A 56,530-nucleotide genomic window follows, 5' to 3' on the forward strand; every position below is an offset into this window, starting at 1 on the left:
TGCTGGCCGCGGATCAGGCTTCGACCGCGCTATTCTGCAGCTGCGGACCGGCCAGCGCCAGACGCGCGCCCGCTTCGGTATCGCTGTACTGCTTAAAGTTATCCATAAACAGCTGAGCCAGGCTCTCGGCCTTCTCCTGCCACTTATCCGCTGAGCTCCAGCCATTACGCGGATCCAACACCGCGCTGTCTACCCCTGGAATGCTCTGCGGGATCGCAAGACCGAACACCGGGATGGCCTCATCGCGCAGCGGGCCGGTAGTGCCGTTGAGGATCGCGCTAATGATGCTGCGGGTATCGCGCAGCGACAGGCGTTTGCCCTCGCCGTTCCAGCCGGTGTTGACCAGCCAGGCTTCCGCACCGGATTCCGCCATCTTCGCCGCCAGGACGCTGGCGTACTGGGTCGGGTGAAGCAGCAGGAACGCCGCGCCATAGCAGGCGGAGAAGGTCGGCGTCGGCTGGGTAATGCCGCGCTCGGTGCCCGCCAGCTTCGAGGTGAAACCCGACAGGAAATGGTACTGCATCTGCTCGGTGGTCAGACGGGAGACCGGCGGCAGGACGCCAAACGCGTCGGCGGCAAGGAAAATCACCTTCGACGGATGGCCCGCACGGGACACCGGCTTGACGATATTGTCGATATGCGACAGCGGATAGGAGACGCGGGTGTTTTCGGTTTTGCTGCCGTCGGCATAATCCACGCTGCCGTCAGCGCGCACCACCACATTTTCCAGCAGCGCATTGCGGCGGATGGCGCCATAAATCTCCGGCTCCGCCTGCGGGTCGAGATTGATGGTCTTGGCGTAGCAGCCGCCTTCAAAGTTAAACACGCCGTCATCGTCCCAGCCGTGCTCGTCATCGCCAATCAGCTGACGATGCGGATCGGTCGACAGGGTGGTTTTACCGGTACCGGAGAGGCCGAAGAACAGCGCCACATCCCCTGCTTCGCCACGGTTGGCCGAGCAGTGCATCGACGCGATGCCTTTCTGCGGCAGCAGGTAGTTCATGACCGAGAACAGCCCTTTCTTCATTTCGCCGCCGTACCAGGTGCCGCCGATGAGCTGAATACGCTCGCTGAGATTAAAGGCGACGAAGTTCTCGGAGTTCATCCCCTGCGCCTGCCAGTTGGCATTGGTGCAGCCCGCGCCGTTGAGCACCACGAAGTCTGGCGTAAAGCTGGCCAGCTCGTCGGCGCTCGGCACGATAAACATGTTTTTGACAAAGTGGGCCTGCCACGCCACCTCGGTGACGAAGCGCACGCCAAGACGGGTGTCCGGGCTGGCGCCGCACCAGGCGTCGATGACGTACAGTTTTTTGCCGCTCAGCTGGCCCGCCACCAGGCTTTTCAGGCTGCGCCACACGTCTGGCGATAACGGTTTGTTGTCATTGCGGCCGAGGCCGGAGTCTGCCCACCAGACGGTGTCGCGAGTCTGTTCGTCGCGGACGATGTATTTATCGCGCGGTGAACGGCCGGTGAAGATCCCGGTATCAACAGCCACAGCGCCAGAGTCGGTCATCACGCCGCGGGCCGCGCCGGTCAGTTCAGGAGCGGTTTCATGTGCAATAAGCAAATCGTAATCAGGGTTGTAAAAGAATTCGCCGCTTGCATTAATCCCCAGCTCCTGCAGAGCCATTTTAACTGATTCAATTTGTTGTGACATGGAACTCCTGACAAACTATTTAAGGTAAGAGGCCTGGGTTATTCATTGCTTTCGTCATCGTCGCCGGCGATTTAATAAGATAAGTCCTGGACAATAAAATAAAGCAATAAATAACCGTGAGTCGCGATTTCATATCGTGCTCATGTAGGGTCGCCGATATGCATTCATAAATCTCAACTTTCCAAAAAATGTTAACACCTGTCGATAATTATGTTAATTGCATAGTTTCTATGCGCTATGCTAAAATTGCATAGCCTTTATTGCGTTTTTGAGGACTGGATCGGTGTTGGCAAATCTGGAAGTAAAATGGCTGTATGATGTGATTGCCCTTGAGGAGTCGCGCAGCTTTACCCTGGCGGCTAAAGCCCGCAACATCTCTCAGTCCTCGTTCAGTCGACGCATCCAGTCGCTGGAGGCCTCCCTCGGATTCAGCATCTTCGATCGTAGCGCCAACCCCCTGCAATTGACCAACCGCGGGAAAATTTTTGTCGGCTATGCGCGAAATATGCTCGATGACATGGATTTTCAGATCAGTCGTATTAAGGGTTTAAATAACACGACCCAGAAAATAAGAATCGACGCGGCCCCTTCGCTGTCGGTGTTATTACTGCCGGAAATCATCGCCGGTTACACCGACCGTAAAAATAAGACTTTTCATGTTGAATCGATTAACGTCAACGACGCCGTATTTAACCTGAAAGAGGGAAAAAGCGATTTTATCCTCTCCTTCTATAATGAAGAATTAATGAACTATCCGTTTATTAATCATAAAATTTTTGATTCTTACCTGCACCTGGTCTCCCCCTGCGACGAACATGGCCGCCCGCTGTTTCATTTACATCGCGGCGTGCTGCCGCTGATGAAATACGCCAACGACAGCTATATGGGGCGCCAGGTGAACCAGGTGACCGACCGTACGCCGGAGATCACCTTCTCCCTTACGTTTGTCTCTTCCATGAGCGAGTTGCTCAAGCGCATGATCCTCAATGGCGACGGCGTGGGCTGGCTGCCGCAATACTCTATTCAGCGCGAGCTGGACGAAGGCCGACTGACGATCCTCGATGACCGCCTGTCGCTGCCGATCGGCGCCTGGCTCTACCGCTCCGGCTCGCGGCTTAACCAGGCCGCCGAACGTTTCTGGCAGCACATTAAAACCCGTAACGAACCGCGGGAATAACCCCCTCAGCCGCTGATCCCCAGATATGCCTTACGCACCTCCGGGTCGTTGAGCAGCGCCTGGCCGCTGCCGCTCAGGCGGATCTGGCCGTTCACCATCACATAGGCGCGGTCCGACAGGTTAAGGGCATGGCGGGCATTCTGCTCCACCAGAAACAGCGTCATCCCCTGGGCCGTCAGCTCGCGCAGGATCTGAAAAATCTGCTTCACCACCAGCGGCGCCAGCCCCAGGCTTGGCTCATCCAGCAGCAGCAGGCGCGGTCGGCTCATCAGCGCCCGGGCGATGGCCAGCATCTGCTGCTCGCCGCCGGAGAGGGTCATCGCCCGCTGTCCCCGCCGTTCTTCCAGCCGGGGGAACAGCTGATACATCCGCGCCTTGTCTTCGGCCTGATAGCGGTTGCCAATGGCAATGGTCCCCATCAGCAGGTTCTCCTCGACGGTCATATCGGGAAAGATGCGCCGCCCTTCCGGGGCCTGGGCGATGCCGTTACTGGCGATAAAGTGGGTCGATTTCCGGCTGATCGCCTCCCCGCGATAGAAAATCTCCCCGCCGGCAATGCGCGGCTGGCCGAAGACCGACATCAGCAGCGTTGATTTACCGGCGCCGTTGGCGCCGATCAGCGCCACCGTCTCTCCCTCGTTGACGGTGAGGGAGACCTGCTTCAGAGCCTGGATCGGCCCGTAGAAGACATCCACCTCATTAAAGGCAAGCAATGGCTGGCTCATCGGCGCGTCTCCTCTTCCTCAGCGCCAAGATAGGCGGCAATCACGCTGGCGTTAGCCTGGATCGCCTGCGGCACGCCGCGGGCGATGACGTCCCCGTGATCGAGGACGATGATATGATCCGAAATCTCCATCACCATCCCCATATCATGCTCGATCAGTAGCACCGTGATGCCGTGCTGCTGGCGCAGAAAGCGAATAATCCGGCTCAGCGCCTGGGTTTCCACCGGGTTGAGGCCGGCGGCCGGCTCGTCCAGACAGATCATCTCCGGGCGGGTACACATGGCGCGGGCGATCTCCAGCCGCCGCTGCTGTCCATAGGAGAGGGTCCCCGCCAGACGGTTGGCGCAGTCCACCATCTCCCCCACCTCCAGCCAGTAAAAAGCGCGATCCAGCGCCTGACTCTCCGCCTGCCGATACCCACGAGTATTGAGGATCCCGGCCAGCAGATGGCGGTTAACCTGGGTATGCTGGGCCACCAGCAGGTTCTCAATCACCGACATCTCGCGGAATAAACGTATATTCTGGAAGGTGCGCGCCAGGCCAGCGCGGTTCACCAGATGGGTGCCACCGAACATCTTGTAATAGATCCGCCGCCCCAGCTGCGCCGGGTGGAGAAAATCGTCCGGGTGAAGCTTCTGCCCCAGCACCTGAATGACATCGGTAACCTTTTCCCGCGCCCGCAGCACGATGCTCCCCCCCGTCGCCCGGTAAAAACCGGTCAGGCAGTTAAACACCGTGGTCTTGCCCGCGCCGTTGGGGCCGATCAGGGCGGTGATCGACCCCCGCTCCACCTCCAGATTGACATCATTCAGCGCTTTGATGCCGCCGAAATGCATCATCAGATGCTCAACGCGTAAGATGCTGTCGGTCATGGCGCGACTCCTTTTCGCAACGCAACCCCGCTGCGGCTGGTGCGCACCAGGCCGCGCGGCCGCCAGATCATCATCACCACCATCAGCACGCCGAACAGCAGCACCCGATATTCGTCAAAACCGCGCAGCAGCTCCGGGGTGACCGTCAGGACAAACGCCGCCAGCACCACTCCCAGGGTGGAGCCCATTCCCCCGAGCACCACAATCGCCAGGATCAGCGCCGACTCAAAAAAGGTGAACGACGTCGGGTTAACAAACCCCTGATAGCTGGCGAAGAACACCCCGGCGATGCCGGCGGTCGACGCGCCGAGCATAAACGCCGAGAGCTTCACCAGCACGTGGTTGAGCCCCATCGCCCGACAGGCGATCTCATCCTCGCGCAGCGCCTCCCAGGCGCGGCCGATGGGCATCCGCGTCAGACGATGTTTCACCAGCAGCACCAGCATCACCACCAGGCACAGCACGGCGTAGAGAAAGATGAATTTCAGGTTGGGGTTGTAGCTGACGTGGAAAAACTCATGGATGGGGATGCCGCCATCCCTGGCCCGGCGGGTAAACTCGAGGCCAAACAGCGTGGGCGACGGCACCGGTACGCCGTTGGGCCCCCCGGTGAAGCTCACCCAGTTGTTAAGCACCAGGCGAATGATTTCGCCAAAGCCGAGGGTGACGATGGCCAGGTAGTCGCCATGCATGCGCAGCACCGGAAAACCCAGCAACGCCCCGGCGAGGGCCGCCATCACCGCCCCCAGCGGCAGCATCGCCCAGAAGCCGAGGCCCAGGTACTGGTAGCCCAGCGCCAGGCCGTAGGCGCCGATGGCGTAGAACGCCACATAGCCCAGATCGAGCAGGCCCGCGAGGCCCACCACAATATTCAACCCCAGGCCAAGCAGAACGTAGATCAGGCCGAGGATCGCCACGGTCAGCAGGTATTTGCTGGCGAGAAATGGAAAGGCAATGGCCAGGACCGCCAGCAGCGGCATTATCCAGCGCAGCCGCGAGCGGTATCCCGGCGGCCGGACGTACACCCCGTCATCCGCCCCCTCAAAGCGGGCAATAAAGGCTTTTCCCCGACGGCTCTGCAGCAGCAGGCTGAGCGCCAGCCTGCCGGCCATCACCACCGCCACGAGGATCGCCACCCGCGCAGGCGCGAGGGTAAAACCATACCCTTTGAGCACCACGCCGACGATCGGGCCAAAGACAATTAACGCGCAAAGACCGGCCAGCACGCTGTCGATCAGCGCGCTTTTGATATCCCGCGCAGGCTGGCGCGTAAATTCACCCATAAAGCCTCCTTAGACCTTGGCCACCAGCGGACGTCCCAGCAGCCCCTGCGGGCGAAAAATCAGGATCGCCACCAGCAGCGCAAAGGAAAAGACATCTTTGTAATCCGAATTCACCAGCCCGGCGAACTGGGCTTCGGCCACCCCGAGCAGCAGTCCGCCCAGCATCGCGCCAGGCAGCGAGCCGATCCCGCCCAGCACCGCGGCGGTGAAGGCTTTGATGCCGATAATAAATCCGATATAGAAGTCGAAGGTGCCGTAGTTCATGGTCACCAGCACGCCGGCCAGACCGGCCATCGCCGCGCCGATGACAAACACCAGGGAGATCACCCGGTCGGTATTGATGCCAAGGATCGCCGCCATACGCCGGTCCTGCTGGGTAGCGCGACAGATGCGCCCCAGCCGGGTGTACTGGATAATCCAGGTCAGGGTCAGCATCCCCACCAGCGCCGCGACGAGAATAAACACCTTGGTCCAGGTGATCTGCACCACCCCATCGCCCACCGTCATGCGCAGCGCGCCGCTGAGCAGCGTCGGGATCCCCTGCTGGTTCGGCCCCTGGCTCAGCTGGACATAGTTCTGCAGGATCAGCGACATCCCGATAGCCGAGATCAGCGGCGCCAGTCGCGTCGAGTTGCGCAGCGGCCGGTAGGCGATGCGCTCGATCGCCCAGCCATATACGCCAGTGACCACGATGGTGAACACCAGGGTGGCGAAAATCAGCAGCGGAAAGGAGTGGATCCCGAAGAAAGAGAGCAGCGCCAGGCCGATGGCGCACAGATAGGCGGAGACCATATACACCTCGCCGTGGGCGAAGTTGATCATGCCGATGATCCCATACACCATGGTGTAGCCGATGGCGATTAAGCCGTACACTGCGCCCAGCGTCAGCCCATTGATCAGTTGTTGCAGAAAAAACGCCGTCATAGCCCCTCCAGCCGCCAGGCAGACGGCCGCCGGGTTCCGTTCCCGGTCGACCGCCGTGATGTGACGATTCGCAAGTCAAAAGGACAGAGCGTCCTCAGGTCGTGGCCGATCAGAGCTGATGATATTTGCCCTTGTCGTCCCACTGATAGACCACGTAGTCGGACACCTTGAGGTCGCCTTTGCCATCCCAGGCTTTCTTGCCCATTACCGTATCGACGTCGTGGCTCTTCAGCCAGTCGCTGGCTTTGGCGTTATCGGTACCCACGGCGTTCCAGGCCGCGGCAATGGCCTGAATGGAGGCGTAGGCGTAGAGGGTATAGCCTTCTGGTTCAAAGCCGCTGGCGCGGAACTTCTCGATCACCGCTTTGCCTTCCGGGAGAGTGCGCGGGTCCTGACCAAAGGTCATCAGCACGCCGTTGGTGAACTGCGGCCCGCCGGCGGCCGTCACCAGCTCCTCGGTGACGATACAGTCGCCGGAGAAGAATTTAGCCTGCACCCCCTGCTCGCGCATCTGACGCACCAGCGGGCCCGCTTCCGGATGACAGCCGCCAAAGTAGACCACGTCCGGCTTGAGGGCGCCGATCTTGGTCACCAGGGCGTTAAAGTCTTTTTCACCGCGGGAGAGGCCTTCGTACAACACTTCTTTGGTGCCCCGCTTCGCCAGCGCCGCGCGGGTGGCATCGGCCAGCCCCTGACCATAGGTGTCTTTATCGTGGATGACGGCAATTTTCTTCGCCTTCAGCACGTCCAGCATATAGTTGGCGGCAATCGCCCCCTGCTGATCGTCACGACCACACATGCGGAAAAGATCCTTCATGCCGCGCTCGGTGATCTGCGGGTTGGTCGAGCCGGGGGTAATGGTCAGGATCCCGGCTTCGTCATATACCTCGGAGGCCGGCATCGTTGAGGAAGAGCAAAAGTGCCCCACCACGGCAGAGACTTTCGCTTCGTCCACCAGCCGGTTGGCCACCGCCACCGCCTGCTTCGGTTCGCACGCGTCATCCCCCTGCACCAGCACAATCTTTTCGCCTTTGATACCGCCGGCGGCATTGATATCGGCCACCGCCTGTGAAGCCCCTTTCCAGTACTGGGCGCCGTAGGTGGCGTTGGGTCCGGTAAAGGGCCCGGCGACGCCGATCTTCACGTCTGCCTGGGCGTAAAAGGCCATGCTCATACAACCTGCTATCACAACATGAAGCGTCATTGTTTTCAGTTTCAAAGACATTCGGATATTCCTCAGCGATGTAAAGCCTGGCGTCATGGAATGACGCAGAAAATATCACTTACCGTGTGGTGCCGACGTTGGCGCAGCGCCAGGACGGCCAGGGTGGAAGAAGCAAAAATCCCGCCAGGTAGAGAGGTCGCGCCGGAGCGCGGACGCCCCGGTCAGTGCGCACGCGACGGCAACCCTTGCCGCATCCGGCAAGGGCGCATTCCCTTTCAGGTCAGGAGATCGGTTGCCATCACGTGGCGAGCCGGACAACGCGGTATCCGTACCGGCCCGTGAGCTAAACATAGATGCAGTTAGCGGTCGCTGCGCGCCAGCGTGGTGCAAAAATGCGAATATGATCAACAGTGGTGATTATTTTGTTGCGGTAATGTGAAGATGATAACAGGAGAGCCCGTTAAAGGCTCTCCCGTGGCCTGGCGGCCGCTCAGAGTTGGCTGGTGAACGTTCGGGAGATCACATCCTGCTGCTGCTCGCGGGTCAGCGCGTTAAAGCGGACCGCATAGCCGGAGACGCGGATCGTCAGATTCGGATACTCCTCCGGGTGTTCTATCGCATCGAGCAGCTTTTCCCGGTTCAGTACATTGACGTTGAGATGCTGTCCCCCCTCCACCGTCTCCTCGTGATGGAAGTAGCCGTCCAGCAGCCCCACCAGGTTGTTTTCCTGCGCCGACGGGGCTTTGCCGAGGGCCGCCGGCACGATGGAGAAGGTATACGAGATGCCATCTTTGGCGTAGGTAAACGGCAGTTTCGCCACCGAGGTCAGCGACGCCACCGCCCCTTTCCGGTCGCGGCCATGCATCGGATTGGCCCCCGGGGCGAACGGCGTCCCCGCCCGACGTCCGTCCGGCGTATTGCCGGTTTTCTGTCCGTATACCACGTTGGAGGTGATGGTCAGGATCGACTGGGTCGGCACTGCCTGGCGCCAAGTGGGGAGCGCCTGAATTTTGCGCATAAAGCGCTCCACCAGGTCGCAGGCGATGGCATCGACCCGATCGTCGTTGTTGCCGTACTGCGGATAGTCGCCTTCAATGACAAAGTCCACCGCCAGCCCGTGGTGATCGCGCACCGGCTTCACCCGGGCGTACTTTATCGCCGACAGCGAATCCGCCGCCACCGACAGGCCGGCGATGCCGCAGGCCATCGTGCGGTAGACGTCGCGGTCGTGCAGGGCCATCAGCGCCGCCTCGTAGCTGTACTTATCATGCATACAATGGATGATGTTCAGCGCGCTGATGTACTGCACCGCCAGCCAGTCCATAAAGTGGTCGAGGCTGGCCATCACGGTGTCATAGTCCAGCACCTCATCACGCAGAGGGTCGGTTTTCGGCCCCACCTGGATCTTCAGTTTCTCATCCACCCCGCCGTTAATCGCGTAGAGCAGCGTTTTGGCGAGATTGGCGCGGGCGCCGAAGAACTGCATCTGCTTGCCGATCACCATCGGGCTGACGCAGCAGGCGATGGCGTAGTCGTCGCTGTGAAAATCGCTGCGCATCAGATCGTCGTTCTCATACTGCAGCGACGAGGTGGCGATAGAGACCCGGGCGGCATATTTTTTAAACGCCACCGGCAGCGCTTGCGACCAGAGCACGGTCAGGTTCGGCTCCGGCGCCGGCCCCATGGTGTGCAGGGTATGCAGGTAACGGAAGGTGGTTTTACTGACCAGGGTGCGGCCATCCAGCCCCATACCGCCCAGCACCTCCGTCGCCCAGATGGGATCCCCGGAGAACAGCGTGTCAAATTCCGGGGTGCGCAGGAAACGCACCATGCGGATCTTCATGATGAAGTGGTCAATGAGCTCCTGGGCCTGCTGTTCATTGAGCCGACCCGCCCGCAGATCGCGTTCGATATAGATGTCGAGGAAGGTGGCCGTGCGCCCCAGCGACATGGCGCCGCCGTTCTGCGACTTCACCGCCGCCAGGTAGGCGAAGTACAGCCACTGCACCGCCTCCCGGGCAGTGCGCGCCGGGTGGGCGATATCGCAGCCGTAGCGGGCCGCCATCTCCTGCATCTGCTGCAGCGCGCGCCGCTGTTCGGCCAGCTCTTCGCGCAGGCGCAGGGTGGCCTCCAGCGCCTCGCCGCGCTCAAGGGCTGGCTGCAGGTCGGCAAACTGCAGCTCACGTTCGCGAACCAGATAGCGGATGCCGTACAGCGCGACGCGGCGGTAATCGCCGATGATCCGTCCGCGGCCATAGCCGTCCGGCAGCCCGGTCAGCACCCCCGACTTGCGACAGCGCAGCATATCCGGGGAATAGACGTCAAATACCCCCTGATTGTGGGTCTTGCGCAGCGCCGTAAACTGATACTCAAAGGCGGGATCCATTTCGCGGCCATAGGCCTCGAAGGCGCTTTTGATCATATTGATGCCGCCAAAAGGATGCAGGGCGCGCTTCAGCGGCTGGTCCGTTTGCAGGCCGACGATCTTTTCCAGCGGCTGGTTGATATAGCCCGCCGCGTGGGCGGTGATGGAGGTGGCGACATTGGTGTCGAAATCCACCGGCGCATGGGTGGCGTTCTCGACGCGGATCCCGGCCATCACCTGCTCCCAGAGGGCGGTGGTCGCTGGCGTCGCGTCGGCGAGGAAAGACTCATCGCCCTCGTAAGGGGTGTAGTTATGCTGAATAAAGTCGCGGACGTCGATCTGCGTTTGCCACGCCGTACCGCGAAAGCCCTGCCAGGCCTCGGCGTATCGTACATCCTGGGTATCGATATCTACTTTCATGAACATCGTCTCTCTACAGAATAAAAAGTCAGGCCAGCGCCGCCGTGTGGATCCGCCCTAAGCGGATCGCATCTAGGGCAATCATGCGCTCTTCATTGGTAGGTATAACCGCGCAGCGCACCCGGCTGGCGTCGGCGGAGATCAGGCGTTCGCCGACCGAATTCGGCTGTTGGTTGCGGGCGACGTCCATCTCAAGGCCAAAGACCGCCAGCCGCTCGCTCACCAGCCGACGGATTAGCACCGAGTTCTCGCCAATCCCGCCGGTGAAAATAATGCCGTCGAGACGCTGCAGCGCCGCGGCGTGACCGGCAATATGACGGGCGATGCGATGGACAAAGGTTTTAATTGCCAGGCGGGCGCGGGCATGGCCCTCATGCCACGCCTGCTCCAGCACCCGCAGGTCGGAGGAAAGGCCGGAGATCCCCAGCAGGCCGGAGGCGGTGTTGGCCACCCGCTCCAGGTCGCTGAGGGTCTGCCGGGTCTCCCCGGCAATCCACGCCATGGCGCCGAAGTCGACATCGCCGCTGCGGGTGCCCATCATCAGCCCCTCCAGCGGCGTCATTCCCATCGAGGTGTCCACGCTGCGGCCGTTGCGCACCGCGCAGATCGAGGCGCCATTGCCCAGGTGGGCGATCACCAGGCCGCTCTCCTGCTCCGGCAACCCGAGCAGCGCCAGGGCGCGCCGGGACACATAGCGGTGCGAGGTACCGTGGAAACCGTAGCGGCGTACCCCGAGGTTCTGGTAATACTCCCACGGCAGACCATAGAGAAAAGCTTCCGGGGCCAGGGTCTGGTGAAAGCTGGTATCAAAGACCGCCACCTGCATCACTTGCGGGAACAGCCGCTGCGCCGAGGCGATGCCGCTGAGACTGGCGTAGTTATGCAGCGGGGCCAGGGATGATACCTGGCGAATGTTATTGATAACCTCCTCGCTAATAATGACCGACTCGGTGAAGAGGTCGCCGCCGTGGGCGACGCGGTGGCCAATCAGGGCCACGCTGTCGATAAGGTCGCGTTGGGCTAATGCTCCGGCAATCGCCTGCAGGGCGCCTTCATAGCCGCGCTGCGCCAGCGCCACCGGCTCGCCGCCGTTGAGCGAGAGAAACGCCCGTTCCGCGTTGATGCCCTCGGCCACGCCGTTCAGCAGGCAGTCGCAGCTGGCGGCGTCCAGGACGGAAAATTTGATCGACGACGAGCCGCAGTTGATCACCAGTACTACCGGAAATTCAGTCATGTTGTACTCCGCGTGGCCTGAGCCGGATTAGAACAGTTTGTAAACGATGTTGAGGATGGTCAGCAGACCAATGGCGGTCACAAAGAGGTTATCGAGACGTCCACGGTATTTGGCCAGCGAAGGCGCTTTACGAATGGCGTACATCGGCAGCAGGCACAGCAGCGAGGCGATAATCGGCGCGCCCATGGCCTCAATCAGGTCGAGGATATTGGGGTTGGCGTACGCCACCACCCAGGTCGAGCCCATGATGAACACCATGCTCAGGGTATTGAGCTTGCCGCTGGAGACCCGGGTTTTATCCCCTTTATAGCCGAAGCGCAGGATCAGACCGTTCAGCCCCTCGAGGGTGCCGAGATAGTGGCCGAAGAACGATTTGAAGATGGCCACCAGGGCGATGATCGACGCGCCATACTCCAGCAGGGTGGCAAACGTGGATTTGGTGCCCGACATCGAGGCAAAGTGGTTCGCCAGATAGGAGAGCACCGGGATATTTTGCGCCTTGGCGTCCGCCATGTTCTGCGGCGAGAGGGTAAACAGGCAGCTGAAGGCGAAGAACATCACCACCGCCACCATCAGCATGCTGGCCCGGGAGATGATCTGTGAGCATTTGCGTTCGGTATACTCCCGGCCAAACTGCGCTTCATACTCTTCGCGTTTGGAGACCACAAACGAGGAGACGATCGGCGAGAAGTTAAAGGAGAACACCATGATGGAGATGCCCAGCCATACCGTCACCAGAATGCCGTCGTGACCGGTTAAGGCGATATCGCTGAGGTTGACCTGGTCAATCACCGCGCTATTCCAGTAAGGGATCAGGGACAGGGAGATCACCACCAGGCTGGCGATAAACGGCCACACCAGATAGCTCATCACCTTGACCATCAGGTCTTTACCAAACCAGATGACAAACGCCATCAGCAGCAGCAGGAGCAGCGCCACCACCCCGCGGTTGAGGGCCGGCATCTGCAGCTGGTTCTCCCAGAAGGTCATAAAGGTATTGGTGATCGTGACGCCATAAATCCACAGCAGCGGGCAAATGGCGAAGAAGTACAGAAAGGTGATCACCACCCCGCCGGTTTTGCCAAAATGCTCTTCCACCGTTTCGGTGATATTGCCGGAGGGGTTAGCCCCCGACAGGCATAGCCGGGCCAGCGCCCGATGGCAATAAAAGGCGATGGGATAGGCCAGCACCAGCATCACCAGGATCGGGATCAGCCCGCCGAAGCCAGCGCGAATAGGGAAAAACAGCACCCCGGCGCCGATAGCGGTGCCAAACAGGCCCAGGGTCCAGGTGGTGTCAGATTTACGCCAGGACGAAAGGCTTGTCTGGCTGGATGCAATGCTCTCAGTCGTACTCATATCCTGTCCTCACTTATGTATTGAATTAAGCGTCAACAAAACCCGTAATTTGCGATACCCGCGAGAGATCGATATTGCCCCCGGAAATCAGGCTGACCGTTTTGCGGTTCTGGATATAGCTGTCTAGTTTGCCGCTTAATAACGCGGCGCAGGCCAACGCCCCGGCCCCTTCGGTGATCACTTTATTGCGCTGAATTAAGGCGACCATGCTCTGGCGAATGTCGTCCTCACTGACCAGGACGATGTCATCCACCAGCTGGCGGGCGATTTCATAAGTCAGTTTCCCTGGCCGGGCGACATCGCAACCATCGGCTAAGGTGCCGGCGTGGCGATGGCTGGTGATCTCCCCGGCATACCAGGAGGCGGCCATCCCGTGAACATTTTCTGACTGCACGCCAATAATGCGGATCGTCGGGTTAATGGATTTAATCGCAATCGCGATGCCGGCAATTAATCCCCCGCCGCCAATCGGCACGATGACATTATCCACGTCATACAGATCTTCTAATATTTCGAGACCAATCGTTCCCTGCCCGGCAATAACCTGCGGGTCGTCATAGGGGGGAATAAAAATACGGCCCTCAAGTTCAACAATATCGCTGGCTTTGGCGAGGGTATCGTTAAAGTTATCGCCATGCAGGACTACCTCTGCCGAATAATCGCAGGTGGCGGCGACTTTCGATTTCGGCGCCCCTTTCGGCATCACCACTTTCCCGTCAATGCCGAGCATGGCGCAGGAGAGCGAGACCCCCTGCGCATGGTTGCCCGCCGAACAGGCCACCACCCCTTTGCGTTTTTCCGCCGCGGTTAAACCGCAGAGCTTATTAAACGCGCCGCGAATTTTAAATGAGCCCGTGCGCTGCATATTTTCGAATTTAAGGAATATTTCCCCCTGGCAGCGTTCGCTAAAATAATTCGAGCGGGGCATGCCCGTTTTATATATTTTTCCCGCCAGGCGTTGCTTCGCCTCGAGAATATCGTCAATGGATACCGGAAGATCGTAGGTAATATGCATGATGGCCTCTGTATCTTAATATAAAGTCAATGACCGGGCGTCATCCTGCTGATAACAGCGAGGACGTGTGTTGGGTTATTTAATCAATATCAGTCAGGCAATTTCTATTTGCTGCCAGTGGCGGTTTCCCTGCCCCGAAGAGTACTGTTTCGCCATCTCCACCAGCGACGCCGCCGCGGTTTTAAGCCGGTAATTCTTCGACCATACCGCCGCATAGCGCGCCACCGGCAAGGCCTCTTTAATGGGGATGGTGACAAACTGGCTCGAGCCGAACGGCGTGGTCATGTCGCAGGGGATCACCGTCAGAAAATCGGCATTGAGTACCAGGTTATAGATCGTCACCACCGAATCGGTATTGACGATATTTTCGCGGCGGATGCCGCTGCGCTGCAGGGTGGCCAGCAGTTCGCTGTAATAGCCCATATTGGTCTCCGGCAGCACCCACTGCTCATGCTGGAGCGAGGCCAGACGGACGGTGCCGTTGCCGATCCGCGCCCGGTTCGCCACCAGCACAAACTCAGACTCAAACAGCGGCTCGACGTGCAGGTCCTGCAGTTTCATCTCATCGCTCAGCGTCCCGATGGCGAAGTCGAGACGCCCGTCGCGGATCGCCGGTAAAAAAGCGGAGAGCTGCGCTTCATACATCGATACCCGCGCCTTCGGGAAGGTCATTTTAAACTGATGCACCATCTCCGACATAAAGGTAAACCCGACCAGCGAAGGGAAACCAAAGGAGACATCCACCACCGAGCTGTTGGTCAGGGCATTCATTTCATTGACCATATTTTTCATTTCACGGGTGATCACTTCTGACCAGTTGAGAAATACCTGCCCGGCCTCGGTGAGCGAGACGCCGGTATTTCGCCGGACGATTAATTCGCTGCCAAAATAACTTTCCATGTCACCAATGATTTTACTGACCGCCGGCTGAGTGAGTCCTAACGCTTTTGCTCCGGCCCCGATTGACCCACTGCGGATCACTTCCTGGAAAACCACCAGATGCTGTGTTTTAGGCAGAGAAAAAGTATTCATCGCGTCTCACTTTCATTCCTTTGTTGACGGCGGAAAGTGTAACAAATCGCGATCACCGGGTTATGTGAGAGCTCTCACAAAGGCTCCGCCGCGGAGGATAAGCAGGAGCCACGAGTCAGAATAAGTAAATTAAAATCAACAAATTACAAGCATCATAAACGCTATTTGCGCGCCTTTTACTGTGGTCGAATGCGGGGATAAAAATAATTGATGGCGATAACATCGACAGCGAAATGGCGATAAAAAATACGCCTTTTGTACGTTATTCGACCCGCGCTATCAGGGTGAGAAGAAAGCCGAAAATTAAATTAATGCTGTAAACAATAAAAAGCAGACGTAATAAACGCCGTTATTTAACGACAAGCCGGTCGGGCATCACATTTTATCCCCGGCGGTTGGGCAAAATGCGCGGTCATTATTTACACGATAGAAACATTAAATTCACAATCTTGTTTTTGTTTTGCGGCGGACGGCGCTGCTTTTTCCGCCATATCGCAGGCGGTCATACTTTGATTAAAATCAACCCTGGTAATTTATCTTTTACGGTGGCCGCTTGAGAGTCATTTGTGTTGCCGATCACAAATCCATAAAACAACTTCCCGGCCTCTCTTCCATAGCAACTGATTAACCAGCTTTTCACTATGCAAATGCAAATAACGTATTTGCCCTCCCCGCAGGCGCTCTGTAGTTTGAGCCAGGATCCCGGCGCCACTTTATCCGGGTCAGGACTTTATTATTCAGAGTGTTGAATTCCGCCATGATTAAATTAACGCATCTTTTTAAAACCTATCCAGGCAGCGCCCAGCCGGCCATTCGCGACCTCAGTCTGGATATTGATCATGGCGAATTCTGCACCTTCGTCGGCCCGAGCGGCTGCGGAAAAACGACTATCCTGCGGATGATTAACCAGCTGGATATTCCCGACAGCGGCGACGTCTATATTCAGGGGGTCCGCCTCGCTGACGCTGATATTATCCAGATCCGCCGCCAGATCGGCTTCGTGATGCAAAGCGCTGCGCTCTTTCCCCATCGTACCGTGGCGCAAAATATCGCGACCGTGCCGCGGCTGGCGGGCTGGAGCAAAGCACGGATCCGCGCGCGGATTGACGAACTGGTGGCGCTGATGTCGCTCGATAGTCATCTGCTGCACCGCTATCCGCATCAGCTCTCCGGCGGCCAGCAGGGTCGCGTGGCCATCGCCCGCGCCATCGCCGCCGATCCGCCCATTTTACTGATGGATGAGCCCTTCGCCGCCATCGACCCGGTGGTCCGCGAACGCCTCCAGGATGAGCTCTTGCTCCTGCAACAGCGGCTGCAGAAAACCATTGTATTAGTGACCCACGACATCAATGAAGCGATCCGTCTCGGCGATAAAATCGCCATTTTCCAGGAAGGTGGCGTGCTGGCGCAGTTTGATACACCCGACCGTATTCTGGCCCACCCGGCGAGCGAGTTCGTGCGCCGCTTTATCGGCCCGGAGCCCAATCTGAAGCGGCTGGGCATGATACAGGTCGGCCAGCTGCCGCGTCACGATGTCCCCCTGCTCGACGAAGCGCTGACGCCGATCGCCAGTACCCATCCACCGCTGGCCAGCCCGCTGCGTCTGGTGCTTGACCGCCAGCGACGCCCGCTGCACTGGTTCGATCCGCAGCGGGGCCTCACCCTGCCGGTGGAGCGCCCACTCGCCAGCAGCCACAGCCTGCGTTTTGCCTACAGCGCGCTGCTCGACGTGGCGACCGGCGTGCTGGTGCATGTGGATGACGAAGGCCAATACCAGGGGGCGGTATCCCACACCCTGCTGCAGCAGGTGCTCGACGGCGCGGTGGGGGTGCGATCTCATGATTGACTGGAGCTGGGTTATCGATAACCACGCGATGATCGGCGATCTGCTCTGGCAGCATGCGCGGATGGTCCTGCTGGCCCTGCTGTTCGGCTCCCTGCTCACCGGCGGCCTGTTAGCGGTGACCTTACGCTGGCCCGCGACGGCGCAGCCGCTCATCACCCTGTGCGGTGTGCTCTTTACCATTCCCTCGCTGGCGCTGTTTATTTTATTGCTGCCGTTTACCGGGCTGTCGCTGACCACCTCGCTGATTGGCCTGACGCTGTACTCCCTGCTGATCCTGCTGCGCAACTTGCTGGCTGGCATGGAGAAGCTGCCGCAGGCGGCGCTGGAGTCCGCGCGGGCGCTCGGCTACACCCGCGGGTTCCGCTTCTTCGATATCGAGCTGTGGCTGCTACTGCCCTCTCTGTTTGCCGGGCTGCGCATTGCCTCGGTGACGCTGGTCGGCCTGGTCACCGTCACTGCGCTGATCGGCCAGGGCGGGCTGGGGCAGCTACTGCTGGCGGGTTTTAATCAGGACTTTCTGACGCCGATAGTCGTTAGCCTGGTCCTGAGCCTGCTCCTGTCGCTGGTCTTTGACGGGCTGATTGCCCGTCTCGGCGACTGGCTAGCGCCGTGGACGGAATGATGACCCTGCTTCTTGCTACTTTTCACTGGCTAACCCAGCCGGAGCACTGGCTGGGTGACGAGGGCATCTTGCTGCGCCTGGGCCAACACCTTTATTACGTGCTGGTCAGTATGGCCGTGGCCTGCGCCATTGCCCTGCCGCTCGGCATCGCGCTGGGCTACTGGCGCAAAGGCGCCTTCGTGGTGATTAACCTGTTTAATCTTGGCCGCGCCATTCCGTCGTTAGGGCTGATTTTATTATGCATCATCGTTTTTGGCTTTAACGATATCCCGGTGCTGGCGGCGCTTATTGCGCTCTCGATCCCGCCCATCCTCACTAACACCTGGGTGGGGATTTATCACGCCGATCGCCCGCTGTGCGATGCGGCCATCGCGCTGGGCATGACCCCCTGGCAAAGCCTGTGGCAGGTGCGGATCCCCCTGGCGGCGCCGCTGATCCTCGCCGGTGTGCGCACGGCGCTGGTTCAGCTTATCGCCACGGCGGTGGTCGCGGCCTATGCCGGTCTGGGCGGGCTGGGACGTTTTCTGATCGACGGCCTCGGGCAGCGGGATATCCCGCAGGTGATCGGCGGCTCGCTGGTGGTTTCCCTGCTGGCGATAGGCGGTGAACTGCTTTTCGCCCGCTGCGCCGGCCGCCTGGTTCATCGCCGTATTGCCGCGCCTTATTAGCGTGAAACTGACATGACCCCAGAGCCTGGGGCTGATTAACCTGAAAATAAAAGAGGTATTATGAAGCAATTATTTGGCAAGGCCGTCACCGCCCGTCGATTTCGTCTCTCGCTGCTGGCCGCCGGGCTCTTCAGCCTGAGCGTTAGCACCTTTGCCGCCAGCGTCACGGTGGGCGGGGCCAATTTTACCGAAAGCTCCATTCTCGCCAACATCTACGCCAGCGCGTTAAAGAAAAATCATATCGAGGCCAACACCCGTCTCAACCTTGGCAACCGGGAAATTATTATTCCGGCGCTGCAGAGCGGTGAGATCGATATCGTTCCGGAATATCTTGGCGCCCTGCTCAATTTCTATAACGGCAAGACCGAGGCCACCAGCCAGCAGGCGGTCAGCGCTGAGCTGGCCCAGGCCCTGCCCGCCGATTTCACCCTGTTGAACCCGGCCCCGGCCACCTCGATCACCGCCTGGGCGGTACGTGCCGAGACCGCGGAGAAATACCATCTGCGCACCCTCTCCGACCTGAAGCCCGTCGCCCCGCAGTTGGTGATCGGCGGACCACCGGAGCTGGCGGTACGCGCCCTGGGCCTGCCGGGGCTGAAGCGCGTCTATGGACTTGAGTTCAAAGCGGTGAAATCGCTGGACATGGGCGGGCCGCTGACCCGGCTGGCGCTCAATTCGGGCAAAATCGACGTCGCGACGGTCGTCTCCACCCAGGGCAACCTGGCGAAGGAGAAATGGGTGGTCCTCGAGGATGATAAACATGAACAACCGAGTCAGAATGTGGTGCCGCTGGTGCGCAAAGCCAGCCTGACGCCGGAGATCAGCGCCGTGCTCAATGAGGTTTCCGGCAAGCTGGACAATGCCACGCTGATTGCCCTCAACCAGCAGGTGGATCTCCAGCATAAAGATCCGGCAGCCGTCGCCGAGCAATGGGTTAATGCCAACCTCCCCCAACACTGACCGTCACCCCGCCACGGATGGCGTTCAGCCGCGAGTCCACGCTATGTCTACCCGACACATGATCCTGAACCTGTTCTTTTATAACCCGCAGGGGGATTACCGTTTCTCCTGGCGTCACCCTGACGCACCAGAAGCGGAAATATTTACCCTCAACTATTACGCCAGTCTGGCGCGCAAGGCCGAAGCGGCGACCCTCGACGCTATCTTTGTCGCCGACCATATCGCGGTGTGGGATACGGTGCCCAGCGGCCTGACCCACTATGCCAACGCCCGGCTTGAACCCCTGACGCTGCTCTCCGCCCTCGCCGCGGTGACGGAGCATATCGGTCTGATGGCCACCGCGTCGACCTCCTATAACGAACCCTATAACCTGGCGCGCTACTTTGCCTCGCTGGATTTCCTCAGCAATGGCCGGGCCAGCTGGAATGTGGTGACGTCGTGGCTGGAAGAAGAGGCGGCAAACTTCGGTCTGGAGCAGCTTCCCCGCCACGGCACCCGCTACCAGCGGGCCAGTGAATTCATCGACGTGGTCACTCGCCTGTGGGATTCCTGGGAAGATGGCGCGGCGATCTTCGATAAAGCGCACGGATTATTCGCCGATGCCGGCAAGGTGCATCACCTCGACTATCAGGGCGAGTACTTTCGCGTGCGCGGCCCGCTCAACGTCCCTCGCCCGCCGCAGGGCCATCCGCTGCTGGTGCAGGCCGGCTCTTCAGAGGCGGGAAAAGCGCTGGCCGCCGCCTGGTCTGATATGCACTTTGTGTTTATTCACTCGATCGCCGAGGGGCTGGCCTATCGCGAAGAGATGAACCAGCGGCTGCGCCAGCACGGGCGCGATCCGGCCCATTTCAAAATTATCGCCGGGGTCCTGCCGGTGGTGGTGAACTCCAGCGAGGAAAAGGCGGCCCGCCAGCAGCTTAACGAGCAGCTGATGAGCGACCAGATGGCTATCGACCTGCTCTCCTCTTATCTTCGGATGGATCTCAGCACCCTGCCACGGGACCAACCCCTGCCGCCGCTCCCCGATGAAGAGAGCTTTGATGGCATCCGCACGGCGCTGAAGCTTATCCGCCAGTACGATCCGCGGCTCACCCTGCTGGAGTTGGGGAAATTGTTATTACAGAGTTCCGATAGCTGGCTGCTGCTGGGCAGCGCCGAGGAGATTGCCGCCGCCTTAACGGAGACCTGGCAGGCGGGCGCCGCCGATGGGTTCAACCTGATGTTCCCGCTGCTGCCGGGAGACTTTGACCGCTTTGTTGACCAGGTGGTGCCGATTCTGCAGCGTAACGGCGTCATGCGCGATCGCTACCCGCCCGGCACCCTGCGTGAAAAGCTCGGTCTGCCCGCGGTGGAAAACCGCTTCACCGCGCCGTAGCCCGACGTGACCCGCCCCGGCACAGACCGCTGGCCGGGGCATTTTACCTATAGCTGGCTGACTCCCAGCGCCGCGGCCTCATCCCGCCACGCCAGCAGCGGCGCATAGGCCTCCCGCGGCATATCGCTATAGCCGCAGATCAGCAAGGCATCGCACAGGGGACGATAGCGCGCATCGCTCACTAACTGCTGGAGCGCCTCGCGCAGGCTATTCAGCGTCGCCGCCGGAGTGGCGCCGGCGGTGATCAGCGGCAGCCCTGGCGCGGCCGGGCTCCAGCCGATCGCCACCAGGCCTGCCAGGGCCTGCGGCTGATGGAGCTGCAGCAGCGCGTAGGTCACGCAGTCGATGGCGGCGATATCGGCGTTTTCCTGCTGCAGCTCGCGCAGCGACTGCCGATGGCTGCCGCTGAACACCACCTCCGAAAAAAATCGCCCCTCCCGGGAGAGCGGCGCGACCATTTTACGCAGCACGTTGTAGCCGGACTGCGAGTGCTCGGCATTGCACGCGGCCCGACGGCCAAAAAAGTCCCCCAGCATCCGATGACTATCCGCTTCGCGGGCCACCAACAGGCTGCGGTAGCGGCGCCCTTCACAACCGGGCGCGGCGTAGTGGAAACAGCCCACCGTCTGCACCTCCGGCAGCTGGGTCACCAGCGGGTAGCCGCAGGTCTGGCTCAGCAACAGCGTCGGCTGGCGCCAGTGGTCCAGCAGATCCTCGGGGTCAGCCGCCGGAGGATCTCCCGTCACGGTCACGCCGCGTTCGGCCAGCAGCGACTGCACCGCCTGCCACAGGGCCTGGGTCTGTTGACGGTGGATGGCATACATCGGAAAGGTCATGCGTTCAGCCATGTTCTCCTCCCGCTTGCGCCTGCTCGCCAAAGCCCGGATGGGCGTTCACCGCCACCGCCCGGCGGCCAAAATGGCGTCGCCACTCGCCGTACCCACGCACCAGGAACCCCTGATTACGCTGCAGATAAGCCGTCTGGCGATGCAGATACAGCTGACGTAAAGCGTACCAGGGGACCCCTGGCAGGTCATGATGCACCGCATGGTAGTTGAGATTGAGGAACAGCACCCGCCAGGGGAGCCCGGCCTCGTTGATCACCGAGCGGGCCAGCGGGTCATCCGCGGCGCGGTGTTCGAGAAAAGAGCGCACTTTGGTCAGGGCCAGCGCCGGGTAGCTCACCGCCAGCACAAACCACAGTGGGGAAAAACCCTGCGCCGCCATCCAGGTCAGCAGGCCCGTCAGCAGCAACAGATGCAGACTCCACATGGCGATAGCGCGGCGGTCGCCCTCGCGGAAAGCCCGCAGCGCGCTGTTCAGGGTGTGAATAATATCCATTAGCGGCGCCAGCAGCAGACGCCCCCAGAAGGTGTTGCGCAGGTGGATAAGGCGGCGCTGCCAGGCAGAGAAGCGCTGCCAGCTTTCCGCCGTCACATAGTACGATTCGGGGTCGTCCTCGGGGTGCGTCAGCAGATGGTTGCGATGGTGCGCCAGGTGGCTGTCGCGGTAGATGCCATAGGGATACCAGACCGCCAGCGGCAGCGTCCCCAACAGCTGGTTAAACCATGCCAGCCGGGTGGGATGCCCATGGATAAGCTCGTGCTGTAAGGACATATACCAGGTGGTAAACCAGATCAGCAGCAGCGTGGCCGGCATCAAACCCAGCGTCTGCCAGCCCGCCACGCAGGCAAACCAGCCGCCGTAAACCGTCACTATCAGCAGCCATGTCGGCAGCTCGCTGCGCCACAGCCAGCTGCGCGCCAGCTGGCGGATCAGGATGCGCTGTTGATCATCCACATAGACAGCCGTCTTCTTTTCCGTCACTTCCGATACCTTGCCGTGTTGCCTCATTCCCTCCGAAGATGTGAGATAACACGTTAAATAACAAAGTATTTAATTTACTTAGCTTTGCCAAAAAGCGCGTTTGTATTCACCGCTTTCATCAACACCTGAAACTGCGGATTAAATTCATCAAAGATGGGCAGCGCAGCGGCGCCCAGCGCGGCGGTATCGGTGCCGGTCATCCCCATTTTGACACGCTGCGCCGGCAGGTAACGCCCGCGCACAGACTGATACAGCGGCGGCAGCCGCGCCAGCACTTTCTCCAGCAAGGGGGCGGGCATCATACCGCCCACCACCACCGTCTCGGCATCGAAGACGCACTCCAGCAAATTGATCGCCTGACGCAACGGCGCCAGGATGCTGGTGATCCACTGGTCGAAAAGCGCAGCGTCCACCGACAGCAGATCTTCCGGCAGCGCGCGATAGGGGTCGAGGCCGCAAAACTCATAGGCCGCCTGCAGCGAAACATAGCGCTCAAGGCATCCCTCATTCCCGCAATAGCAAGGGCGACCGTTCGGCGCGACCACAATATGCCCGACCTCACCGGCGTTATGGGCATGGCCGGTATACACATGACCATCGGTAAAAATACCGGCGCCCAGACCGGTGCCAATATAGAGATAGACAAAAGAGTTGAGCTGCCGCGCCACGCCGTGAAAGCGTTCGCCAATGGCGGCCACCGTGGCGTCGTTTTCGAGAGTCACCGGCAGGCCGCTGAGTCGCCCGAGCTCCGCCGCTACATCGACCCCTTCCCAGCCGTTGAGCGTCGTGGGCCCCGTCGACGAGATCCCTTCCACGCCAAAGGGTCCCGGCATCACGACCCCCATCCCCAGCACCCGCGACCAGTCCAGCGTCGGCAGCGCACGGATCTCATTCAGCACCTCAGCGAGGCGGGCAAAGGTCGCACCAGGCTGGGGCTTTTGCACCAGAATGAGTCGGCGAAAATGGACCTCGCCGGCCAGATCCACCAGCACCACAATCAGCGTCTGATGATCAAGATGGATGCCAATTGACCAGGCGCTGGCGGGATTGAGGCTCACCGGCACCGCTGGCTGTCCACGGCCGCTGGCGCGCCGCGGTTGGTGGCTGGTCAGGAGATCCATCTGCTCCAGCTCCGCCACAATATTCGACACGGTCTGCGGGGTCAGCGCGGTCAGCCGCGCCAGCTCGGCGCGGGTCAGCTCGCCATGTAAACGCACCGCCTCAATGATCACCCGGCGGTTATGCACCCGGGCATGTTCAAGGTTTGTACCTGATGTTTTCATCGTTTCCCTTCCTGGCTGGACTGGTGAAATTTTAGCCGGCATCACAGATCTGACAACGACCCGCGCAGGCGGGTCTTCGCGATGGCATACCCTTTGCTACGCTTAGTGCTGGGACCACTCGGGAGATGTTGCCGATATTGTCGCCCTGATTAAATCAATCAAATTGATTTAATAAATCATAACCCCTTTCAGTACAGCACAGCGGAGAGCAAAGATGAAATACCACAGCGCACTACGGGTCAACGCCTGTCTGCTGGCGATGCTCGTTATCAGCGGGAGCGTCAGCGCAGCGACCCAGATTAATGCCCTGTTCATGACCCAGGCGGCCTATAGCGAAAACGATATTCGCGCGATGACCAGTGACTTCGAAAAGCAACACCCTGACGTGAAGGTCAATCTCGAATTCGTCCCCTATGAAGCGCTGCACGACAAGATCGTCGCCGCCCGCGGCGCAGGGGGTAACGGCTACGACGTGGTGCTGTTCGACGCGATCTGGCCGGCGGAGTTTAGCCGCTTCGATCTGCTGCAGGATGTCTCCTCACGGATTGCCGCCGACGAGCGCGAAAAGATTTTCCCCGGGGCGATGAATACCGTGGTGTATCAAGGCAAAACCCTCGGCATGCCGTGGATCCTCGACACCAAATATCTGTACTACAACAAAGCCATGCTGGACAAAGCGGGGATCAAAACGCCGCCTGCCAGCTGGCAGCAGGTAATGGACGACGCCAAAGTGCTTAAGGACAAAGGGATTGTTAAATATCCTCTGGTCTGGAGCTGGTCGCAAGCGGAAGCGCTGGTCTGCGATTACACCACCCTCGTCTCCGGCTTCGGCGGGAGCTTCTACCAGAACGGCAAGCTCGATTTTTCGACGCCCGCCTCGCTGAAAGCGGTCACGCTGATGAAAACCTCGCTCGATCAGGGGCTGAGCAACCCGGCATCACGTGAATATCTTGAGGAGGATGTGCGTAAGGCTTTCTCCAATGGCGACGCCGCCTTTGCGCTCAACTGGACCTATATGTACAACATGGCCAACGATCCGAAACAGAGTAAAGTCGCAGGTGATGTTGGCATTGTCCCCGCCCCAGGCGATACCCCGGATAAACCCGGCGCCGTCAACGGTTCTATGGGGCTGGGCATCGCCAAAGCCAGTCAGCATCCGGAAGAGGCCTGGCAGTATATTCACTATCTGACCTCCCAGCCGGTACAGGACAAGTATGCCAAACTGAGCTTGCCGGTGTGGAAAGCCTCGTACCAGGATCCTGCCGTTGCCAAAGGCCAGGAGAGCCTGATCGCCGCCGCCGACAAGTCGTTGAACGTGATGCTCTCTCGTCCCGAAACGGCAGATTACTCGCGCCTGTCAAACACCCTGCAACAGCAGCTTCAGTCGGTACTGCAGGGTAAAGCCACGCCCGACGTCGCCCTCAAGGCGGTCGACACCAGCGCGGCCCGTCTGCGTTAAGGAGGCATGATGCTGAGTCTGCAACGACGCGAGCATCGTCAGGCATGGGTGCTGTTAGCGCCCATGCTTATCGCGATGTTTATCCTCACCGCATGGCCGCTGGCGCGCACGCTGTGGCTGAGTTTTACCGATACCACGCTGGCGGGAAGCGGCGAGGCGACCCACTACGTCTGGCTGGATAATTATCTTTATGCCCTGACCGACCCGGACTTTCGTGCGGCCTTCGCGCGAACGCTCTATTTCACCGTGGTCTCGGTGGCGATTGAGGGGGCGATCGGCGTACTGGTGGCGCTGTTGTTGAATCAGCGTTTTGTCGGGCGAAATGTCCTGCGGGTGCTGGTGATCCTGCCGTGGGCGTTGCCAACTATCGTCAACGCCATGATGTGGCGGCTTAACTTTAATCCCGACTACGGCAGCGTTAATGCTCTGCTCAGCCAGCTGGGGCTGATTGACAGCTATCGCAGCTGGCTGGGCTCGCCGGATTCCGCGCTGCACGCGGTGATGCTGGCGGATATCTGGAAAAACTACCCGCTGGTCACCCTGCTGGTGCTGGCCGCCCTGCAGTCTGTTCCCGACGATCTGTACGAGGCGGCGCGGCTCGACGGCGCCTCGGCCTGGCGGCGTTTTCGCGCCATTACCTTTCCGGCCATTGTGGGTCCCCTTGGCGTCGCGCTGGTGCTACGCACCATCGATGCCTTCAAAGTGTTCGACATTATCTATGTTATGACCCGCGGCGGCCCGCTCGACAGTACCAAAACGTTGAGCTTTTTTGTCTATCAGGAGTCCTTCAGCTACCTGCGCGCCGGCAGCGGCGCGGCCTACGCCATGCTGATGAGCCTGATGTGCGCCGTGCTGATAGCCCTGTATCTGTTTTTGCTGCTGCGTCAGCGGCGCCGGAGTGTTGATGATGAAGCGTAAAGGGTACATCGTACTGCGTTACCTGGCGGCGCTGGCGGTGGCGATCTCGATCCTCGCCCCGATGCTGTGGCTGTTTTTGATGAGCGTCAGCACCACCGCGGACCTCACCCGCGTCCCGCTGGAGTGGCTCCCGCGGCAGTGGGACTTCAGCCGCTATGGCCATCTGCTGTCGCTGGCCCCTGGCGAACCCGGGGCGCTGTTTCTTCCCGCGCTGGGCAACAGCCTGCTGGTGGCCGCCGGGGCGACGCTGGTGTCGTTGTTGCTGGCGATCCCCGCCGCCTTCAGCTTTTCGCGTTATCCCGGCCGCGACGGCTGGCTGTACGCCGGCCTCGGCATCTATATGGTGCCGCCCGTGGCCTTTGTGCTGCCGCTCTATTTTATTCTTGAACACTTTGGCCTGCTCAACACCCGCAGCGGGCTGGTGCTGGTCTACTGCTCGCTGATCGTGCCGTTTCTGACGTGGATGGTCAAAAACCAGTTCGATACCCTGCCGCAGGATATCGAACAGGCGGCCCGGCTTGACGGTCTGCGCATCTGGCAGGTCCTGCTGCGTATCACTCTGCCGCTGGCGAAACCGATGCTTGGCGCCGCCGCGCTGTTCGGCTGGCTGCTGGCGTGGGACGAGTTTTTCTATGCGCTACTGTTCACCAGCAACCTCGCCGCCCAAACGCTGCCGGTGACCATCGCCGGCTTCACCGCCGGCCGCGCCACCGATGACGGGCTGGTGGCGGCGGTGGGCATACAGGCCTCAGTCCCTCCGCTGTTGATTGCTATCTGGCTGCAAAAAACGCTGGTCAGCGGCCTCACTAACGGGGGAAGTAAAGGATAACTATGGATAACACCAGGACACCTGTGCTCTATATCGTGGGCAATTACAATATTGACTTAGTGATGGGAACCCTGACCCACTGGCCTGCTCAGGGGACTGAGATGATGCTCGAGCACAGCGCGCTGCGGCCCGGCGGCTCTGCCGGCAACTGCGCGCTGGCCGCCGCCGCCATGCAGCTTCCGCACTGCACGGTCGGCTGTCAGGGCGACGACGCGTTTACTCCGTGGCTGGCGGCACAGTTTCCCGGCGGCAGCGCACGCTGGCCGCAGTATCCCTGTGAAACTTCGCTGACGGTGGCGATCACCCATCCCAACAAAGAGCGCTCCTTCCTCAGCAACCACGGACATATTACCCGCCTGACCGCCGGGGATGTGTTGAGCCAGCTGCCGGCCGCCGCTGGCGAGGGCGATATCGTGTTGCTCTGCGGTTCCTTTCTCTGTACCGGGCTGCTGTCCGACTATCCGCAGCTGCTCGCCACGCTCCGCCAGCGCGGTTTTACCCTTGCCGTCGATACCGGCTGGCCGCCTCAGGGCTGGAGCGACCCGCTGCGTCATGAGGTCGACCGCTGGCTGGGCGACTGCGACTGGCTGTTGCTCAACGACGTTGAAACCCTGCAGCTGGCCGGCCACCCGACCCTCGCCGAAGCCGCCGCAGCCCTGGCGGCACGGCTCAGCGGCCGCGGCGGGTGCGTGGTAAAGCGCGGCGCCGACGGCGCGGACTGCTGGACGACCGACGGCCATCACCATGCGCCGACCCGGCCAGTCACCGTGATCGATACCATCGGCGCTGGCGACAGCTTTAACGCAGGATTCCTTGCCGCGCTGCTGAGCGGTAAACCTGCGGCAGCCGCGCTGCGCTGGGGAAATACCGTCGCCGCGCAGGCGATCGGCACCTCCCCGCGCCGCTATCCCGACTGGCATACCCTGCAACATCACCTTGAGGAGGCCACCGATGGCCAGTGTTGAACTGATCGATGTCGCCAAGTGCTACGGCAAACAGACGGTGCTCCAGCCGCTGGACCTCACCATCCCCGACGGCAGCTTTACCGTACTGGTGGGCCCTTCCGGCTGCGGCAAGTCGACCCTGCTGCGCCTGCTGGCCGGTCTCGAAACGCTTTCCGGCGGCACCATTCTGATGAACAAGCGGCCGGTCAACGATCTGGATCCGGCCGACCGCGATGTGGCGATGGTCTTTCAGAGCTACGCGCTCTACCCCCATCTGACGGTGGCGGAAAATCTCGCCTTTCATATGCAGGTCAAAAAGGTGGATAAGCAGTTACAGAAAAGCAAAGTGCAGCAGGTCGCCAGCCTGCTGGGGATTGATAAACTGCTGGCTCGCTATCCGCGAGCGCTCTCCGGCGGCCAGCGCCAGCGGGTGGCGATGGGCCGGGCCATGGTCAGAAACCCCCAGGTTTTCCTGTTCGATGAGCCGCTGTCGAACCTTGACGCCCAGCTGCGGATGGAGCTGCGCGCGGAGATCAAATCCCTTCACCAGCGCATCAATACCACCATGATCTATGTCACCCATGACCAGGTGGAGGCGATGACTCTGGCCGATCAGATTGTGGTGATGCGCGACGGGCAGATCGTCCAGCAGGGGGCGCCGCTGGCCATTTACGACCAGCCCTGCAATACCTTCGTCGCCCGCTTTATCGGCTCCCCGCCGATGAATCTCCTGCCCGGTCAGCGCGCCGTGCGCGACGGTCAGCCCGGCGTCGCCTGCGGCGCGCTGTGGTTTCCGCTGGCCGAACGCTGGCATCAGGCCGTGGCGCAGCAGGGCGATGCCCCGCTGATTGTCGGTCTGCGCCCGCAGGATATTCTGCCGGATGCGCATGGCGCGCCGGCAACGGTAAACATCATGGAGGTGACGGGGGAATCCACCCTGCTGCATCTCGACTGGCAGGGTTTTCCGGTGCATGTGCAGGTTGCCGGCAGGGTGGCGGTCGCGGCGCAGCAGACGCTGGGGCTGACTCTCCGCCGCGAAAACCTGCATCTGTTTGATGCCGCCAGCGGCGAGCGGCTGGCGGAGACGCGCTAAGGGCGAAGGGAGCCGGTCATCATCCGTGTGGCCGGGCTCCGGGCGAGCTCGTGTTCCAGGGCTACTCCTCTTCCCGCTCCGCTGGGGTCCAGGTCGGCAGAGTCTGGAAGGTGTGCAACAGCCCTTCGGACCACGCCTTGCGGATGCGGTTGAAGTAAGGATCGCTGTCGGTGATGCGATGCTGCCCGGCACTGCTCAGGCTGCCGCTGCGGTAGAGCAGCGTATCCAGCGGCAGGCCGACAGACAGATTACTGCGCAGCGTCGAGTCAATGGAGATCAACGCGCAGCACATCGCCTGCTCCAGCGGCGCATCGATGGTCAGCACCCGATCGATGATCGGCTTGCCGTACTTGCTTTCGCCGATCTGGAAATAAGGTGTGTCGCGGGTGGCTTCAATAAAGTTGCCCTCCGGATAAATATGGAACAGACGATGGGTTTCGCCGGCGATCTGGCCGCCAAGCAGCAGGTTGCAGTTGAAGTTGGTGTTACTGCAGTTCTGCTGGTTGCTGCTGTCGCGCTGGATCACCTCCAGCAGCGTTTTACCGATCAGCATCGCGGCGTCGTAGAGGGAGGTGACCTGCATCAGATTCGGCTCCTGCTGGGTACGGATGCGCGCGCTGAGCAGGCTTATCACGCTCTGGGTGGTGGCCAGGTTGCCAGCGGATTGCAGCACCAGTACCCGTTCCCCCTCCTGATGGAAAACGTGCAGCTTTTTAAAAGTGGCAATATGGTCGACGCCCGCGTTGGTGCGGGAGTCGGAAGCAAACACCAGTCCATCCGCCAGGCACATGGCCACACAGTAGGTCATTGCGGTTTTTCCCGTATTATTGCTGCTGCGCCTGCTGGCTGTGTTCGCGCACTTCAGCGTTGGTTAACATAATCTCCCCGCCGCCGCCCAGCCGGGTGCCCCGTACCGGGCAGGCGTCGAGATAATCCAGCCCGGTCGCCAGCCGCAAATGCTGATTCAGGCGACGGGTATTATTGGTGATATCAAACGACAGCCAGCGGCCGTCGAGCCAGACTTCCGCCCAGGCGTGCATCGCCACATGCTGAGCGTTATCGCTGTAAACATAGCCGCTGACGTAGCGCGCCGGGATCTCCAGCGCGCGGCAGCAGGCCAGAAAAACATGGGTATGATCCTGGCACACCCCCTTCGCGCGGGCGAAGGCGTCGGCGGCGGAGTCCTGCACCTGGGTCGCGCCGGGGGAGTATGGCATTCTTAACAGCAGATCCGCCATCAGTTGATTCAGACTTTCTTCCGCCGCATCGGGACGATAGAGGCGCTGGGCAAACTCACGGATCGCCGTATCGGCGCGGGTTAACGGCGTACAGCGCAGAAAAACCAGCGGCGACAGCAGCTCGGCCTCTTCATCACGCGTCTCTTCCCCTTCGTCGGCGATATCGACAATCCCGCTGGCGCGGATAGTGATTTCCTTGTGCGGGTTATCCAGCGTCAGCACATGCAGCACATTGCCCCAGCCGTCGGTAGTGGTCACCGCCGCCCCGTCCGGCAGGGTCAGCGTCCAGGCGGTGATGGTCTGCCGGCCGGTACTGCGCGGCGTCAGGCGCAGATACTGGGTGGAAAACTTCACTTCTTCATCGTAGCCATAGCGGGTGAGATGATCGATGACCAGTTTCATAAGGCCTCCAGATAGGTTTGTCTGATGCTGTCGGACAGCGCGTTAATTCTCGCCAGCAGGCCGTTAAGGGTGGTCTGCAGGTCCGCCTGCGCCAGGTCGTCGCGGGTGCTGAAGCGCAGGTCAACGTTGAGCTGATGGGCCAGGCGCAGCGGTTGATAGGAGCGATCGTTGGCGATCTTCTCCAGCTCGCCGACCAGATCGGCAATGCTGGCGCGCAGCGAACGCGGAATATCGTTACGCAGGATCAGCAGCTCCATCACCGTTTCGCGACTGACTGGCTGGCGATAGAGGCTGTTGTAGGCTTCGCGGGCGCTGACCGCATTGAGCAAGGTATCCAGTCGATAGTATTCCCGCACCGGATCCGGGTCGTTGGTCAGTTGTTGATCCTTAATCAGCAGCAGCTGGGTGGTGGCGAAGGCGCGCTCTATCAGCGTGCCGATGCCGATAAAGCTCAGCGCGTCGTTGCGCAGCAGCGTGCCAATCACCGCCCCGCGAAACAGATGCACCCGCTCTTTCACCCACTCGAAAAAGCCGTCGCTGCCGAGTTCGCCCAGCCCCTGCTGGCGCAGGGTTCGCAGCTCGATGCGGGTGGCGTTGATGCTCTCCCACACCTCGGCCGACAGACTGCCGCGCACCGCGTGCGCATTGTTCCACGCCATCTCCACGCAGCTGTAAATACTGCAGGGGTTGTTGCCATCGAGGGCAAAAAAGTTGAGCAGGTTGCTCATGGTAAAGCGGGCATGGCGCGCCTGAAACAGCTCGTGGGTCATCGACAAATTCAGCGGCAGCGCCAGATCCCGCGACTGCTGGCTGTGCCGGGGGATCATCGATAATTTCCAGGTCACGTCCAGTACTCGGGCGTAGCTTTCCGCCCGCTCGAGATAGCGGGCCATCCAGAACAATTCACTCGCCGTACGACTTAGCATGATGCGTCATCCTCCATCACCCAGGTATCCTTGGTTCCGCCGCCCTGCGACGAATTGACCACCAGCGACCCTTCGGTCAGCGCCACGCGGGTCAGGCCGCCGGGCACCAGCCGCATCTCCTGCCCGGACAGCACGTAGGGCCTTAAATCGATATGTCGCGGCGACAGACCTTCATCAACGAAGGTGGGGCAGGTCGACAGCGCGAGGGTGTCCTGGGCGATATAGTTGGCCGGATTGGCCAGCAGGCGCTGGCGGAAGGCCTCTCGCTCCTCTTTAGTCGAACGCGGGCCAACCAGCATGCCGTAGCCCCCGGCGCCATGGACCTCCTTGACCACCATCAGCTCAAGGTTACTCAGCACATAGCGCAGGTCCTCTGCTTTCCGGCACTGCCAGGTGGGGATATTGCTGAGGATCGGCTGTTCACCGAGGTAAAAGCGGATCATCTCCGGAACGTACGGGTAGATTGATTTGTCGTCGGCGACGCCGGTGCCGATAGCGTTGGCCAGCACCACGCCGCCGGCGCGATAGACTGACAGCAGCCCCGGTACGCCGAGCATGGAATCGGCGCGGAAGGCCAGCGGGTCGAGCCAGGCGTCGTCGATGCGGCGATAAATCACATCCACTCGCCGCGGCCCCTCGGTGGTCCGCATATACACCGCGCCGTTCTTAATGAACAGGTCGGCGCTCTCCACCAGCTCGACCCCCATCTGCTGCGCCAGGAAGCTGTGCTCAAAGTAGGCGCTGTTGAAGCGCCCCGGGGTCATCACCACGACGCAAGGGTCATCCACCAGCGAGCTTTCGCGCAGGGTCTGCAGGAGGTAGCTCGGGTAACGCTCCACTGGCGCAATGTGATGCTGCTCGAACATCTCCGGATAGAGGCGCATCATCATCTTACGGTTTTCGAGCATGTAGGAGACGCCGGACGGCGTACGCAGGTTATCCTCCAGCACGTAGTATTGACCGTCGTTATTGCGCACCATATCGACGCCGGTGATATGGGCATAGGTGTTGTTTGGCAGGTTGATGCCCTGCATGCACGGCTGATACTGCTCGTTGGCCAGCACCTGCTCGGCCGGGATCAGCCCCGCGCGCAGAATATTCTGCTCATGATAGATGTCATAGAGGAAGGCGTTGAGCGCTTTCACCCGCTGGCGAATGCCGCGGTCAATGCGCTGCCACTCCCCGGCGGGTATGATCCGCGGAACGCTATCAAACGGGATCAGCCGCTCGGTTCCCTCATCCTCGCCGTACACGTTAAAGGTGATGCCGATACGGTGAAAAAGCAGTTCCGCTTGCGCTTTTTTCTGCCGGATAGAGAATTGATCGGTGTTGCGAAACCATTGCCACCAGGCATTATAGTGCGGCCGCTGTTCACCCTGCGCGGTCAGCATCTCGTCATAATAATGCCCGTCAGGTAGCGTAATTTTAATCATGGCTATCCCCTCCGGTTGTACTCACTTTGTGGTAATCCCGGTAAGAGATAAGCATTAATTATGCCAGGTCATCTACCGCCGCGGCGTTGTGCAAATCTGTTCTGACCCGCCGTCTGATTGTGCAAAAAATCGCCAGAACAGCCGCCCGCGCCCGGCTGCGGTTGCACCGTCGTGAGGCAGCGCTACGATTTTTGCGCCATCGTGGACGCCAGCGCCTTCAGCCAGGCGGCATAGGCCGTGGGCCAGGCGGTCGTCGGCGTTCCCGGGCGCCCCATACCAAAGCCATGGCCACCGCGGGTATAGCGGAAAAGCTGCACAGGAACCTGATGCTGGCGGCAGGCGTTAGCCATCAACAGCGTATTGTGCGGATCGGAAATCGGATCGTCCTGCGCCTGTACCAGAAAACAGGGCGGTGTGGCCGTTGTCACCCAGGTTTGTACCGACCAGGCGCGGTCGGCCGCCTCGCTCGCCTGCGGCCCCACCAGCAGACGATGGGTCGCCGTATGGCTCCAGGGCGGCAGGAGCGTGATCACCGGATAGATCAGCGCGGCGCCGTCGGCGGTGGCGGGCTGGTGGTCCAGCGCATCCTCCGGCGGGTAGCTGGTAAACGCCGGCCGACAGGCGGCCATCCCCAGCAGATGTCCCCCCGCCGAAAAACCGAGCACGCTGACCTGCGATTCCCGGGCGCGGATCAGCCGCAGGGCCCGCTGCGCATCCTGCAGCGGCGCCAACGCACCGGCCTGCCAGCCCTCCCCCGGCAAGCGGTAGCTCAGGACATAGGCGGTATAGCCGTGCGCCGTCAGCCAGTGCGCCGCAGGCCAGGCCTCACTGCCCATCTCGATCCGCTGGTATCCGCCGCCGGCCGCCACCAGCACTCCGTGGCCAGTGGCCCGGGCGGGTTGCCAGACCGTCAGCACAGGACGAGGGATATGGCTCAGCGCGCCGCGGGCGGATAACCGAGCCTCGCCCCCCGGCCCGCCTCCCCCCGGCGGTTGATCCGGCCACAGCGGCAGCGTCAGCGCCGGAGCAGTGGCCGCCGCGCCCCGCACCGCAGACAGCGCAGCGGCGCTAAACAGCAGAAATTGACGTCGATTCATGACTGGCTCCCGGGCGCGTTGGCTTGCCTGTAAACCTAACCGCTTTGCTGGTGGTTATATCAGAAAACCTGGCAGGTAAATCCTCTGTTTTCGCGCAAAATGTTACCCCTGACACGCGCAGCGGCAGATATTCGTCTAAGGTTTCTGGATGGCCAAACGTCGTGGCCCGCAGTCGATAATGATAAGGAGAACTCCCCATGACGAGTACTGATGCACATCGTCCCGCTGCTTTGCCCTGTACCCTGCGCCTGGCGATCGGCGGCGCCCTGCTCGCCCTGATGAGCCTGAATGTCCAGGCGGAAGACGGCAAAACCGCGCCGCCCCCCTCGCCGGATATTCTGCTGGGCCCGTTGTTCAATGATGTCCAGAGCGCGAAGCTCTTTGCCGATCAAAAAACCTTCGCCGACGCGATCCCTAACAGCGATCCGCTGATGATCCTTGCCGATTACCGGATGCAGAAAAACCAGGCCAGCTTTGACCTGCGCCACTTCGTCGAGCTGAACTTCACGCTGCCGAAAGAAAATGACACCTATGTGCCGCCTAAAGGGCAAACCCTGCGTCAACATATCGATGGCCTGTGGCCGGTCCTGACCCGCAGCACCGTCGAGGTGGAAAAATGGGACTCGCTGCTGCCGCTGCCTAAGCCCTACGTGGTCCCCGGAGGACGCTTTCGCGAAGTCTATTACTGGGACAGCTATTTCACCATGCTGGGTCTTGCCGAAAGCGGTCACTGGGATAAAGTCGAAGATATGGTCGCCAACTTCGCCGCGGAAATTGACACCTGGGGCCATATCCCCAACGGCAACCGCACCTATTACCTCAGCCGTTCGCAGCCCCCCTTCTTCTCCTTTATGGTGAGCCTGCTGGCGACGCACGATGGCGACCAGGTACTGAAAACCTACCAGCCGCAGCTGGAGAAGGAGTATCGCTACTGGATGGCCGGAGCGGACGCGCTGGCCCCCGGCAGCGCCGACAAACGGGCGGTGCGGATGGCGGACGGCGCGCTGCTCAACCGCTACTGGGACGATAACGACACCCCGCGCCCCGAGTCCTGGCTTGACGACGTCAAAACCGCCAAAAGCAACCCGAATCGTCCGGCAACCGAGATCTATCGCGACCTGCGCTCCGCCGCCGCCTCCGGCTGGGATTTCAGCTCCCGCTGGATGGATAATCCGCAGCAGCTCGCCACCATTCGCACCACCTCGATTGTCCCGGTCGATCTCAATGCCCTGATGTTCCATCTGGAGAAAACCCTCGCCCGCGCCAGCAAGGCATCCGGGGACAGCGCCGGCGCTACGCAGTACGATGCGCTGGCTAATGCCCGCCAGCAGGCCATCGAGAAATATCTGTGGAATGATAAAGAGGGATGGTACGCCGATTACGATCTGAAAACCCGCAAGGTGCGCAATCAGCTGACCGCGGCGGCGCTGTTCCCGCTGTACGTCAATGCGGCGTCACGCGAGCGGGCGACGAAAGTGGCCGCCGCCGCTGAGTCGCGGCTGCTCAAACCCGGCGGGCTGACCACCACCACCGTCAACAGCGGCCAGCAGTGGGACGCCCCGAACGGCTGGGCGCCGCTGCAGTGGGTGGCGGTCGAGGGCCTGCAAAACTACGGCCAACAAAAGATCGCCATGGAGGTCAGCTGGCGCTTCCTGAGCAACGTTCAGCATACCTATGACAGCAAGCAAAAGCTGGTGGAGAAGTATGACGTAAGCTCGACCGGGACCGGCGGCGGCGGTGGCGAATATCCGCTACAGGATGGCTTTGGCTGGACCAACGGTGTCACCCTGAAGATGCTGGATCTGATCTGCCCGCAGGAGAAACCCTGCGATGCCCTGCCCGCCACGCGCCCGGCGGCGGCCCCTTCCGCGCAGAGCAAGCCAGCCGCCAACGACCCCGCACCGGCGGCAGCGCAAAAAACCGGCGCCTGACGCTTTTCCGGCCCGTCCCTCCCCCTACCAAAATCAGCAGGGGGAGTTATCTCCCTGCTGACAACGTCCCCGTGCAGCCCCGCTCTGCGGCCCGCGTGAAGCACGTCACTCCCCCCATCGCCCTGAACCGGTCACCTTTCGCTTGATCACATAAATACAAACAATAATAATTCGCATTACTTTTTAACGAACAATGACAGATTCGTTTTTCCCGCGGCGGCGTACAGGAGTACCAGACCGCGTTGGTTCAGGATGATCTTATGAACGTGGCTATTTCCCGAAAACGCCCGAGGCTGCTGTACGCCCTCGTGGTCGCCCTTCCCCTCACCGCGCAAGCTGAAGAGACCGTGGTGGTCACTGCCAGCCCACCGGCGTCCGCCAGCGCGCCGACTGAAGGCTACAGCGCCAGCACTTCTCTCGGGGCGACGAAAACCGACCAGCCGTTAATCACCACCGCCCAGTCGGTATCGGTGGTCACCCGCCAGCAGATGGCGGACCAGGGGGCGAATACCATCAGCCAGGCGCTGGAATATACCCCGGGGGTCTACTCCAGCTTCGGCGGCGGCGCGACCCGGTTCGACGCTATCTCCCTGCGCGGCTACCACGGCGGCGACGTCGATAACCTGTTCCTCGACGGTATGCGCCTGATGAGCGACGGCGGCAGCCATAACGTTGTGCAAATCGACCCGTGGTTTATCGAACGGGTCGATGTGATCCGCGGCCCCTCCTCCGCGCTCTACGGGCAGAGCGTGCCGGGCGGCGTGGTCAACCTGACCTCCAAACGCCCGCAGTTTAGCCAGCAGGGCCACGTCCGCCTGACCGGCGGTACGCAAAATACCAAAGGCGCGGCCTTCGATTACACCGACGCCATCAACGAGCAGTGGGCATGGCGGCTGATCGGGATGACCCGCAGCAGCGACACGCAGTATGACCATACCCGCGAAGAGCGCTACGCGATTTCGCCTTCCCTGCTGTGGCAGCCGGACAGCGACACCTCGCTGCTGCTGCGCGCCTATCTGCAAAAAGATCCTTCCGGCGGCTACCACGGCTCTTTGCCGCTGGATGGCACCCGCTACGCGCATAATGGTCGTAAGCTCTCCCCCAGCACCAACGAGGGCGATCCTGGAGATGGCTATCAGCGCCGCCAGCAGATCTACAGCTATGAGTTTGACCACCAGTTCACCGACGTCTGGTCGGTCTATTCAGCCGGGAGCTACACCCACACCAACGTCTCCCTCGATCAGGTCTACCAGGTCGGCTGGATAGATGACAGCGACATGCTGACCCGCGGCTACAGCGGTTCGCGCGGTTCGCTGGACGGCTGGTCGACCGATAACCGCCTGCGCGCCGATTTCAATACTGGCGACCTGGCGCATACCCTGATCCTCGGCGCCGAATATCATCGCTTCCGCAACGATCTGTGGACCGGCGCCGGCGGTGCGGCGCCGCTAAACCCGTTTACCGGCTATACCGCGCAGACCGGGCATACCGTCACCTACAGCGATGACAATCATCGCCGCTACTACCAGACCGGGCTGTATCTGCAGGATGAGATGGTCTGGAACCGCTGGCATGTGGATGTTTCCGCACGCTACGACCGCATCGTTTCCCAGCAGGTCAGCGATACCTTCGGCACCTCAAACCGCCGTTCAGACGACCATATCAGCGGCCGCGCCTCGCTGTTGTACGCCCTGGATAATGGCCTTTCGCCTTATCTGAGCTACAGCCAGGCGATCACCCCGGCGATGCTGCCGGGCGCGGACGGCAAACCGCTGAAACCGACCACCGCCGAGCAGGTCGAAGCCGGTCTGAAGTTCCAGCCGCCGGGCAGCCGCGACCTCTATAGCATTGCAATTTACGACCTGACGCAAAAGGATGTCGCCACCCGCGACCCGAACATCGCCACCGCCACCTATATTCCGGCGGGTAAGGTCCATTCCCAGGGCGTTGAGCTGGAAGCACACCACCAGATCACCCCGCAGCTGAGTACTATCGCCTCGTATACCTGGAATCGTCTGCGCTTCCAGGACACCAGGGACGGTACCGATAACAACACGCCGCAGCTGACCCCGGATCAGATGGCCTCCTTCTGGGCGCGCTATCAGTTCCCGGCGGGGATCTCGGTGGGCGCTGGCGTCCGCTACATCGGCAAACAGTGGGCGGATGATGCCAACACCGCGCGGCTGCCGTCGGTCACGCTGATGGATGCCATGATGCGGGCCGACCTCGGTGTCTGGTCGCCAACGCTGAAAGGCGCTTATGTGCAGGTTAACGCCAACAATATCGGCGACCGCGAGTATATTTCCGGCTGCTACGGCACCGGCAACTGCTACTGGGGAGCAGAGCGCAGCGTCATGGCCACCGTGGGCTACGACTTTTAACTGACCGCAGCAATATAAGCCTCCGGCCATGACGGCGGAGGCTTTCATGAAGACTTTTGTCTCGCTTTTATTGCTGAAATTAACTTAAAAATGCCACCCCATTATTTCACTTGCCCCCCGTGGATGAGAAAGCTTACTATGCTGGCGCAAACCGGTTATAGCGCTCACAAGGAATAAAAGTGAACCCCGTCATTAGCTATATCGCCAATTTACACCCGTTATCATTTATGGGTTATTATGTATTATCCACCACAGTGATATATATTCTGCTGAATATGATTATTGTGAAGACCCGCCCCGCTAAAAATACCACCGCCGTTCCGGCGCCCTATTCTATCTCCCCCTCTTTTTTAGCCTGGCTACGTCATCGCGCCACCCGCGTCATTCAGCTGGCCATGTTCCGGCTGTTAAGAAAAAACTATGTCACCCTCATCCATTCTGCTGAAGATATTCAGCTCTGCGCCAATCAGCAGTATGCCGAATGCAAAATGACCTGCGTGGAAAAAATACTGTTTGACCATTTCGCTACGCCAAAATCCTGTCACCAGGATCTCCCGCTTTCTCTGCACGTCGCTGAACAAAACCACTGGGCTACCGATCCCCACTGCAGTGGGCTACGGCTAAGCCCAACGCACCAAACGTGGAACATGATAGTGATTGCCGCCCCCTCCCTGCTGTTAATCGCTGTGCTCGTCTGGAAAACACTATTTGATCATCAGGCGATAATTCACTCCAGCGTATTGAGCTGGCTGGTGATGTTTATGGTTTCCGGACTGTGGTGGCTGTGGCTATTATGCATCACCTTAAATGCCACCCGGCTCGACCGGGAGGGGATCGCTATTAATATTCTTCACCACTATATTGATACCCTGAAAGAGACGCTTATTGCTGACGCAGATACCCTGACCGATGAAAACGCCGATTATTGCGTGGCGATTGGTACAACCACCCTGCTTCCCGAAAGATTTGCTGAATATGTAAAAATCATCAACCTTATTCAGTATCCCTTTTGTCTGCAGCGCCTGGATTAACGAGGGGACAGTATGTGGAATTTTATGATGCATCTGCATCCACTGCTGTTTCTTGGCGGATTTATGTTTATCGTCCCGGGTATCTATATTGCTATCGGTACGACGATCGTCGTGACACGGCCAGCGGCTCAGCCCCAGCCGCACGCGACGGAGGTCAGTCCATGGCTGCTGGCCTGGCTGACCGGAGAAGGGACCCGGGTGATCCAGCTGGCGATGTTCAGCTTACTCAGTAAAAAGTATCTGTGGATCCCGGAGGCCGGGCAGGTTTTGGCCAACGGACGCTATGCAAACCAGGAAATGAACGTCATTGAAAGAATACTGTTTGACCATTTTGAGGTGCGAAAGCCGTGTCATGAAGATCTGCCCTGCAGCCTGAGTATTGCCGGACGTAACCTCTGGCAGGAACAGATAGCGAGCGCGGGCTTAGCCTTAAGTCCGCTGCGCCGCGGGTGTAATATGCTGGCCATCAGCATCCCTTCGCTCGCCCTCGGCATTATCGTTTTCAGTAAGACCTTTATCTGGCTCGACTTCACCGCGTACAGCATCTTTAGTTGCCTGCTCATGCCCACGGGTTGCGTTTTGTGGGGCGGGTTATGGATAGAAGCCATTAGCAAAACCATTCGTCTCGATATCTGCGGCATCTCACATCATGACGCCCATGCCTGCATCGATGCGTTACGAGAAGCGTTAGCGCTGAAAGGCGATCAGGAAGATGACGCGACAGCCATGCTCTGCGTGGCGGTGAACGGCCCAGGATCCCTTCCCGAGCGCTACCGGGACTATAAAACGCTCATTGCGCCGATGAGCGCTATCTCCTCGCTGCGTACCGAGGATTAGGCGAGTGAGAAGCACTCACCCCGCCAGGTCAGCGGGGTGAGCGTAGGCCTACATGGCGTCCAGCGCTTTCTGCAGTTTCCAGATATAGCGCGGCGCCTGCGGTGCCGGGTGTTTTTTCACCACATGCTCGAAGAACTCATCGGCGTCGAGATCGTTAATCTCATCGATGGCGTCCTGGCGATCCGACGAGAAGGTGCGCAGCAGGGCGCCGGCACCGTTGGCATAGGAGACCACCACCGCGTAGCGCATCACCTGCGGGTCTTTGATCCCCGCCAGCGGACCGTTCTCCAGAATGCTCAGATAGGCGGCCCCCATCGAGATATTACGTTCCGGGTTTTTCAGCTCACTGACCGACGGCTCGCCGCGCCAGCCCATCCGCCGGTAGACATCGCGTCCGGAGGTCGACGGCTTGAGCTGCATCAGCCCGACGGCGCCGGATTTACTCACCACCGCAGGATTACCGCCCGACTCGATGGCGATGATCGCCGTGATCAGCTGCGGGTCCACGCCCCAGGCGGCGCCGGCTTTTTCACTGATCGGCATCCACTGCATCGCCCGCTTCACCGGGACCTCGGGGTTCCACGGCGGGTTAGTGTAATCATGTTTCGAACTACAACCGGCCAGAAAAACGACTAAAATAAGCAACCATCTCAATTTCACACATCTATCCTTATCTACCCAAACGCCATCATGCTGCAGAACGACGGCAGCGGTACGTCCCCCGCCGGCCGACAACCTGAAGGATGACGGGTGCGGACTGAAGTTAGCCACCTGGAGATGACAATCGCCATTCCAGGCGGCATCATAACCCTTTCATTCATAGCAAGGAATTATCATGTCTCAGTTTTATCTGGTCGCGCCATCGGGTTATTGCATCAACCAGCAGGCGGCAGCCCGCGGCGTCGAGCGTCTGCAGCAGGCCGGACATGAGGTGGCCCACCAGCAGGTCATTCCCCGCCGGCAGCAGCGTTTCGCCGGGACTGAACAGGAGCGCCTGGCCGATATTAACCAGCTGGCCCAGCTGCCCGGGCGCAACCGTATCGTCCTCGCGGTGCGCGGCGGCTACGGCGCCAGTCGCCTGCTGCCGCATATCGACTGGCAGGGACTGATTGCCCGCCAGCAGCGCGACCCGCTGCTGATTTGCGGCCACAGCGATTTCACTGCTATCCAGTCGGGCCTGCTGGCTACGGGCAACGTCATCACCTTCAGCGGGCCAATGCTCGCGGGCAACTTCGGCGCGGAGACCCTCGATCCGTTTACCGAGCACCATTTCTGGCAGGCGCTACGCCAGGCGGAATTTACCCTCGAATGGCCGGGCGAAGGGCCGAACTGCCAGGTGGAAGGCACCCTGTGGGGAGGAAATCTGGCGATGCTGACCTCGCTTATCGGCACGCCGTGGCTACCGGCGATCCGCGACGGCATCCTGGTGGTGGAGGATATCAACGAGCACCCGTTCCGCGTCGAGCGCATGCTGCTTCAGCTGTTGCACAGCGGCGTGCTGGCGGCGCAGAAAGCAGTGATCTTCGGCAGCTTCACCGGCAGCGCGCCAAACGACTATGACGCGGGGTACGATTTGCCGCAGGTCTTTGATTACCTGCGCCAGCAGCTTTCCCTGCCGTTGATTAGCGGACTGGAGTTTGGCCACGAGCAGCGCACGGTGACCCTGCCGCTGGGCGCCCGCGCGCGACTGGTGAATCAGGCAGCTACCACCACTCTGACGATCAGCGGCCACCCGGTGCTGACAGAATAAATTTCCCGGACGCATAGGCGGATCCCCTGCGAATTGTTAAAATAGTGTCACTTTTAGCCATTTTTTCACGCCAGTCAGGGAGTACGTGAACATTGGACGCCGCTGCGGTCATTAGTCTGTTTATTCTGGGTTCTGTTTTAGTAACCTGCAGTATCTTATTGAGCTCCTTTTCTTCGCGCCTTGGCATCCCGATTCTGGTCATCTTTCTGGCCATCGGGATGCTGGCAGGCATTGACGGCATCGGTGGCATCCCCTTCGACAACTACCCCTTCGCCTATATGGTGAGTAACCTGGCGCTGGCGGTGATCCTGCTGGACGGCGGGATGCGCACCCAGGCCAGCTCCTTTCGCGTCGCACTATGGCCCGCGCTATCGCTGGCGACGGTCGGGGTACTGATCACCTCGGCGCTGACCGGGATGATGGCTGCCTGGCTGTTCAAGCTGGATATGATCGAAGGCCTGCTGATCGGCGCCATTGTCGGCTCCACCGACGCTGCGGCGGTTTTCTCGCTGCTCGGCGGCAAGGGGCTCAACGAGCGCGTCGGCTCAACGCTGGAGATTGAGTCAGGCAGTAACGACCCGATGGCCGTCTTCCTGACCATCACCCTGATCGAAATGATCCAGCAGCACCAGACCGGCCTCAGCTGGATGTTCGCCGTGCATATCATCCAGCAGTTTGGTCTCGGGATCGCCATCGGCCTCGGCGGCGGCTACCTGCTGCTGCAGATGATTAACCGCATCGTGCTGCCCGCCGGGCTCTATCCACTGCTGGCGCTGAGCGGCGGGATCATGATTTTTGCCGTCACCACCACCCTCGACGGCAGCGGTATCCTTGCCGTCTATCTCTGCGGCTTTCTGCTGGGCAACCGGCCGATCCGCAACCGACACGGTATCCTGCAGAACTTCGACGGCCTGGCGTGGCTGGCGCAGATCGCCATGTTCCTGGTGCTGGGCCTGCTGGTGACGCCCTCCGACCTGCTGCCGATCGCCATCCCGGCGCTGCTGCTGTCGATGTGGATGATTTTCATTGCCCGCCCGCTGTCGGTGTTTGCCGGCCTGCTGCCGTTTCGCGGCTTTAACCTGCGCGAACGGGTGTTTATCAGCTGGGTTGGCCTGCGCGGCGCGGTGCCCATCATTCTCGCGGTGTTCCCGATGATGGCCGGGCTGGACAACGCCCGCTTGTTCTTCAATGTCGCCTTCTTCGTGGTGCTGGTGTCGCTGCTGCTGCAGGGCACTTCGCTGTCGTGGGCGGCGAAGAAAGCCAAAGTGGTGGTGCCGCCCATCAGCTGGCCCATCTCCCGCGTCGGGCTGGATATTCACCCGGAAAACCCGTGGGAGCAGTTTGTCTATCAGCTGGGCGCCGATAAGTGGTGCATCGGCGCGGCGCTGCGCGATCTGCATATGCCGCCGGAGACGCGGATTGCGGCACTGTTTCGCAACAATGCCCTGCTGCACCCCACCGGCAGCACCCGCCTGCGGGAAGGCGATATCCTGTGCGTCATTGGTCGGGAGCACGACCTGCCGGCGCTGGGCAAAATGTTCAGCCAGTCGCCGCCGGTGGCGCTCGATCAGCGCTTTTTCGGCGACTTTATTCTTGATGCCGAGGCCCGCTTCGCCGATGTGGCGCAAATCTACGGCCTCGACGGCGGAGAGGAGTTCCGCGAGCATCAGCAGTCGCTCGGGGAAGTGGTGCAGCAGCTGTTGGGCGCCGCGCCGGTGGTGGGCGACCAGGTGGAGTTCGCCGGGATGGTGTGGACGGTGGCGGAAAAAGAGAACGATCACGTGCTGAAGGTTGGGGTGCGGGTCGCGGAAGACGAGGCGGAGTGATCCGCCCCGGAATAGGTTACAGGGTCACAACCGGCACCCGCGGCGCCAGGGCGCACATCAGCTCATAGCCGACGGTGCCGCTGCTGGCCGCCACGTCGTCGATTTTAATCTCTTTGCCCCACAGCTCGACCGGCGCGCCGATCCCGGCCTGCGGACAAGGCGTTAAATCGACCGCCAGCATATCCATCGATACGCGTCCAACGGTAGTGGTGCGTACGCCATCCACCAGCACCGGCGTGCCGCTCGGCGCCACCCGCGGATAGCCATCGGCATAGCCGCAGGCGACGATGCCGATCCGCTGCTCCTGGGTGGTGCGGTACAGGCCGCCATAGCCAATCGCCTCGCCGGGGCGCAGGTTCTGCACGCCGATGATTTCGCTGCGCAGCGTCATGACCGGCTTCAGCCCGGTGTTCGCGATGTCCTGCCACTGCCCGGAAGGCGACGCGCCATACAACACGATGCCCGGACGCACCCAGTCAAAATGCGCTTCCGGATGCCAGAGGGTCGCCGCCGAGTTGGCCAGCGAGCGCGGGCAATTCAGCCCCTCCGCCGCCTGTTCGATACGGCGCATCGGCTCGACAATCCCCTGCGGGTTCTCCGCCTCCGCGAAGTGCGACATCAGCGTCATTTCGCCGACGTTGCTTATCGCCCGCAGCTGCTGCCAGACGGTATGCACCCGCTCCGGCATAAAGCCCAGCCGGTTCATGCCGCTGTTCACCTTGAGATAGATATCCAGCGGCGCGCGCAGCTTCGCCTGCTGCAGCGCCTTAATCTGCCAGTTGCTGTGGACGCTGGTGGTTAAGCGATATTGATCGAGCACCGCCAGCTCATCGGCATGGAAGAAGCCCTCCAGCAGCAGGATCGGACCTTTCCAGCCCTGCTCGCGCAGCAGGATCGCCTCTTCCAGGTTGAGCAAGGCGAAACCATCCGCCCCGCTTAACGCACTCCATACGCGCGCCACGCCGTGGCCGTAGGCGTTGGCTTTGACCACCGCCCACAGGCGCGACCCAGGGGCCGCGCGACGCACTATCTGTAAATTCTGCCGCAAGGCCAGCAGGTCGATGCTGGCCACTACCGGACGGGTCATGCAAGCTCCTTAGTTGTGTGCGCCATGCAGATGCTGCGGACGCGCCGGGGTGAACCCGGGGCTGTAGCGGGCGACCGCCAGATCGTCGTAAGGGATCGCCGGCGTGCGCCCGGAGATCAGATCGCTGATAAGCTGCCCGGAGCCGCAGGCCATGGTCCAGCCAAGCGTGCCGTGGCCGGTGTTGAGCCACAGATTTTTATACGCCGTGCGGCCGACCACCGGCGTGCCGTCCGGTGTCATCGGCCGCAGGCCGGTCCAGAACGTCGCCTGCTCCACGTGGCCGCCGCGCGGGAACAGATCGCGCACCACCATCTCCAGGGTTTCGCGACGCGGCTGCAGCAGCGCTTTGTTAAAACCGACGATCTCGGCCATGCCGCCGACGCGAATGCGCTGATCGAAGCGGGTAATAGCGATTTTGTATGTTTCATCAAGGATAGTGGAAACCGGCGCGCCGTCCTCCTGGGCAATCGGAATGGTCAATGAGTAGCCTTTCAGGGGATAGACCGGTATATCCACCAGCCCTTTAAGCATCGCCGTTGAGTAGGAGCCGAAGGCCATCACATAGGCATCGCCCTTGATAATCTCATCGCCGCATTTCACCCCGGCAATGCGATCGCCCTCCTGTAGCAGGGCGTCCACTGCGGTGTTGAAGCGGAAAGTGACCCCGGCCTGTTCCGCCATTGCCGCCAGCCGGGTGGTAAACAGCTGGCAGTCGCCGGTTTCATCATTGGGCAGGCGCAGGCCGCCGGTCAGTTTATGGCTGACTTCCGCCAGCGCCGGCTCCACCTCCGCCAGCCGCTTCGCTTCCAGCAGCTGGTACGGCACGCCGGCGTCTTCCAGCACCGCGATGTCGCGGGTGGCATTTTCATACTGTTTGGCGGTCCGGAACAGCTGCAGCGTCCCGCCCTGACGCCCTTCATACTGAATGCCGGTGGTGTCGCGCAGCGCTTTCAGGCAGTCGCGGCTGTACTCCGCCAGGCGCACCATACGGCCTTTGTTCTCCATATAGTGGCGGGTGTCGCAGTTACGCAGCATCTGCCACATCCACTTCAGCTGGAACGACGTGCCGTCAAGACCGATCGCCAGCGGCGCATGGCGCTGAAACATCCATTTGATCGCCTTCAGCGGCACCCCCGGCGCCGCCCAGGGCGCCGCATAGCCGGGAGAAATCTGCCCGGCGTTGGCCGCGCTGGTCTCCTCTGCCGGACCAGGCTGACGGTCGATAACCGTCACCTCATGACCCGCCTGACTCAAATACCACGCGCTGGCTACCCCAACCACCCCACTTCCCAGTATGACGACACGCATAGCGACTCCGTAACAGTTAAAGAACAATCATCTAATTACAAATTGATAACTCAGTTGAAAATATTATTCAACATACGCTTTATTTATGGTGACTTAACTCACAGCAAACCGCACCAGCCCTGCGCTGCGAGATTTACGATCTCATGCTGCGCTTTATTTTTACCCAGCATTAAATTCTGTAAATAAGCGCAAAAAACGGCTTTGAGATGGGGAAATCGCGAAGAAAAGAAATTGTCTGACGATACAGTTTGCCATCCGGTGTTCTATGCTTGTTTAGAGGTTTTCCGTTCAGAGAAAACCAACAACAACGAGGGCGCGCTAATGGCTACGATTGACTCCATGAACAGGGACACCACCCGTTTAAGCGATGGACCCGACTGGACGTTCGAGTTACTGGAGACCTACCTGGCCGAAGTGGACCGGGTCGCCAAGCTCTATCATCTTGACACCTACCCGCACCAGATCGAAGTCATTACTTCCGAGCAGATGATGGACGCCTACTCCAGCGTCGGCATGCCCATCAACTATCCGCACTGGTCGTTCGGCAAGAAATTCATTGAGACCGAGCAGGCCTATAAGCACGGCCAGCAGGGCCTGGCGTATGAGATAGTCATCAACTCCAACCCCTGTATCGCCTACCTGATGGAAGAAAACACCATCACCATGCAGGCGCTGGTCATGGCGCACGCCTGCTATGGGCACAACTCATTCTTTAAAAATAACTATCTGTTTCGCAGCTGGACCGACGCCAGCTCGATCATCGATTACCTGATCTTCGCCCGCAAATACATTACCGAGTGTGAAGAGCGCTATGGTGTCGACGAAGTGGAGAAACTCCTCGACTCCTGCCACGCGCTGATGAACTACGGCGTCGACCGCTATAAACGTCCGCAAAAAATCTCCTTGCAGGAGGAGAAAGCGCGGCAGAAAAGCCGGGAAGAGTATCTGCAAAGCCAGGTGAATATGCTGTGGCGCACCCTGCCGAAGCGCGAGGAAGAAAAAGCGATTGAGTCCGCCCGTCGCTACCCTTCCGAACCGCAGGAGAACCTGCTGTACTTTATGGAGAAGAACGCCCCGCTGCTCGAATCGTGGCAGCGCGAGATCCTGCGCATCGTGCGTAAAGTCAGCCAGTATTTCTACCCGCAGAAACAGACCCAGGTGATGAACGAGGGGTGGGCCACCTTCTGGCACTACACCATCCTCAACCATCTCTATGATGAAGGGAAAGTGACGGAGCGCTTTATGCTGGAGTTTCTCCATAGTCACACTAACGTGGTGTTCCAGCCGCCGTACAACAGTCCGTGGTATAGCGGGATTAACCCCTACGCGCTGGGCTTCGCCATGTTCCAGGACATCAAGCGCATCTGTCAGTCGCCCACCGAAGAGGACAAGTACTGGTTCCCGGATATCGCCGGTTCTGACTGGCTGGAAACGTTGCATTTCGCCATGCGTGACTTCAAGGACGAGAGCTTTATCAGCCAGTTCCTGTCGCCGAAGATCATGCGCGATTTCCGCTTCTTTACCGTGCTCGACGACGATCACAACAATTATCTTGAGATCTCGGCGATTCACAACGAAGAGGGCTATCGCGAGATCCGCAACAAGCTCTCGGCGCAGTATAACCTCAGCAATCTTGAGCCGAACATCCAGGTGTGGAACGTTGACCTGCGCGGCGACCGCTCGCTGACCTTGCGCTATGTGCCGCACAATCGCGTCCCACTGGACAAAGGCCGGCGCGAAGTGCTGAAACATGTGCATCGTCTGTGGGGATTCGATGTGCTGCTGGAGCAGCAGAACGCCGACGGCAGCATTGAGCTGCTGGACCGCTGCCCGGCGCGCCCGAACGCGCTATAACATTGCGGGACGATGAAAACGACGAAGGGGGCCACTGGCCCCCTTATTGTGTTTATCGATCGCCAATATCCGGCTTAACGCATATTCATGGCTAAATCGCCGGGCAGCGATTTCTGCATCCGATGCCAGATCTCCCCGCTGTCATGGCCGTAGCGACGGACCAGCTCATACACCTGATCGTGCAGACCGCCTTCGCACACCTTCGCCAGCTGATGATAAAAGCCCAGCGCCAGGCTGCGCGCTTCCGGGCTGGAGAAATAGTGGCGGCCGATGCGGGTATACAGCCCCTTCATGCCGTTGAGGATCAGGCCGTAAATCGGGTTGCCGGAGGCAAATGCCAGGCCGCGGAAGATGTTGTAATCGAGGTCGGCAAAGGCGTCGGCGTGATCTTCCACTTCCCGGGCGCTGTCCAGTACCGCCAGCGCTTTATCCGGATGCTGACGGAACGCGGTGCGAATAAAAATCGTGGAAATATTGGTGCGCACGGAGAGCAGGTTATCAATCAGCTGCGGCACGCTGTCGTGATCGAGGCGCGCCAGCGTTTCGAGAATATTCAGCCCGGAGGTCTCCCAGAAGTTATTCACTTTGGTGGGCTTGCCATGCTGAATGGTCAACCAGCCGTCACGCGCCAGACGCTGCAACACTTCGCGCAGAGTGGTGCGGGTGACACCGATCAGCTCAGAAAGCTCGCGTTCAGCGGGGAGAATCGATCCAGGTGGGAAGCGGTTATTCCAGATGCTCTCAATGATATACTCTTCCGCGAAACCCGCAGGGCTCTGCGCCTTAATGACCATAATAATATTTCCATTACACATTGTTGCAATTGCACTCATCATACCAGAGCCGCTATAGCGCAGATAGCATCGCAAGTGAATTAAAAAGGGATCGCTGTTTCATTTTCCGTTTTTACTTTGCGCTTTTCCTTATCTCCCGTCACCGCCGCCGCGGTGCGAAGAAAGTTGCTTCTCATTTTGCTCAACTGATACTCTTGCCAATAGTTACGCACAAAATCATGTACTAATTGACGGGGAAGGATTCTGTCGTGGAAATTTCATATGGCCGCGCGCTGTGGCGCAATTTTCTTGGCCAGTCGCCTGACTGGTACAAGCTGGCGTTAATCATTTTTTTAATCGTAAACCCGCTGGTGTTTGCCGTAGCGCCGTTTGTCGCCGGCTGGCTGCTGGTGGTTGAGTTTATCTTTACCCTCGCCATGGCGCTGAAGTGCTATCCGCTGCTGCCGGGCGGCCTGCTGGCCATTGAGGCGCTGCTGATCGGCATGACCAGCCCGGCGCATGTGCGGGAAGAGATCGCCGGCAACCTTGAAGTGCTGCTCCTGCTGATCTTCATGGTGGCGGGCATCTACTTTATGAAACAACTGCTGCTGTTCGTCTTCACGCGCTTGCTGCTGGGGATCCGCAGCAAGATGCTGTTGTCGCTAGCCTTCTGCCTGGCGGCCGCCTTCCTCTCCGCCTTTCTCGATGCGCTTACCGTGGTGGCGGTGGTGATTAGCGTCGCCGTTGGGTTCTACGGCATCTACCACCGCGTCGCTTCGGCTCGCCCCGATGATAACGATCTGCTGGACGACAGCCATATCGATCAGCACTACCGCGAGGTGCTGGAGCAGTTCCGCGGTTTTCTGCGCAGCCTGATGATGCACGCCGGCGTCGGGACCGCCCTCGGCGGAGTCATGACCATGGTTGGCGAACCGCAAAACCTGATTATCGCCAAAGCGGCGGGCTGGCACTTTGGCGAGTTCTTTATCCGCATGGCGCCCGTCACCTTGCCGGTGATGGTGTGCGGTCTGTTGACCTGCCTGGTAGTGGAAAAGTATCGCCTGTTTGGCTACGGCGAACCGCTGCCGCCCGCGGTGCGGAAGGTGCTGCAGGACTTTGACGATCGCAGCCGCGCCCAGCGCAGTCGTCAGGAGCGGGTACGACTGGTGGCTCAGGCGGTAATTGGCGTCTGGCTGATCGTTGCCCTCGCCTTTCATCTGGCTGAGGTTGGGCTCATTGGCCTGTCGGTGATCATCCTCGCCACCACGTTTTCCGGGGTGACCGATGAGCACGCCATTGGCAAGGCATTTACCGAGGCGCTACCCTTCACCGCGCTGCTGACGGTGTTCTTTGCTATTGTGGCGGTGATCATCGACCAACAGCTGTTCACCCCGGTCATTGAGTTTGTGCTGCAGGCCTCGCCGCACGCGCAGCTCTCGCTGTTTTATCTGTTTAACGGTCTGCTGTCGTCCATTTCGGATAACGTTTTTGTCGGCACGGTCTACATTAACGAAGCGAAAACCGCCCTCGAACATGGCGTTATCAGCCTGCCGCAGTTTGAGATGCTGGCGGTGGCGATCAATACCGGCACCAACCTGCCGTCGGTCGCCACCCCCAACGGCCAGGCGGCATTCCTGTTCCTGCTGACCTCCGCGCTGGCGCCGCTTATCCGACTCTCCTATGGCCGCATGGTATGGATGGCGCTGCCCTACACTCTCGTACTGACGCTGGTCGGCCTGCTGTGCGTCGAGTTCACCTTGATGCCGGTCACCAACTGGCTACTGGCGCACGGCTGGGTGACCACGCCCACGCTGCCCTGACCCGATCCTGGCCCGGATTCATCCGGGCCATTCAATAACCCGTTACGTAATATTTTCTGCCGGGCCGCTGGCGTCGGTTCGGTTTTCGTTTACACTGCCATGATTTAGCATCTTCCAGGGAAATGATTATGTTGCAATATTTAAACCAGTGCTCAAGGGGACGCGGTGCCTGGCTCCTGATGGCATTAACCGCTTTTATTCTCGAACTCGTTGCGCTGTGGTTCCAGCATGTGATGCTGCTGCAGCCGTGTGTGATGTGTATTTACGAACGCTGCGCGCTGTTCGGCATCATGGGCGCGGGGCTGGTCGGCGCCATCGCCCCCAAAACGCCGCTGCGCTATGTCGCCATGGTGATCTGGTTGTACAGCGCAATACGTGGACTGCAGCTGGCGTGGGAGCATACGATGATCCAGCTGCACCCTTCGCCGTTCCAGACCTGTGATTTCGCCGCCCGCTTCCCAACCTGGCTGCCGCTGGATAAATGGCTGCCGCAGGTTTTCGTCGCGTCCGGCGACTGTTCAGTGCGTCAGTGGCAATTCCTGTCGCTGGAGATGCCGCAATGGCTGGTCGGTATTTTTGCTGCCTATCTGCTGGTCGCCATCCTGGTGATCATTGCTCAGCCTTTCAAAGCGAAAAAACGCGATCTGTTTGGCCGCTAAGCCGCTGCGAGTACCGCACACAATGAAACGCCCTGCGGGGCGTTTTTTTATGTCTGCTGCGCATCGTTGCATCGTTTCCTGCCTGTGGTTGACCACAGCCCCTAAAAGGTGCATATTAAATACATCTTTTAAAGCCCCACAGGAGCTCACATGTCATCTTTACTGATCCCCGCAGACTGGAAAGTTAAACGCTCCACCCCGTTCTTTACTAAAGAGAACGTCCCCGCCGCCCTGCTGAGCCATCACAACACCGCGGCCGGCGTCTTCGGTCAGCTGTGCGTCATGGAGGGAACGGTCACCTATTACGGTTTTGCCAATGCGCAGGCGACGGAGCCGGAAAAGAAAGTGGTCATTCATGCCGGACAGTTTGCCACCAGTCCGCCGCAGTACTGGCACCGCGTCGAACTCAGTGACAACGCCCGCTTCAATATTCACTTCTGGGTGGCCGAAGAAACCGACGGTGAAAACGGGCTGTTTCACGCGAAGAAAGCGTGATCCGGCGCTTAACGCGCCCTGTCAGGCAGATTGAGGATATGATCCTGCCAGTCGACGACGGTGGACTCGGGCACCGCAATATGGCGAACAGAGATGCGTTCGCCATGCATCGCCGCTTTTGAGCCGGTCAGCAGCGGATGCCAGGCCGGCAGCGATTTGCCCTCCGCCAGCAGGCGATAGGCGCAGGTCGGCGGCAGCCATTCGAAGGTTGGCAGGTTTTCGCGGGTAAGCTTGATGCAGTCTGGCTCGTACTCGAAGCGACGTTCGTAGTTACGGCACTGGCAGGTTTTGATATTAAGCTGACGGCAGGCGACGTTGGTGAAGTAGATCTCATCGGTGTCTTCATCCATCAGCTTGTGCAGGCAGCACTGGCCGCAGCCGTCACACAGCGATTCCCACTCCGCGTCGGTCATTTCATCCAGTGTTTTTTGTTGCCAGAAAGGTTGTTCGCTCATCGGAGTGTCCGTCGTTGCCAGTTAAGGGTGCACCTTATAACCAGTCTGGCACGCCGATGCAAGTTTTGCCGCCCCAAGAGGCGGCAAGCAGCGCTTACAGCACGCGGGTGGTGAGCGACAGGCCGTTGAAGCCAACTTCCAGTTCGTCACCGCTATGCAGCGGCCCCACCCCTTCCGGGGTGCCGGTGAGGATCACATCCCCGGCTTTGAGGGTAAAGAAGCGCGACATATAGGCGATCAGCGGCACAATCTTATGGATCATGTCGGCTGTGGTTCCCTGCTGGCGCACTTCACCGTTAATCTTCAGGCTTAACGGCGTATTCTGCGGGTCGCCGTGGAACTCAGCGGCCGGGATAAAGCCGGAGATTGGACTGGCGTTATCGAAGCCTTTCGCCTTCTCCCACGGTTGCCCGGCCTTTTTCATCTTAGCCTGCAGGTCGCGCAGGGTGAGATCCAGCGCGACGCCATAGCCGGCGATCCCTTTCTGCACATGCTCTTCCGTCGCCTGACGCAGCGTGCTGCCGATCAGCACCGCCAGCTCGACTTCGTGGTGCACTGAGCCCAGCCCTTCAGGAAGCACCAACGGCTGACGGAGATCGCACAGCGCGGTCTCAGGTTTAATAAACAGCACCGGCTCTTCCGGCGTCGCACTGCCCATTTCCTTGATGTGTTTTGCATAATTACTGCCGACGCAAACCACTTTGCTCACTGGATAATCCAGAAGCGCACCCTGCCAGTTATGATGTTGGTACATTATTTTCCCTCGTGGGTTAATCGGATTGTTTCCCCTGTTCCGCCAGGTGTTTCTTTAGTAGATTTTCAGATGGCGGGGGAAGTTGCAGGTAATAGCCCTGCTCGCTCAACGCCTGTTTCACTTTTTCCAGGTCGGCGTTAACCAGCTTTTTGCGCCCATCCAGCGGCAGCAGCATCGCCATTTGCGGCGTGCCGAAGCCGCGCATTAGCTCGTCAGGAACGCGTGAGAAATCGTCTTTTTTTTCGACGTATAAATAGGTTTGTTCACGTTTAGTACTTCGATAGATCACACAAAACATAGTTTTACTCGGAATTAGACCCGTGGTCACTTGCCTCAATATATGAGTGACTATAACATGCCTTTTAGTCTTCGGAATATCACCGCACTTCTGCGGTTGATAAACAGCAAATTGAGTAAGGCCAGGATGTCAAATACGCCAATCGAACTTAAAGGCAGTAGCTTCACGTTATCTGTCGTTCATTTGCACGATGCAAATCCCGAGGTTATTCGTCAGGCGTTAGAAGACAAAATCGCCCAGGCTCCCGCCTTTTTACGCCATGCGCCGGTGGTGGTGAATATCGCCAGCGTGGAGGAGGAGGTCGAATGGCGCGCCATTAACGAGGCCATCGCCGCAACCGGTTTACGCATTATGGGCGTCAGCGGATGCAAAATCCCGCGCCTGAAAACCGAAATCGATCGCGCCGGGATCCCGTTATTAACCGAAGGGAAAGAGAAAGCCCCTCGTCCGGCACCGTCCGAACCCACCCCTCCGCCGCCGCCAGTTGCTAACCAGATCACAAAAACGCGTTTGATTGATCAGCCGGTACGTTCCGGTCAGCGCATTTATGCGCCACACTGTGATCTTATTGTTACAAATCATGTGAGTGCCGGTGCGGAACTTATCGCTGACGGCAATATCCATGTATATGGCATGATGCGAGGACGCGCGCTGGCAGGCGCCGGTGGCGACAGAGACGCCCAGATATTTTGTACCCACCTTGCGGCGGAGCTGGTCTCCATCGCCGGGGAATATTGGCTGAGCGATAACATCCCGGCCGAATTTTATGGCAAAGCGGCACGCCTGCGTTTAGGTGAAAGCGCTTTGACAGTTCAACCGTTGAATTAATCCCTTTTTAACAAGGAATTTCTATGGCACGCATTATTGTTGTGACTTCGGGTAAAGGGGGCGTTGGCAAGACCACCTCCAGCGCGGCCATCGCTACAGGTTTGGCCCAGAAGGGAAAGAAAACCGTCGTTATCGACTTCGACATCGGCCTGCGTAACCTCGATCTGATTATGGGCTGCGAACGTCGCGTCGTTTATGATTTTGTCAACGTCATCCAGGGCGATGCCACGTTGAACCAGGCGCTGATCAAAGATAAGCGCACGGAAAATCTCTACATTCTCCCGGCCTCTCAGACCCGGGATAAAGACGCCCTGACCCGCGAAGGCGTCGACAAAGTTCTCGAAGAACTGAAGAAAATGGACTTCGATTTCATCGTCTGTGATTCACCGGCAGGTATCGAAACCGGTGCGCTGATGGCGCTCTATTTTGCTGATGAAGCCATCATCACCACCAACCCGGAAGTCTCCTCCGTTCGCGACTCCGACCGTATCCTTGGCATTCTCGCTTCGAAATCCCGTCGTGCGGAAAATGGCGAAGAGCCGATCAAAGAGCATTTACTGCTGACCCGCTACAATCCAGGCCGCGTCAATAAAGGCGATATGCTGAGCATGGAAGACGTGCTGGAAATTCTGCGCATTAATCTGGTGGGCGTGATCCCGGAAGACCAGTCAGTCCTGCGCGCATCCAACCAGGGTGAGCCCGTGATTCTGGATGCCGCGTCGGACGCAGGCAAAGCCTATGCCGATACCGTTGAACGTCTGCTCGGAGAAGAACGCCCTTTCCGCTTCATTGAAGAAGAGAAGAAAGGATTCCTCAAACGCCTGTTCGGAGGATAAATTATGGCTTTACTCGACTTTTTTCTCTCGCGAAAAAAGAACACGGCTAATATTGCGAAAGAACGCCTGCAAATCATCGTCGCCGAGCGTCGCCGCGGCGACGCGGAGCCGCACTACCTGCCGCAGTTGCGCAAAGATATTCTGGAAGTGATCTGTAAATACGTGCAGATCGACCCGGAGATGGTCAGCGTGCAGCTGGAGCAGCGGGATGGTGATATTTCGATTCTTGAGCTGAACGTGACCCTACCCGAAACGGAAGAGTCGAAACCCTGACCCTGTTGTTCCGCCCCGAAAAAAACCGGCTACGCCCTGCGCTGCCGGTTTTTTAATGGCCTGAACCAGACCGCCCGCTAGCGCGGATAGTCGTTTAACAGCGACTTCAGCCGCCCGGCCATCAGTTCGCCACGCCAGCCGGAAATCAGCTCAGGCTCACCGGCTTGCGTTTTCAACTGCCAGTGCCAGTTCAGCAACTGGTTGATCTGCCGACGCGAGGCCAGCAGTTCCGCGCTCACGCCCTTATGGGCGCTCACTTCCTGCACCAGCGCTTTAATATCTTTAAAGGCTTTACGGTAACCCGGCATGTCAATGAGGTTCTGCAGCGGCGCCGGCAGGGCCGACTCCGGCAGCGCCTGGGCTTTTTCGACCAGGCTAATCAACGTTTTGCCGTGGAAGCGAATTTCACTGCCGGACAACCCGAGGCTGTCGAGCTCGCCGAGGCTGGTGGGCATATAGCGCGCCACGCTCCACAGATGCTCTTCCCGCACCACAAAGTTCACCGCCAGGTCGCGCTCACGCGCTTTGCGCAGACGCCACTCTGCCAGCAGCTGCAGGCAGCCCAGCTGGCGGGTACGCAGCTGCCAGGCGTTGCCGATGTCGCGCCAGGCCTCGGCCGGGTCAACCACCTCCTGACGACGCTGCTGCATCAGACGACATTCGTCCAGCGCCGCCGATAGCCAGCCTGCGCGGTCGGTCTCCGCCATTAATTGGCTGGCGATCGGCAACAGGTACCAGACGTCAGCTGCGGCGTATTCACACTGACGCTCGGTCAGCGGGCGCGCCAGCCAGTCGGTGCGGGATTCGCTTTTATCCAGCGCCACCCCGGAATACTCTTCCACCATAGAGGCAAAGCCCCAGGACATCGGGCGGCCGCAGAACGCCGCCAGGATCTGGGTGTCAATCAGCGGCTGCGGCATCAGGCTGAACGCGTTGAGGAAGACTTCTAAATCTTCGCTGCCGGCATGCAGGTATTTAGTCACATCCTGGTTGAGCAGCAGCTCGCGCATCGGCGCCCAGTCGCTAATCGTCAAGGGATCGATCAGAGAGACCTGGGTGCCGTCGAACAGCTGCAGCAGGCCCAGCTGCGGATAGTAGGTACGGGTACGGACAAATTCCGTATCCAGAGCGACGGCGGAGGCCGCGCTTGCCGCTTCGCAGACAGCGCGCAGGCCATCGTCGGTGG

The 56,530-nt window shown here is 59.9% G+C and carries 53 protein-coding genes and 1 pseudogene (1 of these 54 running past the window's edge); 26 read left to right on the forward strand and 28 right to left on the reverse strand.

Annotated features, from left to right (window positions below; all coding sequences use genetic code 11):
- Nucleotides 1–13: 13 nt before the first annotated feature.
- Nucleotides 14–1,657 (reverse strand): phosphoenolpyruvate carboxykinase (ATP), encoded by a 1,644-nt coding sequence (gene pckA, locus HMPREF3142_RS17480; RefSeq protein WP_012541305.1) that lies wholly within the window; start codon nt 1,655–1,657, stop codon nt 14–16.
- A gap of 283 nt (nt 1,658–1,940) precedes the next feature.
- Between pckA and HMPREF3142_RS17485 the strand changes: the two genes are divergently transcribed.
- Nucleotides 1,941–2,834 carry a LysR substrate-binding domain-containing protein gene (locus HMPREF3142_RS17485; RefSeq protein WP_070612256.1) on the forward strand — a complete coding sequence of 298 codons (894 nt, stop codon included), beginning with the start codon at nt 1,941–1,943 and terminating at the stop codon, nt 2,832–2,834.
- 5 nt (nt 2,835–2,839) lie between these two features.
- On the opposite strand, the gene HMPREF3142_RS17490 is transcribed toward HMPREF3142_RS17485, so the two are convergent.
- The 5 genes from HMPREF3142_RS17490 to HMPREF3142_RS17510 form a co-directional block, all read right to left on the reverse strand.
- Nucleotides 2,840–3,559, reverse strand: a complete 720-nt coding sequence (locus tag HMPREF3142_RS17490; RefSeq protein ID WP_008804341.1) for an ABC transporter ATP-binding protein — start codon at nt 3,557–3,559, stop codon at nt 2,840–2,842.
- A complete protein-coding gene (locus HMPREF3142_RS17495; protein WP_070612257.1) occupies nt 3,556–4,431 on the reverse strand; it encodes an ABC transporter ATP-binding protein in 876 nt (291 codons plus the stop codon). Before HMPREF3142_RS17495 ends, HMPREF3142_RS17490 begins: the two co-directional genes overlap by 4 nt.
- A complete protein-coding gene (livM, locus tag HMPREF3142_RS17500; protein ID WP_012967797.1) occupies nt 4,428–5,714 on the reverse strand; it encodes a high-affinity branched-chain amino acid ABC transporter permease LivM in 1,287 nt (428 codons plus the stop codon). Before livM ends, HMPREF3142_RS17495 begins: the two co-directional genes overlap by 4 nt.
- Before the next feature lie 9 nt (nt 5,715–5,723).
- Complete coding sequence (locus HMPREF3142_RS17505; RefSeq protein WP_008804338.1) at nt 5,724–6,638, reverse strand: ABC transporter permease subunit; 915 nt, start codon at nt 6,636–6,638, stop codon at nt 5,724–5,726.
- 109 nt (nt 6,639–6,747) lie between these two features.
- Nucleotides 6,748–7,806, reverse strand: coding sequence for a branched-chain amino acid ABC transporter substrate-binding protein (locus HMPREF3142_RS17510; protein ID WP_162494489.1), 1,059 nt, complete (start codon nt 7,804–7,806; stop codon nt 6,748–6,750).
- A 289-nt stretch (nt 7,807–8,095) separates the two neighbouring features.
- Here HMPREF3142_RS17510 and HMPREF3142_RS29490 point away from each other — a divergent pair, with 289 nt between their 5' ends.
- Entirely contained in the window at nt 8,096–8,242 is a 147-nt protein-coding gene (locus HMPREF3142_RS29490) for a hypothetical protein (protein ID WP_004225356.1), read from the forward strand.
- Between the two features lie 51 nt (nt 8,243–8,293).
- Here the strand turns inward: HMPREF3142_RS29490 and pflB are convergent, their stop codons facing one another.
- From pflB to tdcA, 5 genes are all read right to left on the reverse strand, one after another.
- Nucleotides 8,294–10,588 carry a formate C-acetyltransferase gene (pflB, locus tag HMPREF3142_RS17515; RefSeq protein WP_042948033.1) on the reverse strand — a complete coding sequence of 765 codons (2,295 nt, stop codon included), beginning with the start codon at nt 10,586–10,588 and terminating at the stop codon, nt 8,294–8,296.
- Between the two features lie 28 nt (nt 10,589–10,616).
- Nucleotides 10,617–11,822 (reverse strand): propionate kinase, encoded by a 1,206-nt coding sequence (gene tdcD, locus HMPREF3142_RS17520; protein ID WP_012967795.1) that lies wholly within the window; start codon nt 11,820–11,822, stop codon nt 10,617–10,619.
- A 27-nt stretch (nt 11,823–11,849) separates the two neighbouring features.
- Nucleotides 11,850–13,181 carry a threonine/serine transporter TdcC gene (gene tdcC / locus HMPREF3142_RS17525; RefSeq protein WP_004200322.1) on the reverse strand — a complete coding sequence of 444 codons (1,332 nt, stop codon included), beginning with the start codon at nt 13,179–13,181 and terminating at the stop codon, nt 11,850–11,852.
- Between the two features lie 25 nt (nt 13,182–13,206).
- Nucleotides 13,207–14,196 (reverse strand): bifunctional threonine ammonia-lyase/L-serine ammonia-lyase TdcB, encoded by a 990-nt coding sequence (tdcB, locus tag HMPREF3142_RS17530; protein WP_002910762.1) that lies wholly within the window; start codon nt 14,194–14,196, stop codon nt 13,207–13,209.
- Nucleotides 14,197–14,289: 93 nt separating this feature from the next.
- Nucleotides 14,290–15,228, reverse strand: a complete 939-nt coding sequence (gene tdcA / locus HMPREF3142_RS17535) for a transcriptional regulator TdcA (protein ID WP_064171070.1) — start codon at nt 15,226–15,228, stop codon at nt 14,290–14,292.
- A gap of 179 nt (nt 15,229–15,407) precedes the next feature.
- Between tdcA and HMPREF3142_RS29495 the strand changes: the two genes are divergently transcribed.
- The 6 genes from HMPREF3142_RS29495 (at nt 15,408) to HMPREF3142_RS17560 (ending at nt 20,699) form a co-directional block, all read left to right on the forward strand.
- Nucleotides 15,408–15,548: a hypothetical protein gene (locus HMPREF3142_RS29495; RefSeq protein WP_162494490.1), complete on the forward strand. Its 141-nt coding sequence runs from the start codon at nt 15,408–15,410 to the stop codon at nt 15,546–15,548.
- Nucleotides 15,549–15,985: 437 nt separating this feature from the next.
- Nucleotides 15,986–17,074 carry an ATP-binding cassette domain-containing protein gene (locus HMPREF3142_RS17540; protein WP_012967793.1) on the forward strand — a complete coding sequence of 363 codons (1,089 nt, stop codon included), beginning with the start codon at nt 15,986–15,988 and terminating at the stop codon, nt 17,072–17,074.
- Nucleotides 17,067–17,696 carry an ABC transporter permease gene (locus HMPREF3142_RS17545; RefSeq protein WP_070612258.1) on the forward strand — a complete coding sequence of 210 codons (630 nt, stop codon included), beginning with the start codon at nt 17,067–17,069 and terminating at the stop codon, nt 17,694–17,696. Before HMPREF3142_RS17540 ends, HMPREF3142_RS17545 begins: the two co-directional genes overlap by 8 nt.
- Entirely contained in the window at nt 17,696–18,364 is a 669-nt protein-coding gene (locus HMPREF3142_RS17550) for an ABC transporter permease (protein ID WP_004203269.1), read from the forward strand. Before HMPREF3142_RS17545 ends, HMPREF3142_RS17550 begins: the two co-directional genes overlap by 1 nt.
- 60 nt (nt 18,365–18,424) lie before the next feature.
- On the forward strand, nt 18,425–19,324 hold the full coding sequence (locus HMPREF3142_RS17555; RefSeq protein WP_023297855.1) for an ABC transporter substrate-binding protein: 900 nt from the start codon (nt 18,425–18,427) through the stop codon (nt 19,322–19,324).
- A gap of 58 nt (nt 19,325–19,382) precedes the next feature.
- Complete coding sequence (locus tag HMPREF3142_RS17560; protein WP_223168408.1) at nt 19,383–20,699, forward strand: NtaA/DmoA family FMN-dependent monooxygenase; 1,317 nt, start codon at nt 19,383–19,385, stop codon at nt 20,697–20,699.
- A gap of 47 nt (nt 20,700–20,746) precedes the next feature.
- On the opposite strand, the gene HMPREF3142_RS17565 is transcribed toward HMPREF3142_RS17560, so the two are convergent.
- From HMPREF3142_RS17565 to HMPREF3142_RS17575, 3 genes are all read right to left on the reverse strand, one after another.
- Complete coding sequence (locus tag HMPREF3142_RS17565) at nt 20,747–21,547, reverse strand: phosphate/phosphite/phosphonate ABC transporter substrate-binding protein (protein WP_070612259.1); 801 nt, start codon at nt 21,545–21,547, stop codon at nt 20,747–20,749.
- Nucleotides 21,540–22,526, reverse strand: coding sequence for a fatty acid desaturase (locus HMPREF3142_RS17570; protein ID WP_032730714.1), 987 nt, complete (start codon nt 22,524–22,526; stop codon nt 21,540–21,542). The genes HMPREF3142_RS17565 and HMPREF3142_RS17570 overlap by 8 nt, the downstream gene beginning before the upstream one ends.
- Nucleotides 22,527–22,600: 74 nt before the next feature.
- Nucleotides 22,601–23,809, reverse strand: coding sequence for an ROK family transcriptional regulator (locus HMPREF3142_RS17575; RefSeq protein ID WP_008804326.1), 1,209 nt, complete (start codon nt 23,807–23,809; stop codon nt 22,601–22,603).
- A 214-nt stretch (nt 23,810–24,023) separates the two neighbouring features.
- On the opposite strand from HMPREF3142_RS17575, the gene HMPREF3142_RS17580 reads away from it, so the two are divergent.
- Genes HMPREF3142_RS17580 through HMPREF3142_RS17600 form a run of 5 tightly spaced genes read left to right on the forward strand, consistent with a single transcriptional unit; the run spans nt 24,024 to nt 29,052 of the window.
- The gene (locus HMPREF3142_RS17580; RefSeq protein ID WP_008804325.1) at nt 24,024–25,268 is read left to right on the forward strand and encodes an extracellular solute-binding protein; all 1,245 of its coding nucleotides are present in this window, start codon (nt 24,024–24,026) and stop codon (nt 25,266–25,268) included.
- Nucleotides 25,269–25,277: 9 nt separating this feature from the next.
- On the forward strand, nt 25,278–26,186 hold the full coding sequence (locus HMPREF3142_RS17585) for a carbohydrate ABC transporter permease (RefSeq protein ID WP_064171068.1): 909 nt from the start codon (nt 25,278–25,280) through the stop codon (nt 26,184–26,186).
- Complete coding sequence (locus HMPREF3142_RS17590; protein WP_064171103.1) at nt 26,176–27,015, forward strand: carbohydrate ABC transporter permease; 840 nt, start codon at nt 26,176–26,178, stop codon at nt 27,013–27,015. The genes HMPREF3142_RS17585 and HMPREF3142_RS17590 overlap by 11 nt, the downstream gene beginning before the upstream one ends.
- A gap of 2 nt (nt 27,016–27,017) precedes the next feature.
- On the forward strand, nt 27,018–27,980 hold the full coding sequence (locus tag HMPREF3142_RS17595; RefSeq protein WP_016161366.1) for a carbohydrate kinase family protein: 963 nt from the start codon (nt 27,018–27,020) through the stop codon (nt 27,978–27,980).
- Nucleotides 27,967–29,052, forward strand: a complete 1,086-nt coding sequence (locus tag HMPREF3142_RS17600) for an ABC transporter ATP-binding protein (RefSeq protein WP_012541287.1) — start codon at nt 27,967–27,969, stop codon at nt 29,050–29,052. The genes HMPREF3142_RS17595 and HMPREF3142_RS17600 overlap by 14 nt, the downstream gene beginning before the upstream one ends.
- Nucleotides 29,053–29,113: 61 nt before the next feature.
- Here the strand turns inward: HMPREF3142_RS17600 and HMPREF3142_RS17605 are convergent, their stop codons facing one another.
- The 5 genes from HMPREF3142_RS17605 to HMPREF3142_RS17625 all read right to left on the reverse strand — a co-directional run bounded on the left by HMPREF3142_RS17605 (nt 29,114) and on the right by HMPREF3142_RS17625 (nt 34,148).
- Nucleotides 29,114–29,860: a proteasome-type protease gene (locus HMPREF3142_RS17605; protein WP_064171067.1), complete on the reverse strand. Its 747-nt coding sequence runs from the start codon at nt 29,858–29,860 to the stop codon at nt 29,114–29,116.
- Nucleotides 29,861–29,876: 16 nt separating this feature from the next.
- Nucleotides 29,877–30,692: a transglutaminase family protein gene (locus HMPREF3142_RS17610; RefSeq protein WP_008804319.1), complete on the reverse strand. Its 816-nt coding sequence runs from the start codon at nt 30,690–30,692 to the stop codon at nt 29,877–29,879.
- A complete protein-coding gene (locus tag HMPREF3142_RS17615) occupies nt 30,689–31,618 on the reverse strand; it encodes an alpha-E domain-containing protein (RefSeq protein ID WP_002910835.1) in 930 nt (309 codons plus the stop codon). Before HMPREF3142_RS17615 ends, HMPREF3142_RS17610 begins: the two co-directional genes overlap by 4 nt.
- Nucleotides 31,612–33,051, reverse strand: a complete 1,440-nt coding sequence (locus tag HMPREF3142_RS17620; protein ID WP_004180417.1) for a circularly permuted type 2 ATP-grasp protein — start codon at nt 33,049–33,051, stop codon at nt 31,612–31,614. Before HMPREF3142_RS17620 ends, HMPREF3142_RS17615 begins: the two co-directional genes overlap by 7 nt.
- Before the next feature lie 182 nt (nt 33,052–33,233).
- Nucleotides 33,234–34,148 carry an alpha/beta hydrolase gene (locus tag HMPREF3142_RS17625; protein ID WP_044649605.1) on the reverse strand — a complete coding sequence of 305 codons (915 nt, stop codon included), beginning with the start codon at nt 34,146–34,148 and terminating at the stop codon, nt 33,234–33,236.
- A 197-nt stretch (nt 34,149–34,345) separates the two neighbouring features.
- Here HMPREF3142_RS17625 and HMPREF3142_RS17630 point away from each other — a divergent pair, with 197 nt between their 5' ends.
- The 4 genes from HMPREF3142_RS17630 (at nt 34,346) to HMPREF3142_RS17645 (ending at nt 40,328) form a co-directional block, all read left to right on the forward strand.
- Nucleotides 34,346–36,079, forward strand: coding sequence for an alpha,alpha-trehalase (locus HMPREF3142_RS17630; protein ID WP_023340388.1), 1,734 nt, complete (start codon nt 34,346–34,348; stop codon nt 36,077–36,079).
- A 260-nt stretch (nt 36,080–36,339) separates the two neighbouring features.
- Nucleotides 36,340–38,460, forward strand: a complete 2,121-nt coding sequence (locus HMPREF3142_RS17635; RefSeq protein WP_049152833.1) for a TonB-dependent siderophore receptor — start codon at nt 36,340–36,342, stop codon at nt 38,458–38,460.
- Between the two features lie 179 nt (nt 38,461–38,639).
- Nucleotides 38,640–39,491, forward strand: a complete 852-nt coding sequence (locus HMPREF3142_RS17640) for a DUF2207 domain-containing protein (RefSeq protein WP_012541282.1) — start codon at nt 38,640–38,642, stop codon at nt 39,489–39,491.
- A 12-nt stretch (nt 39,492–39,503) separates the two neighbouring features.
- Nucleotides 39,504–40,328, forward strand: coding sequence for a TIGR04222 domain-containing membrane protein (locus HMPREF3142_RS17645; protein WP_023297865.1), 825 nt, complete (start codon nt 39,504–39,506; stop codon nt 40,326–40,328).
- Between the two features lie 48 nt (nt 40,329–40,376).
- Here HMPREF3142_RS17645 and emtA read toward each other — a convergent pair whose 3' ends face one another.
- Nucleotides 40,377–40,988, reverse strand: a complete 612-nt coding sequence (gene emtA / locus HMPREF3142_RS17650) for a membrane-bound lytic murein transglycosylase EmtA (protein ID WP_008804313.1) — start codon at nt 40,986–40,988, stop codon at nt 40,377–40,379.
- 175 nt (nt 40,989–41,163) lie between these two features.
- On the opposite strand from emtA, the gene ldcA reads away from it, so the two are divergent.
- Together ldcA and HMPREF3142_RS17660 are read left to right on the forward strand one after the other, a co-directional pair.
- The gene (ldcA, locus tag HMPREF3142_RS17655) at nt 41,164–42,078 is read left to right on the forward strand and encodes a muramoyltetrapeptide carboxypeptidase (RefSeq protein ID WP_008804312.1); all 915 of its coding nucleotides are present in this window, start codon (nt 41,164–41,166) and stop codon (nt 42,076–42,078) included.
- A gap of 92 nt (nt 42,079–42,170) precedes the next feature.
- Nucleotides 42,171–43,904, forward strand: a complete 1,734-nt coding sequence (locus HMPREF3142_RS17660; RefSeq protein ID WP_008804311.1) for a potassium/proton antiporter — start codon at nt 42,171–42,173, stop codon at nt 43,902–43,904.
- Nucleotides 43,905–43,920: 16 nt separating this feature from the next.
- Here the strand turns inward: HMPREF3142_RS17660 and dadX are convergent, their stop codons facing one another.
- The 3 genes and pseudogenes from dadX to HMPREF3142_RS29500 all read right to left on the reverse strand — a co-directional run.
- Nucleotides 43,921–44,991 (reverse strand): catabolic alanine racemase DadX, encoded by a 1,071-nt coding sequence (gene dadX / locus HMPREF3142_RS17665; protein WP_048330463.1) that lies wholly within the window; start codon nt 44,989–44,991, stop codon nt 43,921–43,923.
- A 9-nt stretch (nt 44,992–45,000) separates the two neighbouring features.
- Nucleotides 45,001–46,299 (reverse strand): D-amino acid dehydrogenase, encoded by a 1,299-nt coding sequence (locus HMPREF3142_RS17670; RefSeq protein ID WP_008804309.1) that lies wholly within the window; start codon nt 46,297–46,299, stop codon nt 45,001–45,003.
- Between the two features lie 98 nt (nt 46,300–46,397).
- Nucleotides 46,398–46,532, reverse strand: a pseudogene (locus HMPREF3142_RS29500) (hypothetical protein); the annotation flags it as partial.
- A gap of 88 nt (nt 46,533–46,620) precedes the next feature.
- Between HMPREF3142_RS29500 and HMPREF3142_RS17675 the strand changes: the two are divergent.
- Nucleotides 46,621–48,153, forward strand: a complete 1,533-nt coding sequence (locus tag HMPREF3142_RS17675; protein WP_070612260.1) for a SpoVR family protein — start codon at nt 46,621–46,623, stop codon at nt 48,151–48,153.
- A 74-nt stretch (nt 48,154–48,227) separates the two neighbouring features.
- Here the strand turns inward: HMPREF3142_RS17675 and fadR are convergent, their stop codons facing one another.
- On the reverse strand, nt 48,228–48,947 hold the full coding sequence (gene fadR, locus HMPREF3142_RS17680) for a fatty acid metabolism transcriptional regulator FadR (protein WP_012541278.1): 720 nt from the start codon (nt 48,945–48,947) through the stop codon (nt 48,228–48,230).
- A gap of 248 nt (nt 48,948–49,195) precedes the next feature.
- On the opposite strand from fadR, the gene nhaB reads away from it, so the two are divergent.
- From nhaB to HMPREF3142_RS17695, 3 genes are all read left to right on the forward strand, one after another.
- On the forward strand, nt 49,196–50,746 hold the full coding sequence (gene nhaB, locus HMPREF3142_RS17685; RefSeq protein ID WP_070612261.1) for a sodium/proton antiporter NhaB: 1,551 nt from the start codon (nt 49,196–49,198) through the stop codon (nt 50,744–50,746).
- A gap of 128 nt (nt 50,747–50,874) precedes the next feature.
- Nucleotides 50,875–51,405 (forward strand): disulfide bond formation protein DsbB, encoded by a 531-nt coding sequence (gene dsbB, locus HMPREF3142_RS17690; protein WP_008804305.1) that lies wholly within the window; start codon nt 50,875–50,877, stop codon nt 51,403–51,405.
- Nucleotides 51,406–51,555: 150 nt separating this feature from the next.
- Nucleotides 51,556–51,900 (forward strand): TehB family protein, encoded by a 345-nt coding sequence (locus tag HMPREF3142_RS17695; RefSeq protein WP_070612262.1) that lies wholly within the window; start codon nt 51,556–51,558, stop codon nt 51,898–51,900.
- Between the two features lie 8 nt (nt 51,901–51,908).
- On the opposite strand, the gene HMPREF3142_RS17700 is transcribed toward HMPREF3142_RS17695, so the two are convergent.
- The 3 genes from HMPREF3142_RS17700 to HMPREF3142_RS17710 all read right to left on the reverse strand — a co-directional run bounded on the left by HMPREF3142_RS17700 (nt 51,909) and on the right by HMPREF3142_RS17710 (nt 53,407).
- Entirely contained in the window at nt 51,909–52,355 is a 447-nt protein-coding gene (locus tag HMPREF3142_RS17700) for a YcgN family cysteine cluster protein (RefSeq protein ID WP_008804304.1), read from the reverse strand.
- A 94-nt stretch (nt 52,356–52,449) separates the two neighbouring features.
- A complete protein-coding gene (locus HMPREF3142_RS17705) occupies nt 52,450–53,109 on the reverse strand; it encodes a fumarylacetoacetate hydrolase family protein (protein ID WP_012967776.1) in 660 nt (219 codons plus the stop codon).
- A 16-nt stretch (nt 53,110–53,125) separates the two neighbouring features.
- Nucleotides 53,126–53,407, reverse strand: coding sequence for a YcgL domain-containing protein (locus HMPREF3142_RS17710; protein WP_004203320.1), 282 nt, complete (start codon nt 53,405–53,407; stop codon nt 53,126–53,128).
- 126 nt (nt 53,408–53,533) lie between these two features.
- Between HMPREF3142_RS17710 and minC the strand changes: the two genes are divergently transcribed.
- From minC to minE, 3 genes are read left to right on the forward strand one after another with little or no spacing between them, the layout of a single operon-like run.
- Nucleotides 53,534–54,235, forward strand: a complete 702-nt coding sequence (gene minC, locus HMPREF3142_RS17715; RefSeq protein WP_008804301.1) for a septum site-determining protein MinC — start codon at nt 53,534–53,536, stop codon at nt 54,233–54,235.
- Nucleotides 54,236–54,258: 23 nt separating this feature from the next.
- Nucleotides 54,259–55,071: a septum site-determining protein MinD gene (minD, locus tag HMPREF3142_RS17720; RefSeq protein ID WP_008804300.1), complete on the forward strand. Its 813-nt coding sequence runs from the start codon at nt 54,259–54,261 to the stop codon at nt 55,069–55,071.
- A gap of 3 nt (nt 55,072–55,074) precedes the next feature.
- The gene (minE, locus tag HMPREF3142_RS17725) at nt 55,075–55,344 is read left to right on the forward strand and encodes a cell division topological specificity factor MinE (protein WP_004103270.1); all 270 of its coding nucleotides are present in this window, start codon (nt 55,075–55,077) and stop codon (nt 55,342–55,344) included.
- Between the two features lie 77 nt (nt 55,345–55,421).
- On the opposite strand, the gene rnd is transcribed toward minE, so the two are convergent.
- Nucleotides 55,422–56,530: the 3' portion of a ribonuclease D gene (rnd, locus tag HMPREF3142_RS17730; protein ID WP_176747620.1), read on the reverse strand. 7 nt of this gene lie beyond the right edge of the window; the window shows 1,109 of its 1,116 coding nt (coding positions 8–1,116); its start codon lies beyond the right edge, outside the window; its stop codon occupies nt 55,422–55,424.

Origin of the sequence: Klebsiella sp. HMSC16C06 (assembly GCF_001808325.1) — a bacterium.
Taxonomy (GTDB): domain Bacteria; phylum Pseudomonadota; class Gammaproteobacteria; order Enterobacterales; family Enterobacteriaceae; genus Klebsiella; species Klebsiella variicola.

Bases quoted from the DNA above. Each gene is read 5' to 3' on its own strand.
- pckA (WP_012541305.1), bottom strand. From the start codon at position 1,657: ATGTCACAACAAATTGAATCAGTTAAAATGGCTCTGCAGGAGCTGGGG.
- HMPREF3142_RS17490 (WP_008804341.1), bottom strand. From the start codon at position 3,559: ATGAGCCAGCCATTGCTTGCCTTTAATGAGGTGGATGTCTTCTACGGG.
- HMPREF3142_RS17495 (WP_070612257.1), bottom strand. From the start codon at position 4,431: ATGACCGACAGCATCTTACGCGTTGAGCATCTGATGATGCATTTCGGC.
- livM (WP_012967797.1), bottom strand. From the start codon at position 5,714: ATGGGTGAATTTACGCGCCAGCCTGCGCGGGATATCAAAAGCGCGCTG.
- HMPREF3142_RS17505 (WP_008804338.1), bottom strand. From the start codon at position 6,638: ATGACGGCGTTTTTTCTGCAACAACTGATCAATGGGCTGACGCTGGGC.
- HMPREF3142_RS17510 (WP_162494489.1), bottom strand. From the start codon at position 7,806: ATGGCCTTTTACGCCCAGGCAGACGTGAAGATCGGCGTCGCCGGGCCC.
- pflB (WP_042948033.1), bottom strand. From the start codon at position 10,588: ATGAAAGTAGATATCGATACCCAGGATGTACGATACGCCGAGGCCTGG.
- tdcD (WP_012967795.1), bottom strand. From the start codon at position 11,822: ATGACTGAATTTCCGGTAGTACTGGTGATCAACTGCGGCTCGTCGTCG.
- tdcC (WP_004200322.1), bottom strand. From the start codon at position 13,181: ATGAGTACGACTGAGAGCATTGCATCCAGCCAGACAAGCCTTTCGTCC.
- tdcB (WP_002910762.1), bottom strand. From the start codon at position 14,196: ATGCATATTACCTACGATCTTCCGGTATCCATTGACGATATTCTCGAG.
- tdcA (WP_064171070.1), bottom strand. From the start codon at position 15,228: ATGAATACTTTTTCTCTGCCTAAAACACAGCATCTGGTGGTTTTCCAG.
- HMPREF3142_RS17540 (WP_012967793.1), top strand. From the start codon at position 15,986: ATGATTAAATTAACGCATCTTTTTAAAACCTATCCAGGCAGCGCCCAG.
- HMPREF3142_RS17545 (WP_070612258.1), top strand. From the start codon at position 17,067: ATGATTGACTGGAGCTGGGTTATCGATAACCACGCGATGATCGGCGAT.
- HMPREF3142_RS17550 (WP_004203269.1), top strand. From the start codon at position 17,696: ATGACCCTGCTTCTTGCTACTTTTCACTGGCTAACCCAGCCGGAGCAC.
- HMPREF3142_RS17555 (WP_023297855.1), top strand. From the start codon at position 18,425: ATGAAGCAATTATTTGGCAAGGCCGTCACCGCCCGTCGATTTCGTCTC.
- HMPREF3142_RS17560 (WP_223168408.1), top strand. From the start codon at position 19,383: ATGATCCTGAACCTGTTCTTTTATAACCCGCAGGGGGATTACCGTTTC.
- HMPREF3142_RS17565 (WP_070612259.1), bottom strand. From the start codon at position 21,547: ATGGCTGAACGCATGACCTTTCCGATGTATGCCATCCACCGTCAACAG.
- HMPREF3142_RS17575 (WP_008804326.1), bottom strand. From the start codon at position 23,809: ATGAAAACATCAGGTACAAACCTTGAACATGCCCGGGTGCATAACCGC.
- HMPREF3142_RS17580 (WP_008804325.1), top strand. From the start codon at position 24,024: ATGAAATACCACAGCGCACTACGGGTCAACGCCTGTCTGCTGGCGATG.
- HMPREF3142_RS17585 (WP_064171068.1), top strand. From the start codon at position 25,278: ATGCTGAGTCTGCAACGACGCGAGCATCGTCAGGCATGGGTGCTGTTA.
- HMPREF3142_RS17590 (WP_064171103.1), top strand. From the start codon at position 26,176: ATGAAGCGTAAAGGGTACATCGTACTGCGTTACCTGGCGGCGCTGGCG.
- HMPREF3142_RS17595 (WP_016161366.1), top strand. From the start codon at position 27,018: ATGGATAACACCAGGACACCTGTGCTCTATATCGTGGGCAATTACAAT.
- HMPREF3142_RS17600 (WP_012541287.1), top strand. From the start codon at position 27,967: ATGGCCAGTGTTGAACTGATCGATGTCGCCAAGTGCTACGGCAAACAG.
- HMPREF3142_RS17605 (WP_064171067.1), bottom strand. From the start codon at position 29,860: ATGACCTACTGTGTGGCCATGTGCCTGGCGGATGGACTGGTGTTTGCT.
- HMPREF3142_RS17610 (WP_008804319.1), bottom strand. From the start codon at position 30,692: ATGAAACTGGTCATCGATCATCTCACCCGCTATGGCTACGATGAAGAA.
- HMPREF3142_RS17615 (WP_002910835.1), bottom strand. From the start codon at position 31,618: ATGCTAAGTCGTACGGCGAGTGAATTGTTCTGGATGGCCCGCTATCTC.
- HMPREF3142_RS17620 (WP_004180417.1), bottom strand. From the start codon at position 33,051: ATGATTAAAATTACGCTACCTGACGGGCATTATTATGACGAGATGCTG.
- HMPREF3142_RS17625 (WP_044649605.1), bottom strand. From the start codon at position 34,148: ATGAATCGACGTCAATTTCTGCTGTTTAGCGCCGCTGCGCTGTCTGCG.
- HMPREF3142_RS17630 (WP_023340388.1), top strand. From the start codon at position 34,346: ATGACGAGTACTGATGCACATCGTCCCGCTGCTTTGCCCTGTACCCTG.
- HMPREF3142_RS17635 (WP_049152833.1), top strand. From the start codon at position 36,340: ATGAACGTGGCTATTTCCCGAAAACGCCCGAGGCTGCTGTACGCCCTC.
- HMPREF3142_RS17645 (WP_023297865.1), top strand. From the start codon at position 39,504: ATGTGGAATTTTATGATGCATCTGCATCCACTGCTGTTTCTTGGCGGA.
- ldcA (WP_008804312.1), top strand. From the start codon at position 41,164: ATGTCTCAGTTTTATCTGGTCGCGCCATCGGGTTATTGCATCAACCAG.
- dadX (WP_048330463.1), bottom strand. From the start codon at position 44,991: ATGACCCGTCCGGTAGTGGCCAGCATCGACCTGCTGGCCTTGCGGCAG.
- HMPREF3142_RS17670 (WP_008804309.1), bottom strand. From the start codon at position 46,299: ATGCGTGTCGTCATACTGGGAAGTGGGGTGGTTGGGGTAGCCAGCGCG.
- HMPREF3142_RS17675 (WP_070612260.1), top strand. From the start codon at position 46,621: ATGGCTACGATTGACTCCATGAACAGGGACACCACCCGTTTAAGCGAT.
- fadR (WP_012541278.1), bottom strand. From the start codon at position 48,947: ATGGTCATTAAGGCGCAGAGCCCTGCGGGTTTCGCGGAAGAGTATATC.
- dsbB (WP_008804305.1), top strand. From the start codon at position 50,875: ATGTTGCAATATTTAAACCAGTGCTCAAGGGGACGCGGTGCCTGGCTC.
- HMPREF3142_RS17695 (WP_070612262.1), top strand. From the start codon at position 51,556: ATGTCATCTTTACTGATCCCCGCAGACTGGAAAGTTAAACGCTCCACC.
- HMPREF3142_RS17700 (WP_008804304.1), bottom strand. From the start codon at position 52,355: ATGAGCGAACAACCTTTCTGGCAACAAAAAACACTGGATGAAATGACC.
- HMPREF3142_RS17705 (WP_012967776.1), bottom strand. From the start codon at position 53,109: ATGTACCAACATCATAACTGGCAGGGTGCGCTTCTGGATTATCCAGTG.
- HMPREF3142_RS17710 (WP_004203320.1), bottom strand. From the start codon at position 53,407: ATGTTTTGTGTGATCTATCGAAGTACTAAACGTGAACAAACCTATTTA.
- minC (WP_008804301.1), top strand. From the start codon at position 53,534: ATGTCAAATACGCCAATCGAACTTAAAGGCAGTAGCTTCACGTTATCT.
- minD (WP_008804300.1), top strand. From the start codon at position 54,259: ATGGCACGCATTATTGTTGTGACTTCGGGTAAAGGGGGCGTTGGCAAG.
- minE (WP_004103270.1), top strand. From the start codon at position 55,075: ATGGCTTTACTCGACTTTTTTCTCTCGCGAAAAAAGAACACGGCTAAT.